At 73.1% G+C, this 56,518-nt stretch carries 50 protein-coding genes and 5 pseudogenes (1 of these 55 cut by a window edge); 12 read left to right on the plus strand and 43 right to left on the minus strand.

Features of this window, described 5'->3' with window-relative positions; all coding sequences use genetic code 11:
- From hypB to ACFWTC_RS23235, 12 genes are all read right to left on the minus strand, one after another.
- A protein-coding gene (gene hypB, locus ACFWTC_RS23180; RefSeq protein WP_383923112.1) for a hydrogenase nickel incorporation protein HypB crosses the window boundary here: on the minus strand, positions 1-775 show its 5' portion. It extends 194 nt beyond the left edge of the window; the window shows 775 of its 969 coding nt (coding positions 1-775); it begins with the start codon at positions 773-775; its stop codon lies beyond the left edge, outside the window.
- A gap of 3 nt (positions 776-778) precedes the next feature.
- Positions 779-1,174, minus strand: coding sequence for a hydrogenase maturation nickel metallochaperone HypA (locus ACFWTC_RS23185; protein ID WP_384074456.1), 396 nt, complete (start codon positions 1,172-1,174; stop codon positions 779-781).
- A gap of 111 nt (positions 1,175-1,285) precedes the next feature.
- Complete coding sequence (locus tag ACFWTC_RS23190) at positions 1,286-1,396, minus strand: DUF6893 family small protein (RefSeq protein WP_383923117.1); 111 nt, start codon at positions 1,394-1,396, stop codon at positions 1,286-1,288.
- Entirely contained in the window at positions 1,393-1,926 is a 534-nt protein-coding gene (locus ACFWTC_RS23195; protein WP_384074458.1) for a hydrogenase maturation protease, read from the minus strand. The genes ACFWTC_RS23190 and ACFWTC_RS23195 overlap by 4 nt, the downstream gene beginning before the upstream one ends.
- Complete coding sequence (locus tag ACFWTC_RS23200) at positions 1,923-3,422, minus strand: hypothetical protein (protein ID WP_384074461.1); 1,500 nt, start codon at positions 3,420-3,422, stop codon at positions 1,923-1,925. Before ACFWTC_RS23200 ends, ACFWTC_RS23195 begins: the two co-directional genes overlap by 4 nt.
- Complete coding sequence (locus ACFWTC_RS23205) at positions 3,419-4,123, minus strand: DUF6084 family protein (RefSeq protein WP_384074463.1); 705 nt, start codon at positions 4,121-4,123, stop codon at positions 3,419-3,421. Before ACFWTC_RS23205 ends, ACFWTC_RS23200 begins: the two co-directional genes overlap by 4 nt.
- Positions 4,120-4,788 (minus strand): DUF5947 family protein, encoded by a 669-nt coding sequence (locus ACFWTC_RS23210; RefSeq protein WP_384074466.1) that lies wholly within the window; start codon positions 4,786-4,788, stop codon positions 4,120-4,122. The genes ACFWTC_RS23205 and ACFWTC_RS23210 overlap by 4 nt, the downstream gene beginning before the upstream one ends.
- Positions 4,785-5,309 carry a hypothetical protein gene (locus ACFWTC_RS23215; RefSeq protein ID WP_384074469.1) on the minus strand — a complete coding sequence of 175 codons (525 nt, stop codon included), beginning with the start codon at positions 5,307-5,309 and terminating at the stop codon, positions 4,785-4,787. The genes ACFWTC_RS23210 and ACFWTC_RS23215 overlap by 4 nt, the downstream gene beginning before the upstream one ends.
- Entirely contained in the window at positions 5,306-7,090 is a 1,785-nt protein-coding gene (locus tag ACFWTC_RS23220; RefSeq protein WP_383923134.1) for a nickel-dependent hydrogenase large subunit, read from the minus strand. Before ACFWTC_RS23220 ends, ACFWTC_RS23215 begins: the two co-directional genes overlap by 4 nt.
- Positions 7,091-7,193: 103 nt before the next feature.
- Positions 7,194-8,249, minus strand: coding sequence for a hydrogenase expression protein HypE (locus tag ACFWTC_RS23225; RefSeq protein ID WP_384074472.1), 1,056 nt, complete (start codon positions 8,247-8,249; stop codon positions 7,194-7,196).
- Between the two features lie 114 nt (positions 8,250-8,363).
- Positions 8,364-10,133 carry an enoyl-CoA hydratase-related protein gene (locus tag ACFWTC_RS23230; RefSeq protein WP_384074521.1) on the minus strand — a complete coding sequence of 590 codons (1,770 nt, stop codon included), beginning with the start codon at positions 10,131-10,133 and terminating at the stop codon, positions 8,364-8,366.
- 498 nt (positions 10,134-10,631) lie between these two features.
- Complete coding sequence (locus tag ACFWTC_RS23235) at positions 10,632-12,053, minus strand: DUF2252 domain-containing protein (RefSeq protein WP_384074474.1); 1,422 nt, start codon at positions 12,051-12,053, stop codon at positions 10,632-10,634.
- Positions 12,054-12,794: 741 nt separating this feature from the next.
- On the opposite strand from ACFWTC_RS23235, the gene ACFWTC_RS23240 reads away from it, so the two are divergent.
- From ACFWTC_RS23240 to ACFWTC_RS23250, 3 genes are all read left to right on the plus strand, one after another.
- Positions 12,795-14,165: a helix-turn-helix domain-containing protein gene (locus tag ACFWTC_RS23240; RefSeq protein WP_383923140.1), complete on the plus strand. Its 1,371-nt coding sequence runs from the start codon at positions 12,795-12,797 to the stop codon at positions 14,163-14,165.
- Positions 14,166-14,346: 181 nt separating this feature from the next.
- A complete protein-coding gene (locus ACFWTC_RS23245) occupies positions 14,347-14,562 on the plus strand; it encodes a hypothetical protein (RefSeq protein ID WP_383923143.1) in 216 nt (71 codons plus the stop codon).
- A gap of 81 nt (positions 14,563-14,643) precedes the next feature.
- Complete coding sequence (locus ACFWTC_RS23250) at positions 14,644-14,844, plus strand: hypothetical protein (protein ID WP_383923145.1); 201 nt, start codon at positions 14,644-14,646, stop codon at positions 14,842-14,844.
- Between the two features lie 64 nt (positions 14,845-14,908).
- Here ACFWTC_RS23250 and ACFWTC_RS23255 read toward each other — a convergent pair whose 3' ends face one another.
- From ACFWTC_RS23255 to ACFWTC_RS23360, 22 genes are all read right to left on the minus strand, one after another.
- Positions 14,909-18,013 (minus strand): BTAD domain-containing putative transcriptional regulator, encoded by a 3,105-nt coding sequence (locus tag ACFWTC_RS23255; protein ID WP_383923146.1) that lies wholly within the window; start codon positions 18,011-18,013, stop codon positions 14,909-14,911.
- Between the two features lie 149 nt (positions 18,014-18,162).
- Complete coding sequence (gene gntA / locus ACFWTC_RS23260; RefSeq protein WP_383923148.1) at positions 18,163-18,846, minus strand: guanitoxin biosynthesis heme-dependent pre-guanitoxin N-hydroxylase GntA; 684 nt, start codon at positions 18,844-18,846, stop codon at positions 18,163-18,165.
- Positions 18,843-20,846, minus strand: a complete 2,004-nt coding sequence (locus ACFWTC_RS23265) for a hypothetical protein (protein WP_383923149.1) — start codon at positions 20,844-20,846, stop codon at positions 18,843-18,845. The genes gntA and ACFWTC_RS23265 overlap by 4 nt, the downstream gene beginning before the upstream one ends.
- Positions 20,843-21,688, minus strand: coding sequence for a hypothetical protein (locus ACFWTC_RS23270; RefSeq protein ID WP_384074476.1), 846 nt, complete (start codon positions 21,686-21,688; stop codon positions 20,843-20,845). The genes ACFWTC_RS23265 and ACFWTC_RS23270 overlap by 4 nt, the downstream gene beginning before the upstream one ends.
- 4 nt (positions 21,689-21,692) lie before the next feature.
- Positions 21,693-22,424, minus strand: coding sequence for a class I SAM-dependent DNA methyltransferase (locus tag ACFWTC_RS23275; protein ID WP_383923154.1), 732 nt, complete (start codon positions 22,422-22,424; stop codon positions 21,693-21,695).
- Positions 22,425-22,528: 104 nt separating this feature from the next.
- A complete protein-coding gene (locus ACFWTC_RS23280; protein ID WP_383923157.1) occupies positions 22,529-23,776 on the minus strand; it encodes an ATP-grasp domain-containing protein in 1,248 nt (415 codons plus the stop codon).
- A 145-nt stretch (positions 23,777-23,921) separates the two neighbouring features.
- Positions 23,922-24,590, minus strand: coding sequence for a 4'-phosphopantetheinyl transferase family protein (locus ACFWTC_RS23285; protein WP_384074479.1), 669 nt, complete (start codon positions 24,588-24,590; stop codon positions 23,922-23,924).
- Positions 24,591-24,730: 140 nt separating this feature from the next.
- The gene (locus ACFWTC_RS23290) at positions 24,731-26,005 is read right to left on the minus strand and encodes an MFS transporter (RefSeq protein WP_384074482.1); all 1,275 of its coding nucleotides are present in this window, start codon (positions 26,003-26,005) and stop codon (positions 24,731-24,733) included.
- 21 nt (positions 26,006-26,026) lie between these two features.
- Positions 26,027-26,302, minus strand: a complete 276-nt coding sequence (locus ACFWTC_RS23295) for a hypothetical protein (RefSeq protein ID WP_383923163.1) — start codon at positions 26,300-26,302, stop codon at positions 26,027-26,029.
- Complete coding sequence (locus ACFWTC_RS23300) at positions 26,289-27,023, minus strand: SDR family NAD(P)-dependent oxidoreductase (RefSeq protein ID WP_383923166.1); 735 nt, start codon at positions 27,021-27,023, stop codon at positions 26,289-26,291. Before ACFWTC_RS23300 ends, ACFWTC_RS23295 begins: the two co-directional genes overlap by 14 nt.
- Positions 27,023-27,646: a class I SAM-dependent methyltransferase gene (locus tag ACFWTC_RS23305; protein WP_383923169.1), complete on the minus strand. Its 624-nt coding sequence runs from the start codon at positions 27,644-27,646 to the stop codon at positions 27,023-27,025. Before ACFWTC_RS23305 ends, ACFWTC_RS23300 begins: the two co-directional genes overlap by 1 nt.
- Positions 27,643-28,782, minus strand: coding sequence for an HAD-IIIC family phosphatase (locus ACFWTC_RS23310; RefSeq protein WP_383923171.1), 1,140 nt, complete (start codon positions 28,780-28,782; stop codon positions 27,643-27,645). Before ACFWTC_RS23310 ends, ACFWTC_RS23305 begins: the two co-directional genes overlap by 4 nt.
- Positions 28,769-29,953 (minus strand): acyl-CoA dehydrogenase family protein, encoded by a 1,185-nt coding sequence (locus ACFWTC_RS23315; protein WP_384074485.1) that lies wholly within the window; start codon positions 29,951-29,953, stop codon positions 28,769-28,771. The genes ACFWTC_RS23310 and ACFWTC_RS23315 overlap by 14 nt, the downstream gene beginning before the upstream one ends.
- Complete coding sequence (locus ACFWTC_RS23320; RefSeq protein WP_383923176.1) at positions 29,950-30,231, minus strand: acyl carrier protein; 282 nt, start codon at positions 30,229-30,231, stop codon at positions 29,950-29,952. The genes ACFWTC_RS23315 and ACFWTC_RS23320 overlap by 4 nt, the downstream gene beginning before the upstream one ends.
- Positions 30,232-30,233: 2 nt before the next feature.
- Positions 30,234-31,076 carry a 3-hydroxyacyl-CoA dehydrogenase family protein gene (locus ACFWTC_RS23325; protein ID WP_383923179.1) on the minus strand — a complete coding sequence of 281 codons (843 nt, stop codon included), beginning with the start codon at positions 31,074-31,076 and terminating at the stop codon, positions 30,234-30,236.
- Positions 31,073-34,171: a type I polyketide synthase gene (locus ACFWTC_RS23330; RefSeq protein ID WP_384074488.1), complete on the minus strand. Its 3,099-nt coding sequence runs from the start codon at positions 34,169-34,171 to the stop codon at positions 31,073-31,075. The genes ACFWTC_RS23325 and ACFWTC_RS23330 overlap by 4 nt, the downstream gene beginning before the upstream one ends.
- The gene (locus tag ACFWTC_RS23335) at positions 34,168-36,627 is read right to left on the minus strand and encodes an amino acid adenylation domain-containing protein (protein WP_384074491.1); all 2,460 of its coding nucleotides are present in this window, start codon (positions 36,625-36,627) and stop codon (positions 34,168-34,170) included. The genes ACFWTC_RS23330 and ACFWTC_RS23335 overlap by 4 nt, the downstream gene beginning before the upstream one ends.
- Positions 36,627-38,111 (minus strand): FAD-dependent oxidoreductase, encoded by a 1,485-nt coding sequence (locus tag ACFWTC_RS23340; protein ID WP_384074494.1) that lies wholly within the window; start codon positions 38,109-38,111, stop codon positions 36,627-36,629. The genes ACFWTC_RS23335 and ACFWTC_RS23340 overlap by 1 nt, the downstream gene beginning before the upstream one ends.
- Positions 38,104-39,150: a phosphotransferase gene (locus ACFWTC_RS23345; RefSeq protein WP_384074496.1), complete on the minus strand. Its 1,047-nt coding sequence runs from the start codon at positions 39,148-39,150 to the stop codon at positions 38,104-38,106. The genes ACFWTC_RS23340 and ACFWTC_RS23345 overlap by 8 nt, the downstream gene beginning before the upstream one ends.
- Complete coding sequence (locus ACFWTC_RS23350; protein ID WP_383923193.1) at positions 39,147-40,409, minus strand: hypothetical protein; 1,263 nt, start codon at positions 40,407-40,409, stop codon at positions 39,147-39,149. Before ACFWTC_RS23350 ends, ACFWTC_RS23345 begins: the two co-directional genes overlap by 4 nt.
- A complete protein-coding gene (locus ACFWTC_RS23355; protein WP_384074500.1) occupies positions 40,406-41,350 on the minus strand; it encodes a transketolase family protein in 945 nt (314 codons plus the stop codon). Before ACFWTC_RS23355 ends, ACFWTC_RS23350 begins: the two co-directional genes overlap by 4 nt.
- On the minus strand, positions 41,347-42,162 hold the full coding sequence (locus ACFWTC_RS23360; RefSeq protein ID WP_384074502.1) for a transketolase: 816 nt from the start codon (positions 42,160-42,162) through the stop codon (positions 41,347-41,349). Before ACFWTC_RS23360 ends, ACFWTC_RS23355 begins: the two co-directional genes overlap by 4 nt.
- 349 nt (positions 42,163-42,511) lie before the next feature.
- Between ACFWTC_RS23360 and ACFWTC_RS23365 the strand changes: the two genes are divergently transcribed.
- The 3 genes from ACFWTC_RS23365 to ACFWTC_RS23375 all read left to right on the plus strand — a co-directional run bounded on the left by ACFWTC_RS23365 (position 42,512) and on the right by ACFWTC_RS23375 (position 44,879).
- Entirely contained in the window at positions 42,512-43,582 is a 1,071-nt protein-coding gene (locus ACFWTC_RS23365) for a Gfo/Idh/MocA family protein (protein ID WP_384074522.1), read from the plus strand.
- Between the two features lie 6 nt (positions 43,583-43,588).
- Entirely contained in the window at positions 43,589-44,413 is an 825-nt protein-coding gene (locus ACFWTC_RS23370; RefSeq protein ID WP_384074505.1) for a hypothetical protein, read from the plus strand.
- Between the two features lie 160 nt (positions 44,414-44,573).
- Positions 44,574-44,879, plus strand: coding sequence for a hypothetical protein (locus tag ACFWTC_RS23375; protein ID WP_384074508.1), 306 nt, complete (start codon positions 44,574-44,576; stop codon positions 44,877-44,879).
- Here the strand turns inward: ACFWTC_RS23375 and ACFWTC_RS23380 are convergent.
- Both ACFWTC_RS23380 and ACFWTC_RS23385 read right to left on the minus strand, forming a co-directional pair.
- Complete coding sequence (locus tag ACFWTC_RS23380) at positions 44,839-45,777, minus strand: aminotransferase class IV (protein ID WP_384074511.1); 939 nt, start codon at positions 45,775-45,777, stop codon at positions 44,839-44,841. The two genes, ACFWTC_RS23375 and ACFWTC_RS23380, sit on opposite strands and share 41 nt — an antisense overlap.
- Before the next feature lie 157 nt (positions 45,778-45,934).
- On the minus strand, positions 45,935-46,435 hold the full coding sequence (locus ACFWTC_RS23385; RefSeq protein WP_383923210.1) for a nucleoside 2-deoxyribosyltransferase domain-containing protein: 501 nt from the start codon (positions 46,433-46,435) through the stop codon (positions 45,935-45,937).
- A 387-nt stretch (positions 46,436-46,822) separates the two neighbouring features.
- Between ACFWTC_RS23385 and ACFWTC_RS23390 the strand changes: the two genes are divergently transcribed.
- Positions 46,823-47,221, plus strand: coding sequence for a hypothetical protein (locus ACFWTC_RS23390; RefSeq protein WP_383923213.1), 399 nt, complete (start codon positions 46,823-46,825; stop codon positions 47,219-47,221).
- Between the two features lie 147 nt (positions 47,222-47,368).
- Here ACFWTC_RS23390 and ACFWTC_RS23395 read toward each other — a convergent pair whose 3' ends face one another.
- From ACFWTC_RS23395 to ACFWTC_RS23410, 4 genes and pseudogenes are all read right to left on the minus strand, one after another.
- Positions 47,369-47,989 carry a nucleoside/nucleotide kinase family protein gene (locus ACFWTC_RS23395; protein WP_384074525.1) on the minus strand — a complete coding sequence of 207 codons (621 nt, stop codon included), beginning with the start codon at positions 47,987-47,989 and terminating at the stop codon, positions 47,369-47,371.
- 92 nt (positions 47,990-48,081) lie between these two features.
- Positions 48,082-48,459 (minus strand): ricin-type beta-trefoil lectin domain protein, encoded by a 378-nt coding sequence (locus tag ACFWTC_RS23400; protein WP_384074528.1) that lies wholly within the window; start codon positions 48,457-48,459, stop codon positions 48,082-48,084.
- Positions 48,375-48,827 (minus strand): annotated as a pseudogene (locus ACFWTC_RS23405) (discoidin domain-containing protein); the annotation flags it as partial. The gene ACFWTC_RS23400 and the pseudogene ACFWTC_RS23405, both read right to left, overlap by 85 nt.
- A 121-nt stretch (positions 48,828-48,948) precedes the next feature.
- Positions 48,949-49,572: pseudogene (locus tag ACFWTC_RS23410) on the minus strand (DUF5110 domain-containing protein); the annotation flags it as partial.
- Positions 49,573-49,780: 208 nt separating this feature from the next.
- On the opposite strand from ACFWTC_RS23410, the gene ACFWTC_RS23415 reads away from it, so the two are divergent.
- Positions 49,781-50,128 carry a hypothetical protein gene (locus tag ACFWTC_RS23415; RefSeq protein ID WP_384074514.1) on the plus strand — a complete coding sequence of 116 codons (348 nt, stop codon included), beginning with the start codon at positions 49,781-49,783 and terminating at the stop codon, positions 50,126-50,128.
- Positions 50,129-50,209: 81 nt separating this feature from the next.
- Entirely contained in the window at positions 50,210-50,644 is a 435-nt protein-coding gene (locus ACFWTC_RS23420) for a hypothetical protein (RefSeq protein WP_383923219.1), read from the plus strand.
- A 207-nt stretch (positions 50,645-50,851) separates the two neighbouring features.
- Here ACFWTC_RS23420 and ACFWTC_RS23425 read toward each other — a convergent pair whose 3' ends face one another.
- The 3 genes and pseudogenes from ACFWTC_RS23425 to ACFWTC_RS23435 form a co-directional block, all read right to left on the minus strand.
- Positions 50,852-52,309 carry a transposase gene (locus tag ACFWTC_RS23425; RefSeq protein ID WP_384074516.1) on the minus strand — a complete coding sequence of 486 codons (1,458 nt, stop codon included), beginning with the start codon at positions 52,307-52,309 and terminating at the stop codon, positions 50,852-50,854.
- Between the two features lie 218 nt (positions 52,310-52,527).
- Positions 52,528-53,073: pseudogene (locus tag ACFWTC_RS23430) on the minus strand (transposase); the annotation flags it as partial.
- A gap of 122 nt (positions 53,074-53,195) precedes the next feature.
- Positions 53,196-53,540 (minus strand): group II intron maturase-specific domain-containing protein, encoded by a 345-nt coding sequence (locus ACFWTC_RS23435; RefSeq protein WP_384030557.1) that lies wholly within the window; start codon positions 53,538-53,540, stop codon positions 53,196-53,198.
- 493 nt (positions 53,541-54,033) lie between these two features.
- On the opposite strand from ACFWTC_RS23435, the pseudogene ACFWTC_RS23440 reads away from it, so the two are divergent.
- From ACFWTC_RS23440 to ACFWTC_RS23450, 3 genes and pseudogenes are all read left to right on the plus strand, one after another.
- A pseudogene (locus tag ACFWTC_RS23440) lies at positions 54,034-54,576 on the plus strand (replication-relaxation family protein); the annotation flags it as partial.
- Between the two features lie 119 nt (positions 54,577-54,695).
- A complete protein-coding gene (locus tag ACFWTC_RS23445) occupies positions 54,696-55,394 on the plus strand; it encodes a hypothetical protein (RefSeq protein WP_384030553.1) in 699 nt (232 codons plus the stop codon).
- Positions 55,395-56,213: 819 nt separating this feature from the next.
- Positions 56,214-56,518 (plus strand): annotated as a pseudogene (locus ACFWTC_RS23450) (hypothetical protein); the annotation flags it as partial.

The following is a 56,518-nucleotide window of genomic DNA, read 5'->3' on the forward strand; positions in this document are numbered from 1 at the left end:
GGTCGTGTTTGTGGTCGTGGTCGTCGTCCGGCTCGTGGTCGTGCCCGGCACCGTGGTCGTGACCGTGGTCGTGCGCCTCGGCCCGCTGCCGCCGTGCCATCACCGGCGCGTGCGGGGCGGCTCCCCCGGCGACCGCCAGGGCCCGGTCGAGCAGGGCGCCCGCACCCGCGCCGCGGCGGGCCGAGGTGAACACCACCTCCACGCCGGGGTTGACCTGCTGGACGTTGGCCAGGAAGGCCGCCTCGTCGAACTCGACGGCTTCCGCGATGTCGGTCTTCGTGACCACGACGAGGTGGGCGAGGCCGAAGGCGGTCGGGTACTTCAGCGGCTTGTCCTCGCCCTCCGTGACCGAGGCGAGCACCACGCGCAGGGCCTCCCCCAGGTCGTAGGAGGCCGGGCAGACCAGGTTGCCGACGTTCTCCACGAACAGCAGCCGGGTATCCCCGGGCAGCCAGCCGTCCAGGTGGCGGCCCAGCATTCCGGCCTCCAGGTGGCACAGCCCGTCGGTGAGGACCTGCTTGACCGGTACGCCCGACCGCGCCAGCCGCACCGCGTCGTTCTCGGTGGCGAGGTCGGCCGTCAGCGCGGCGACCGGCACCCCGCGCTCACGGGCGAGCAGGAGTTCGCGCTCCAGCAGCGCGGTCTTGCCGCTGCCCGGGCTGGACAGCAGGTTGACGACCACGGTGCCGCGGGCGGCGAGTTCGGCGCGCAGGGTGTGCGCCGCCTCGTCGTTCTTGGCGAGCACCGCCTGTCGTAGATCGACCACTCGGCACATGGTTCAGGCCTCCTCGGGGATCGGTTCGCGGACGGGCGCGCAGGCCGGGCCGTCTTCCCAGTGCACGTCGGCGATCTGCAGCTCGCGGCCCGACAGGAGCTCGACGTCCGACGCGCCGCCGCAGCCGGGGCAGCACAGTTCGGGGGGCATGCCGACGTGCCACTCCCCGTCGCAGGAGCCGCAGCGGGCGCGGGTGGCCACCGTCTCGGCGGTGAGCCGGGCGCCTTCGAGTACCGTTCCGGCACAGGCCAGTTCGAAGCAGAAGGCGAGTGCGTCGGGGACCACGCCCGCCAGTTCTCCGACCTGGAGGCGGACCGCGGTGACCGCGGTCGCCCCGGCGGCCTGCGCCGCTTCTTCCACCTGGCCCACGACGGCCATGGCGATCGACATCTCGTGCATCGGACTCCGTCCTGCCGGGGCTCATTACACCGGCAGGACGGTGGCGTCACGGGCGGGCACGCCGACGCGCCCCGCGCCCTGTACGCCATTCGGGCGCCGGGGCGCGCCGCGTCACATCCTGCGCATGCGCAGGTAGCGCCGGACGTCCGGGAAGAGCTGCGCCAGGACGGCGACGAGTGCGGCGGCCGTCGCGCCGCCGATGAGGGCCTGGGCCTTGGTCATGGGGTACTCCTCAGTTCGCGGTGGAGCCGGTCGTCCTGGTCCTCGGGTGACTGCGGCTGGAGCAGGTCCAGGAGCATGCGTACGGCCTGCGGCACCGCGGCGGCCACCGGCCCGCTGAGGCCCATGCCCTCCTCGGTGGAGGCCGGTTCGCACCCGACGACGAGCGTCCGCCGGGGCGGGGTGGAGCCGGTGCCGGCGCACAGGGTGCCGAGCAGGGCGAGGACCGCGTCGGGTGACATGTGGTGGCCGTCGAGGACGGCGGCGCCCGGTGCGACCGGGGCCGCCCCGTCGGGCTCGATGAGGTACAGGGTGCCGGGGGCGCCGCCACGGGCGGCGGCGTCGACAAGGACGAGCGTGTCGTAGCCGTCGAGGAGCTGGTAGGCGAGGTGGACGCCGCGGACGCCGAAGTCGACCACTTCGACGCCGTCGGGCAGCGGGTGCGCGGACAGGGCCCGCACGGTCTCCACGCCGAAGCCGTCGTCTCCGAGGAAGACGTTGCCGATGCCGGCGACCAGGGTCGGGCCGCTCACGCGTCCTCCAGGGGGGTGACCTCGTCGGGCTGGAAGTAGAGGAACCGGCCCTGTTCGCGGCGGATGTCCGCGCCGGGGTCGCCCTCGACGGTGACGGCCAGGTGTACCCCGCCGTCGACGTCGTGCAGTACGGCCTCGACGCGGGCGGCGCGGCCGTGGAGGAACAGGTCCTGGGCGTCGGTGCGCCGCGGGCCCGGGCGGAGCAGGACCCGGCTGCCGATGCCCACCGGGGTGCCGTCGACCAGCGCGTGGTCGGGCACGGGGTCGGCGGTGTCCGCGCCCGCGGGGTCCCACCACGGGGTGTCGGGCCGGAACAGCGCCTTCGGGTCGCGGACTTCAGGGGGTACGACCTCTACGCCGGAGTCGCCGGAACCGCCGGGGTCGCCGGAACCGCCGGGGCCGCCGGGTTCGGGGAGGTCCACGAGGTCGAGGGCCGGGTCGGGCCCGGTGATCTCGCGGAGTGCGCGGACGGCTCCGTGGAGGCGTTCCAGCACCTCGGGCGGCATGGAGTCGGCCAGTTCGATCACGGCGGCCGCGCGGGCGTCCGTACCGCGGGCCTCGCGCTTCTCCTGGTCGGTGAGGGCGGCGGTGCGCAGGGCCAGGATCTCGTCGATCTCCGTGGAGTCGTACATGGCCCCGGCGCTCTCGGGAGCGATCGCCGGATGGTCCTCCAGGATGATCGGGGAGGACAGGACCACGTCGGCGCGGCCCGGCGAACCGGCCAGCACCGGCCAGGTGTGGCGGTTGACGCAGGAGGCGACGGCCCCCTTGGCCCACTCCGGCGGGTCGGTCATGGACAGGAAGGAGCCCGTGTCCAGGCCCAGCAGGAGGTGGGCGGCGACCAGCGACCGGGGCAGGGCCGCGTCGCGGTCGGCCGGTCCGGCGGCCTGCGGGGTCCACGGGCTGGTGTTCTCGACCACGGCGGTGAGCTTCACCACCCGGTACGGGCCGTCGAGTTCGGTGGTGCGCAGCCGCACGGCGCCCTCGACCTCCTCGGTGCGCCGCAGCAGGCGGCCCAGGCACCGGCCGTCGGGGCCGAGGACGGGCTCGGTGTCCTCGCGCGCGGGACGGCGGAACGGGAGGACCACCTCCCCGTCCGCCAGTTCACGCACGGGTACGGACAGCTCGACCCGCTCCTCGGCGCCCTCGTCCCAGGGGACGAGCACGCGGTCGTCGAGGTGCAGTTCGGCGACGTCCGCGAAGTCGGCACCGTCCAGGGCCTGTTGGACGGTGCGACGTTGGGCGTGCAGGAAGCGGAGCTCCACGGCGAGGACGGCCTCGCCCTTGGGCTCCATCAGGATCTCGGTCTGCTGGAGCGCGTGTTCCCGGTGCGCGGGCCCCCAGGCCGGCGGGACGAGTACGCCGAACTGCCAGCGCAGCCGGTTCTTGGCGGCCGAGGCGCGGTACGGGTAGAGGACGTAGCCCTCGAAGAGGACCGCGTCGGCGACCTGGCGGGCGGTGTCGAAGCGGGACCCCGGCACGGTCGTGGTGGTCATGGCGCCGTCCTCTCGGTGACGCGCAGTGCGGCCCCGCCCAGCCGGGCCGGGTCCGGTTGCGGCGGCTGCGCGACGACCGCGGCGTCGAGCAGGGCCCGTACGGTCGCCTCCCAGGAGGCGAGCGCGTGCCGCGAGCGGAAGGCCAGCAGGTCGGCCATGGTGTCCCGGGGCAGCCGCAGCCAGCCGCATCCGGGGAAGTGCTGCTCGACCATCTCGCGCCACACGGCCACGGGCATCCGGTAGGCGGCTTCGCGGTCCCAGGGCACCGGCTCGACGCGGAAGCCGCCGGCGCCGGTGAAGGCGGTGCCCGAGAACAGCATCAGCAGGGGTGCCTCGCCGTCCTCCAGGGCGCTGAAGTACCGGCTCGCGGCGATGTCCATGTCGTACGTGCAGGGCACGACGAGGTCGGTCTCGGTCGCGCCGGTGAAGCTGGGCACCATGGCGGTGACCTGGGCGAACTGGACCGGTTGGAGGGTGGTGCCCCAGCGGGAGCGTTCGCCGAACAGGTCGGCGAGGCCCTCGGCCTCGGCGGGGCCGTAGCCGCGCCGGGCCGGTTCGATGCGGATCTGGCAGCGCAGGGCGAGGGCGTGCACCCGGGCCTGCGGGTCGGCGGTGGTGATCCGCAGCCGGAAGACGAGGGTGGGGCCGGCCGCGTAGGCGTCGGCGCGCACGCCGGTGCAGGTGAAGGTGAACTCCGTCATGGCAGCCGGACCCCCTCGGTGGTCTTCGCCGGGACCTTGGCCCGGCGCTCGACCTGCTCGAAGAAGGTCCGCAGTGCGGCGCGGGCCTCGGCGCCGCCGTCGAAGCCCTGCCACAGCAGGCGCATCCGGCCCACCAGCTCGTAGCAGACGTCGATCGGCACCAGGTGGCAGGTGGTGCGCCCCTCCGCACGGTGCAGCAGCAGGGCCTCCACGTCGGGTTCGAGGAGGGCCGCGAGGCGGCTGGCGCCGAGGACGCTCTGCCAGGTCTGCGGGTCGAGTTCGCTCTCGGTGGCGCCGGCCGGACTCGGGTAGAGCGCGACGAGCCGGTCGAGGGCGGCGTTGCGGAAGAAGAAGGCGACGCCGACCGGGATCTGGAGGAGTTCCCAGGCCCCGTCGTCGAGCGGGCGGTCGGGGTCGGTGAGGTAGCGGTTCGGGACGGCGCGGTAGCGGCCGGTGGTGGCGCCCGGCCGGTCGAAGAGCAGGGAACAGGCCGTGCAGGCGCACACGAGCGCCCGCTTCTCGGTCTCGACCAGGTGGCGGTGGCCGTCCTCGGGGACGGCCACCCCGCACAGTTCGCAGCGTTCGGGCCGGGGCGGGCGCGGGCCGGTGAAGCGGCCCAGCCCGCGCGGGGCGCCCGTGCGCACCGGTGCCGGGTGCCCGTTCACGGCACCTGCGCCGGGGCGGGCGGGCGGGTGGAGATCTGGAGCAGGGCGGGCTGCGGGGCCCCGGCCGGTTCCAGTTCCACCCGGGTGACCTCGGGGGCGAAACAGGCCAGGGCGTCCTCGATGCCCTGCTGGGCGGCCGCGCCCGTACTGGGGCAGCCGCAGCCGCTGCCGGCGGTCCGCGGCCGCAGCCGCAGGACGCCGGTCTCCTCGTCGAACCCGACCAGTTCGGGCGGGTCGGTCGCGGCGTCCAGGGCGCGGGCGATGCGGGTGTGGACGTCCTCGGGGTTGAGGTGGTGCAGGGCGAGCAGGCTCGCGACGAGTTCGTCGTCGAGCAGCCGGGCGAGCGGGGCGTCGCCGATCCGCTCGACGACGCGGGCGAGGCCCGCGCCGTAGAAGTCCATGAGGACGCGCACCAGTTCCTCGGCGGCGGCGCAGGCCTCGCGGTCTCCGGTGGCGGCGAGGCGTTCCAGGACCTCCTCGACCCGCTGCCCGGCCTGCCGGGCGTCGACGGCCGCGCTCATCCGCCCAGTCCGCTCAGGCCGGTGGGGACGTGCATCTGCTTGACGGTCTTGCCGGGGCCGACGTACATGTGCACGCCGCAGGGCAGACAGGGGTCGAAGCTGCGCACGGCGCGCATGATGTCGATGCCCTTGAAGTTCTCCGGGGTGTTCTCCTCGAAGATCGGGGTGTTCTGGACGGCGTCCTCGTAGGGGCCGGGTGTGCCGAAGGTGTCGCGGGTGGAGGCGTTCCACGGGGTCGGCGGGTAGGGGTGGTAGTTGGCGATCTTGCCGTCGCGGATCACCATGTGGTGCGAGAGCACGCCGCGCACGGCCTCGGTGAAACCGACGCCCAGCCCCTCGTCCGGGACCTCGAACTTCTCCCAGGTCTGGGTGCGGCCGGCTCGGACCTCGGCGAGGCCCTTCTCGGCGCAGTGCAGGGCGATGGCGGCGGCGTACGCCTGGAAGTACGTGCGGGCGCGGTTGCGCTCCAGCGCGTTGCTCCACTTCGGGATCTTCCACTCGAAGCGGGTCTCGGGCTTCGTCATGGTCCGCGGCAGGGTGATGACGACGCTGTTCCCGGTGGCCTGCACGTAGTCGGTGTGGACGAGCCCGGACAGGGCGGTGGACCACAGGCGGGCGAGGGGGCCGCCGCCGGTGTCGAGGGCGAGGTGGTCCTTGCCGTCGAACCAGCGCGGGGACATCACCCAGCTGTACTTGTCGTCGAAGTTCCGCTTCTGCGGGGCGGGGATCGTGTGCTGGTTCCACGGGTGGCGGGGGTCGACCGGGTTGCCGAGCGGGTCGTGGGTGACGAACTGCTCCTGGCCCTGCCAGTCGTCGTAGTACGAGCTGCCCAGCAGGATGCGGATGCCGAGGTTGATCTCGGTCAGGTCGTTGGTGACCAGCTTCCCGTCCACGACCACGCCCGGGGTGACGAACATCTTCCGTCCCCAGTCGGTCATGTTGGCGTACGTGAAGTCGCAGTGCTCGGGGTCGTTGAGCGCGCCCCAGCAGCCGAGCAGCACGCGCCGCCGGCCGACCTCCTCGTACCCGGGGAGGGCCTCGTAGAAGAAGTCGAACAGGTCGTCGTGGAGCGGGACGACGCGCTTCATGAACTCGCAGTACCGCATGAGGCGGCTCATGTAGTCCGTGAAGAGCTGGACGGAGGCGATGGTGCCGACGCCGCCGGGGTAGAGGGTGGAGGGGTGCACGTGGCGCCCCTCCATCAGACAGAACATCTCGCGGGTGTAGCGGCTGACCTGGAGCGCCTCGCGGTAGAACTCGCCCTCGATGGGGTTGAGGGAGCGCATGATGTCGGCAATGGTCTTGAAGCCGTGCTCGCCGGCGTGCGGGGCCGGGGTGCGCTCGGCCAGCTCCAGGACGCCGGGGTTGGTCTCGCGGACCATCTTCTCGCAGTAGTCGACCCCGACCAGGTTCTCCTGGAAGATGTTGTGGTCGAACATGTACTCCGCGGACTCGCCCAGGTTGATGATCCACTCGGCGAGGTGGGGCGGCTTCACCCCGTAGGCCATGTTCTGCGCGTAGACGGAGCACGTGGCGTGGTTGTCACCGCAGATGCCGCAGATGCGGCTGGTGATGAAGTGCGCGTCGCGGGGATCCTTGCCGCGCATGAAGACGCTGTAGCCGCGGAAGACCGAGGAGGTGCTGTAGCACTCCGCGACCCGCTTCTGCTTGAAGTCGATCTTCGTGTGGATGCCGAGGCTGCCCACGATCCGGGTGATCGGATCCCAGGCCATCTCCACCAAACCGCTGCCGTCTCCGGCCGCCTTCGTCTTCGGTGCCATCGTGTCTGCCGTGACCCTTCTTCAGTGCGGGAGGGGGTGCGCCGGGGGGCGCCTCGGGCCGGACGGCCTGGGGGCGCCCCCCGGTTGCGGGTGGGCGGGGCGGTCACCAGGGCGGGCGGTAGCCCGTGGTCAGCTTCTCGCCGGTGTGGCGCCACTTGGGCTCCTGGTCCACGGTGTGCGCCGTGATCGCGCGGAGCTTGCGGATGACGGCCCCGTACGCCCCGCTGGCGGCGCTGGACACCTTGCCGCCGGGGGGTTCGTCCATGAAGGGCATGAACTTGTCGGGGAAGCCGGGCATCGTGCAGGCGATGCAGATGCCGCCGACGTTCGGGCAGCCGCCGATGCCGTTCATCCAGCCGCGCTTGGGCACGTTGCACTTGACGACCGGACCCCAGCAGCCCAGCTTGACCAGGCACTTCGGGGAGTCGTAGGTGTGGGCGAACTGGCCCTGCTCGTAGTAGCCGGCCCGGTCGCAGCCCTCGTGCACGGTCGCCCCGAAGAGCCAGGTGGGGCGCAGCTTGTCGTCGAGCGGGATCATCGGGGCCGAGCCGGCGGCCTGGTACAGCAGGTAGGTGAGGGTCTCGGAGAAGTTGTCCGGCTGGATCGGACAGCCCGGGACGCACACGATCGGGATGCCGGCCTTCGACTTCCAGTCCCAGCCCAGGTAGTCGGGCACGCCCATGGCGCCGGTCGGGTTGCCCTCCATGGCGTGGATGCCGCCGTAGGTGGCGCAGGTGCCGATGGCGACGACGGCGAGGGCCTTGGGCGCCAGCCGGTCGAGCCATTCGCTGGTCGTGATGGGCTGGCCGGTCTCCGGGTTGTCGCCGAAGCCGCACCAGTACCCCTCGGGCTTGATGCTCTCGTTGGGGATGGATCCCTCGACGACCAGCACGAAGGGGTCGATCTCGCCGCGCTCGCCCTTGAAGAACCACTCGATGAACGTGTCCGCGCCGCCGATCGGGCCGCATTCGAAGTCGATGAGCGGCCAGTGCACGGCGATCTTGGGCAGGCCGGGGAGGATGCCCATCACGATCTCTTCGATACTGGGCTGCATCGCCGCGGTCAGGGAGACGGAGTCGCCGTCGCAGCTCAGCCCCGCGTTGATCCAGAGGATGTGGATCGGGGGGTCCTCTTCCGGGGCAGGCGTTGCTGCGTTCATGGATTCCTCCTCGGGGAGGGGTTCAGGAAGGGTTTCGGGGGCGGTCGGGGGCGGGGAGCGCAAGCTCCGGGCGCCGGGCACGGAGGGGCCGAGCGTTCGGTCTCACCCTTCTTGCTAACAGCCCGGCGCCCCACGTGCCCCGTCATGTACGGCCATTGCGGTGAACGGGCGCTGCCGGGAGGGCAGCGGCGCGGTGTGCCGCCCCGGCACGGCCTGCGCGAGGTGGCGCGGTGTGGCGTCCGGGGTCTCCTTGCGTACGAAGGCCCGGCGCAGGGCGTGGTACGGGGCGGCGGGATCGTCGAAGGTCGCGCGCATCGGGGCCAGCTCCGCGGCGCGGTAGGCGGCGAGCGGCCGCTCCGCCTCGTCGCGCTCGCGGCGGGCCTTCTTCGCCGCGATCCGGGCGGGGGTGGCGGGGAGCGCGGCGAGGCGGGACGCGAGCCGTGCCGTTTCCGCGGCGAAGGCCCCGGGGGCGCACGGGACCGTACGGTCGACCAGGCCGAGCCGGAGCGCGGCCTCCGCGCTCAGCGGCAGTGCCTCGGTGGTGAGCCGCTCGGCGACGCCGGTGCCGACGCGGCGGGGCAGGGTGTACGTCCAGAACTCGGAGCCGGTCAGGCCCATGAGGCGGTAGTGCGGGTTCAGGACCGTGCCGGAGCGGCACCAGACCTCGTCGGCCGCGAGGGCGAGCATGGCCCCGCCGGCGGCGGCGTTGCCCCCGAGGGCGGCGACGACGAGCCGGTCGGTGGTGGTGAGGACGGCCTCGACGAGGTCGTCGATGGCGTTGATGTTGGCCCAGGACTCCGCGGCCGGGTCGGCGGCCGCCTCGATGACGCCCAGGTGGATGCCGTTGGAGAAGAAGTCGCGGCCGCCGCCGAGGACGAGGACGGAGGTGGGGCGGGCGCAGGCGGCCCGGTAGGCGTCCAGCAGCCGCCGGCAGTGCGCGGTGCTCATCGCGCCGCCGGGGAACGAGAACGAGAGGAAGCCGGTCGTCCCCTCCTCGCGGTAGCCGATGTCGGACCAGGTCCGGCGGCGCGGGTCGGTGGGGAACGGCGCCGGGTGCTCGCGCAGCGGGGGCAGCCGGTCGGCGAGGGCGGTGGTCGCGGGGAGCCTGGGCGTGGCGGGTCCGCCCGGGGTGCGGGGGGCCCGGAGTTCGGGGATCCAGACGGCTCCGTCGGCGGTGGCCCGGCAGATCGCGCCGGCCCGGGTGGCGAGCAGCTCGCCGGGGCGGCCGCGCAGCCGGTCCTCGGGGTGGCCTCCGTGCAGGTACCACGCGGCGCCGAGCAGTTCGTCCCGTACGCCGGGCTGCGAGTCGGCGGCGCGCAGGGAGCGCAGCACCCGCTCGGTGGAGTCGGCCTCCCAGTCGATGCGGCGGCTCTCCTGACGCATGGCGGGGCGCGCGGTGCCGGTGGTCTGCGGCTGCGGTACGTACGTGCCGGAGGCGAAGCGGTCGACGGCGAGCAGGACGGCCCGCAGCGCGGCGTCGGCAACTTCCCCGCGGTACAGGTCGCTCTTGCCGACCGGCGGGACGGGGCACTCGGCCGTGGCCCAGACGGCTCCGGCGTCCATCTCCGCCTCGGCCTGCAGGACGGTGACGCCCCAGCGGGCGGCCCGGTCGCGGACGGCCCAGTCGAGGGAGGAGGGGCCGCGGTCGCCGAGCGGGCCGGGGTGGACGATCAGACAGGTACGGGCGGCCCACACATCCTCGGGAACGGCCGTGCGCAGCATCGGCGCGAGGACCAGGTCGGGCCGGTGGCGGTCGACGGCCTCGGTCAGGGAGACGTGGGGCAGGGCGAGCTCGACCGCCACGCTGTGGCCGTAGTCGCGCAGCTCGGCGTGGACCCGCTGGGTGAGGCTGTTGAACGCGCTCGCAACGAGCAGGACGTGCACGTGATCTCCCAGCGGCTGCCCGGATCCGGGGCGCCGTGCGCCCCGGCTGATCATGACCGGAACATGACCGGCCGCCTGAGATGCTCGGGTACGCCGGCGGGGACGCGCCCGGCGCCGAGCGGTGGTGTCACCCGAAAGCGGGCCCCCCGAGGGCCAGTCGGCCGCACCCGGCGCGGCGCGCGCCACGGCTGGCCGGGCGGGGTGTGTCGCAGCGGCCCGGCGGCACGCTCCGTACGGCGGCTGTCGGCCTCATCGGCGAGGACCCGAGCCGCCCGTGTCACCGCAGGCGGGAGCGGTATCACCGCTGGCCGGGTGGGGTGTGTCGCCGCTGGCTGGCGGCATGCTCCGTGCGGCGGCGGGGGGCCACCTCGGCGGCGGAGGGTGCCGCCGCCGATGGCTGCCCGCGCCTCGCGCGTGCTGCGCGCGCGGCGCCTCCCGGGGGTCGCCGGCCCGTTGCGCTGCACGCCCCCGCCCAAGAGGCGGATAGGGCGCTCCGGTTCAGGCCGCGGCGGCGGTCACCCGGCCCGCGGCAATCGCGTCCACCAAGGCCTGGTGGTCACGCGCGTTCTGGTCGGCGTAGCTCTCCGCGAACCGTACGAGCGCCTGGTCGAAGACGTCCCGGCGGCCCAGGTACGCGGCGATGGCGATCCGGTCACCGGACCGGGCGTGCGCACGGGCCAGGGTGACGCCGCACAGCTCGGCGAAGACCCTCATGCCCCGGGGTTCCATCTGCGACGGTTCCGCGATCCCCTTCCAGTCGCGCAGCTGGCGTACGTAGAAGTCCCGCTCGAGGCCGTCGATCCCGTTCGTCCGCTGCCAGCCCAGGAAGATGTCGCTGGCGGCCTGCATCAACCGCTGGCCCGCGACGACCCGCTCCCCCTGGGTGGCGTACGCACTGGCTCCGGCGTGCGCGGCGAGCACGGAGTCGCCCGCCTCCTTGGCCTGCAGGATCAGCGGGTCCTGCCCGTCGCGCCCGAGCAGCAGCACGACCCAGCAGCGCATGCCGACGCTCCCGACGCCCACCACCTTGCGGGCCATGTCCACGACGGTGTACTGCCTCAGCAGGTGCCTGCGGTCCGTCTGGAGGCTGCGCCCGTACCGCTCCACCAGGGACCGGATCTGCCCGTCGAGCGCGTCGCGCTCCTGGTCCGGCAGCAGCTGGGAGACCGGCGTGATCAGCTGCGGGACCGCGGCGAAGCGGCGGCGGCCGCCGACCACCTCGGTGAGCTTCTCGAACGCCTGCCGGCTGTCGCGGCCGCGCGCCTTGTGCAGCGCCTCGGACATGCTCTTGCGCCCGCGGGTGTGCAGTGCGCCCTCCGCCAGCGCCTGGAGCTGCGCCTCGTCGACCCGGGCGTACCAGACGTCGAGGTTGCCCATCCCGGCGAAGGCGCGCATCTGCTCGCGGTAGGTGCGCACCGCCGACCGTACGATCTCCGCGCGCTCCCGGTCGGAGAAGCCGTTCTCGCGCCCCGCGATGACGAGGCTGGTCGCGAGCCGTTTGACGTCCCATTCCCACGGTCCGGGCAGCGTCTCGTCGAAGTCGTTGATGTCGAACAGCAGGTTGCGCTCCGGGGACCCGAGCAGCCGGAAGTTCAGCAGATGGGCGTCGCCACAGAGCTGGACCCGGATGCCCGAGTCGGGTGCGACCGCCAGGTCGCCGGCCATGATCGCCGCAGCGCCCCGGTAGAAGCGGAACGGTGACTCCGCCATCCGGCCGTAGCGGATCGGCACCAGCTCCTGGACCCGGGTGGCGGACTGCCCCTCGATCACCTCCACCGGGTCCGCCCGGTGCGGCGACGGTTCGAACGGTCCGTGGGCGGAGCGCGGTGCGCGCGTCCGGGCGGCCCTGCCGTCGGCGGCCCGTTCTCCGGCCGTGCGGCGGGGCCCGGGCCCGACCGCATTCGTCTCGCGCATCGCCATCGTCGTGAACCTCCGGCCGACGGGGCCCCCGCATCCCAGCATGGCATCCGCCGGGACCGGCGGCCCCGCGGGCGGCGGTCCCGGGGCCGCCGCGCAGGCCCGCGACGCAGCGGCGCGGCGTTCCGGGGGGAGCCGCTGAGCCGGTGGGAGCGGACGGGGGCACGGCCCGGTGCGGGGCGTCGTGCCCGCCGACGCGGCCTCGCCGTCCCAGACCATGCGGGGGCCGCGTCGAAAACGCTCGTGGGCCTGCTGCCGGCCCCGCTCGCCACCCCTCCGTGGTGCGGCCGGACACCCGCAACCGGAGCGGACGTCCGCACCGTCTCCGGCTTCGGAAGCCACCCCCGCCACCGCAAATGCGAAACGCTTTCCGAGCGGAGTCAATAATTCTGGTTACGCCGGTTCGGCGTTTCCGCATATCCACCGGCGCTCGGGACCCTACGTCGAGGTTGACCACTTTGCGGCATTATTGACAGAATCACTTGACTCACTCGGCGAGACTCCGGGCCGTATCCGCTTTACCGACGTGCCCGCCTCCCTCCGCACCGGCCCGGGCAGGGAGGACGGTTCCGGGGATCGGCCGCGGCACCCGGAGGTCGCAGGGCGGCCACCGGCCGCCGAGTGGACGGACCCGCCCACCCGGGAATGCACGCGAGCCCTGGCCGGGTCCGGCATTGACCGAGTATATTCACTGCATATTCACACCCGATGTACGCCGCCGGTCTCACGCAGGGGGAAATCGCCATGACGGAATCGCAGACTCTGGGGTCACGGATCCGTCGGTTGCGCCGTGAAGCGGGACTGTCACAGATGGACCTGGCCGGCGACAACCTCTCGGCGAGCTACATCTCCCTGCTGGAGGCGGGCAAGCGGACCCCGTCCCCGGAAGTGCTGGAGCAGATCGCCGCCCGCCTGGGCTGCGGTCCCGAGCACCTGCTGGAACTCCTGGCGCCCGAACGCCACGACATCCCGCAGACGGACCTGCGCTACGCGGAGATCAGCCTGCGCAACGGCGACCCCGAAACCGCGCTCGCGACCTTCACCGCCGTCCGCGACAAGGCCGCCCGGGCGGGGCAGGAGGGCATCCGGCTGACCGCCGAGTACGGCGTGGCCCAGGCCCTGGAGCACGCCGGCCGCCTGGAGGAGGCCACCGACCGCTACCAGGCCCTGCTGGACCACGCCGGCTACGGGCAGTCCCTGGTCCCGCGGCTCACGGTGGCGGTGGCCCTGTGCCGCTGCTACCGCGAGACGGGCGACCTGGCCCATGCGATCGACCTGGCCACCACCACCCTGGAGGAGGCCCGTCAACTGCGGCTCACCTCGACCGTGCTGGGCGTCGAACTGCTGGCCACGCTCGTCGGCCTGTACTGCGAACGCGGCGACCTGCACCGCGCCGCCTTCCTGGCGCGCACCGCCATCGAGGAGGCCGAGGGCATCAAGGACCGCAAGGCCCTGGGAGCCGCGTACTGGAACGCCGGAGCGGTGGCCCACCGCAGCGGAGCCTCCGCCGACGCCCTGTTGCTGCTGGAACGCGCCCTGGCCATCTACTCCGAGGGGGACGACGCCCGTGCGCTGTCGCGGCTGCGCAACGCCTACGCGTCGGTGCTGATGCAGTCGGAGACCGCCGACATCGCGGAGGCCAAGTCACAGCTGACGCGCAGCGCCGAGAACCTGGCCAGCCACGGCAGCACGGTGGACATGGCGTACTGCGAGACCGCACTGGCCCGGGCCTGCCTGCTGGAGGGCAACCCCCGCGAGGCGGAGCAGCACGCGCGCCGCTCGCTCGAACTCCTCGGCACCGGACACCGGCTGGAAACGGCGCGCACCCTCCTGGTGCTGGCGGGCTCCCAGCTGCAACTCGGTGACACCGCGGCCGCCGAGGAGGGCAGCGAGCGCGCCGCGCTGCTGCTGGAGGCGTCCGAGGCCGACCGGCAGGCGGCTTCCGCCTGGAACGACCTCGGGGAACTCCTGGAGCGCTCCGGACGCGCCGAACGCGCCGTCTGGGCCTACCGCCAGAGCCTGCGGTGCCTCGGCCAGCGCAGCAGCCTCCTCCCGGCGGCGGGCGGATCCTCCCTGGTCCCCGGCCGGCGCCCCGTGGACCACGGCCCGGCCTGACCGGGCGGCCGGGCGCCGGGCGGGCTGGGCAGGAGGAGCGGGCGGCGGAGCCGTAGATCGATCGATAGATCGGTCGTTGATCACCGACGCCTAAGGTCGCAGGAGACGGCGAAGGGGGACGGCGGTCGCCGTCCCCGGCGCCACACACCGGCTTTCCTCCCCGACGAGAGAGACGCACCGCATGCCGCACGTACCCCGCTTCCCCGCCGGTGCAGCTCCGTACGGCCGATCGGTCACCGACCCGCTCCGCCGGCGTCCCGCCCGGGTACTGGCGATGGCACTGCTGCTGACTCTCATCTCCGTCCCCCTCGCCACCGTGCCCGCACCGCAGTTCGGCGACGTCCTGACCCGTGTGGCCGTCGGCCCGACCGGCGACGACATCCCCCTCTGCTGCTGACGAACCCCGTCGGCAGTCGCGTATCACCCGCTCCACACCGCCGGCAGACCACCGGTGGTGACAGTCAAGGAGAACCACCTCATGTCGAAGCTCTTCCGCACCTGTACCGCGCTCTGCCTGGCACTGCTCGCCGCGACCGCTCTGGGCGCCGCCGGCCAGCCGCCCGCCCCGACGGCGGGTGGTGTGCACACCACCGTGGCCGACGCGGGCACCGGGGAGATGACCACGGAAGACGTCAACAACACCGGTTCCAGGTTCCAGCCCACGGCCATCACGAGCTGAGCCACGGCGGACCGGAGGCCGCCCGGGCACCGACCCCCCGTGCCCGGGCGGCCTCCGGCTCACGTCACGAGCGGCCGTCGACCAGCCTGCTCCCGTTCCGCGAAGGCACCTCGCCCAGCCCGGCCAGCAGCTTCGCCACGTCCGCCGCATCGGGCAGCCCCAGGCGCGTGAAGACGCCGCGGGCCCGCTCGAGGTGCTCCCTGGCCCGGTCCCCCTCCCCCAGATCGGCCAGCGTCCGCCCCATGACGACCAGCGCCTGCGCCAGGTCCCGCTCCGAGCACGCCTCCTCGCAGCGGGCGATCGCCGAGGCCGCGTGCTGCACCGCTTCCTGATGCCGCCCCGAGGCGCGCAGGGTCTCCGCCAGCCGGTAGAGCGCCTGGGCCTCCCGCTCCCGCAGCCCGGTCGCCCGGCACACGGTCAGGGCCTCGCCGTAGCGGGCCACCGCCTCCTCGTACCGGCCCAGTTCGTGCAGGGCCAGGGCGCTCACATACAGGGCATATGCCGCGGCAACGTTGTCATCCAGTTCCCGCATCAGCACCAGGGCCGACTCGCAGGAGACAAGGGCCTCCTCGGGGCGCCCGCTGCGCACGCGGGCCAGTGCCGCGTTGACGGTCGTCACCGCCGCGCCCGAGCGGTGGCCCAGGGTGTGCGCCAGGGCGATCGCCTCGTCGTACCAGACGGCCGCCTCCTCGAAGTGGCGCAGGAATTGCGCCACCAGACCGCGGTCGTTGAGGGCCTGGCGCAGGGCGTAGATGTCCCCCGCCGCCCGAGCCGCCACGGCGGCCAGCCCGGCGTGCAGCCCCGCTTCGGCGACCCTGCCGGCGCGCAGTGCTATGCCCCCGCACAGCACCCGCGCCCGCCCCACGCTCCGCCGGCAGCCGGTCCGTTCCGCGGCCTCCGCGAGCGCCAGGGCCACCGGCGCCATCCGGTCGTACCAGACGGCGTGGGTGAAGGGGCTGACGGCCAGCAGCAGGTCCACCGCGTTGCCCAGCCGCTCCTGCCCCGTGTCCGGCAGGCCCGGGGCGACGGCGCTGAGCGCGGCGGCGACCAGCCCGTCGACCTCGGCCGCCACCCAGGCACGGCCGGCGTGCACGTCCGGGAAGTCGAGGCCCCGCGACCTCAGAGGGCCGAACACGTCGGCCACCGGATCTCCGGGGACCGCGTGCAGGTACGCGCTGGCGGCCGTCGCGAGCAGGAAGTCCAACAGCCGGCCCAGGGCCTGCGCCGCCTCCTCGGGATCGCGGGAGACGGCCCGCTGGCGGGCGTAGACCCGTACGAGGTCGTGGTAGCCGTAGCGCCCCGGTTTGGCCGACTCCAGCATCGCGGCATCGGTCAGCGATTCCAGCAGGGTCTCCGCCGTGCAGTCGTCGACACCGATCACGGCGGCCGCCGCGGGGATGCCTATGCAGGCCGTACCGGCCAGGGCCACCAGTCGGAACGCCCGCGCCTGCGCGGGCGTGAGCTGCTCGTAGCCGAGTTCGAAGGCGGCGTCGATGGCCAGTGCGCCGACCCGCAGTTCGGCGAGGCGCCGATGTTCGTCCGCCAGCCGCGCGGCCAGCGTCGCCACCGTCCAGCCCGGCCGCGCCGAGAGCCGGGTCGCCACGATCCGCACCGCGAGCGGCAGGTGGCCGCAGGCCTCGATCAGCTCCAGGGCGTCCCCGTGCTCCACGGCCAGCCGGTCCCGCCCGATGATCGAACCGAGCAGGGCCAGTGCCTCGTCGGTGCGGAACGGCTTCAGCAGCAACTGCGCCGTCAGCGGCAGGTCGAACAGGGGCGACCGGCTCGTGAGGATGACCGCGCAGCTGGACGACCCCGGGATCAGCCCCCTCACCTGGGCGGCGTCCCGGGCGTTGTCGAGCATGATCAGCAGCCGCCGTCCGTCGACGACCGAACGGAAGAGCCGGCAGCGGTCCTCGACCCCGTCGGGCACCTCGTCCTCGGGCACTCCCAGCGAGGCCAGGAAGCCGGCCAGGACGAAGCCCGGTTCCGCCGGGTCGCTCCCGCCGCCGCGCAGATCGACGTACAACTGCCCGTCCGGGTAGTGGGCGCGGGCCCGGTGCGCGACGTGCAGGGCGACGGAGGTCTTGCCGACGCCCCCCATTCCGGCGGCGGCCAGCACGACCGGGGTCCTGCGCACCGGTTCGGTCAGCAGGGCGTACCAGGCGTCGACCTCCTCGCTGCGCCCGACGAAGTCCGGCGCGTCGTACGGGAGCTGGGCGGGCACCGGTCGGGCGGGCGACGCCGGCGCCGGCGCGGGCCGCACCGGCGCCGACGGCTCCCGCTCCGTGGCGGTGTCGTCCTCCGGCTCCGCCCGCGCTTCGGCGCCGGCGCCGGAGGCGGTGTCGGTGTCGGTGTCGGTGTCGGCGCCCCACCCCGGATGCGCGGCGGCGTGCGCCGGGGCGGGTCCGGCCAGCGCGGGATCGCCGACCAGGATCCGCCGGTGCACCTCGGACAGTTCCGGGCCCGGCTCGATGCCCTGCTCCAGGACGAGCAGGTCCCGGACCCGGTTGAACACCGCCAGGGCGTCGGCCTGGCGGCCGGCCCCGTACAGCGCTCGCATCAGCAGTCCGTAGGGGCGCTCCCGCAGGGGGTGCTCCTCGGTCAGTTCCACCAGGTCCGGTACGGCGGCGCGGTGGTGGCCCATGTCCAGGGCCAGGTCGAAGCGCTTCTCCAGGAGGGCCAGCCTCATCTCGTCCAGCCGGGAGCGCTGACGCTCCGCGAACGGGCCGGGCACGCCGCTCAGCGGTTCCCCCTGCCACAGGCTCAACGCGCTCGCCAGTAACCGCTCGGCCTGCGGCATCCGGTCGCGGGCCACTGCCCGCGCGGCCTCGGCCGCCATCACGTCGGCCCGGCGCAGGTCCAGCGCCTCGTCGCTCAGGGCCAGCCGGTACCCGTCGCCGGCCAGTTCCAGAACGGTCGGTGAGTCCCCTTCCGGTTCGAGCAGCTTGCGCAGCCGCCAGACGTACGTGCGGATGGTGGAGACGGCCCGGGTCGGCGGCGTCTGCGCCCACAGCGCCTCGACGATCTGTGTCATGGAGACGTGCCGGTTGGCGCGCAGGAGCAATAGGCACAGGAGGGCCTGCTGCTGGGGTGGACCCACCGGCAGCTCGACCTCACCCCGGTAGGCACGCACCCTGCCCAGTACCTCGAAACGGAACCCTGCGGCCATTCTTGTGTCTCCCCTCGCAGCTGCACGAACAATCGCGCTTGTCCGTGGCATCCGCGTAAGACGGAATTCCCGGGTTCGGGGTTTCCTTCCGACCCGGCGGATGTGCGAGGGGCGCCACCCGGCGTCGGCGGGCCGGTCAGTCGGGCCGGTCAGTCGGGCCGGTCGAACGGGCACTTCCACTGCGGCGGGACCGCGCGCCCGGAGTACTGCCGGGCTTCGGAGACCGTGCCGTGCTCGGCGAGCATGGGGTTCACATCACCCTGCAGTGCCACTTCCTTGCCGCGTATCTTCGTCTGCATCCCCTGGTAGACGCCAGTGCGCTTCAGCTCGGCGAACTGCCGGTGGCAGTTGAAGATCAGAGCCGGCAGGGCGAAGCGCCGCGAGATGCGCGAAGCACGTCGGTGCAGGCCTATGACGAAGAACGGATGGCCGCCGAAGCTGAACCCGAAACGGGGGCTGCGCGGATCGTCCGAGATGTCGGGGGCCCACGGGTTCTCGGCGCGGTCGATCGCGTGGAGTGCGCTCAACTGGTGCCAGAGCAAGCGCTCGAACTCCTCCTCGTCCGCCGGATCGGACCCGGCGAAGATCGCGGCGAAGGAGTGGAAGCGTCCGGGCCCCGACAGCCGGCCGGTGAGGAACCCTTGCAGGTCCGTGCGGAGTCGGTGCAGGCTCTCCTGGTCGCCCAGAGCCCCGTAGACACCGGTCACCAGCTCTCCGCGGTGAAGCGCCGCCCGTGCTCCCAGGCAGGTGAACTCGTCGGCCCGCAGCCAGGTGGTGAAACGCTCGACCACCTCCTCGGCGCTCTCGCGGCCCGGGGTGTCCTCGTGCCTCATCGTCCGCTCCACCCCCGGCCGGCGAGCGCCCGCAGCACCGTTTCCCGGCGGCGGCGCCCCTCCGCCCGGAGGGGGCCGCCGTCCGTGGCGACGAACTCCGCCCGTACGGTGAGCGAGAGGTGCCCGGCGGGCACCCTCCCGCCCTGCAGCAGGTCCTTCACCGCGACGAGCCGGCTCTCGGTGTCGCCGGCCTCGGCGACCACCCGCAGGACCTCCGCAGCCGACACCGCCTCGGGCACGACGACGCTCACGTTGAACGCGGGCAGCGGCAGCGGCTCCGGCAGCCGCACGGCCGCCGGGACCGGCGTGAGGCCGCCCAGTGCGCCGAGGTCCAGCTCGGCGCAGAACACCCGCTCCCCCGCCGCGTCGAGCAGGGCCGCGGTCTCCTCGGACAGCAGCCCCGCCCGGCCCACCGTGGTGCCCTGCACCCGGACGGCGAAGGAGGCGTCCGCCGCGAAGTCCGCGTACGGCCGCGGGGTCAGCTCCGGGGCCTCCTGCCCCGCCGCACCGGTCAGGGTCCGCAAGAGGCCGCTCAGGTCGGCGAAGCCCACGGCCCGCGGCCGGGGTTCGACCAGCGACGCGGGTGCGGCGGCTCCGCTCAGGACGGCGGCGAACCGCCAGGACTCGTCGCCGTACGCGGCGGACAGCGGGACCTGGCCGAGTTCGAACAGGTGGGCCGCTCCGGTGTGCCGCAGGGACCGGTCGGCGCTGCCGAGGAGGCCCGGCAGCAGGGAGCCGCGCACCCGCATGTCGCGCAGCCCGGCCCGCCCGTGCACGGTGACGGGCTCGGCCCCCGATGGCGCGGCGACCGCGGTGAGGGGCTCCGAGGGTCGCAACAGCACCGGGGAGAGGACCTGTTGCAGCCCCCGCCGCAGGGCGGCGTCGGCGAGGCCGCGCCGCAGGAGGCGCGCCGGGTCCGGCCAAGGGCCCGCGGTGGAAGGCGGCAGCCGGCGCGGCACCGTCCGGTACCCCCGGATGCGGGCCACCTCACCGGCGAGCGCGGGGACACCGTCCAGGTCCGGGCGCCGGGCGTCCACCGTGACGTGCAGCGGGCCGCCCTCCGGGCGGGGCTCGACCGCCGTTCCGCCCGCGGTCAGCAGGGAGGTCAGGGTCGCGAGGTCGAGGTCCGGGTCGACCAGCCGGCGCAGTTCGCGGGGGTCCGGGCGCAGCACGCGCGGGGCGGGTGCCGCCGCGCCGGCGCGGCCGGCCGCCGTGACGGTTCCGCCCGCCCAGTCGGTGACGAGCCGGGCCAGGCGGGCCACCGCGCGGTCGCAGGACTCCGGGTCGTGTCCGCGTACGGCGGGCGGTGCGTGCGTGTCCGGCTCCGGGCCGGTCCCGGGCGCGGCGTGCGCGGCCGTCGGGTCGAGCCACCAGGCCCACACCAGCGTCGCGCGGCCGTCGGCGGAAACGGCGCTCGGCGGAGCGTCGCGTCCCAGCACGGCCACCGTCCGTTCGCCCGCGGACAGCACCCAGCTGCCGGGGGGTGTGCGGGGGCCGTCGCCGGCAGCGGGTTCGGCCGGCTCCGCGGTCCGCAGTCGCAGGCCGGTGAGGTCCAGTGCACGGGCGTCGGCCGCGCCGAGGGGCTGGCCCGTTTCGAGCCCGACGTACGCCGCCAGGTCGGCCACCGTCCCGGTGAGCGGTACGCCCGCGGCGCGCAGCCGGTCCGCTGCCGCGACGGGGAGCCGGACCGCGTGCGGCAGTCGGACGACGGCTGCCGCCACCCGGCCCGGGACGTTGCCGTCGGCGGTGAGCGCGAGCCCGTTCGGCAGGCGCGACAGTTCGAGCGGGGCGAGCGGCGCACGGCCGCCCCGCGCGCGCACTTCGGCTGCCAGGCCGCGTACGGATCCGAGGTGGGCGAGCGCGGGCGGTGGCTCGACCTCCACCGCGCGGTCGGCGTCCGGGACGGCGCGTGCGCCGCTCTCGTGGAGAGCGTCGAGCAGCGCGGCGCGGTCGACGTCGCCGCCGCACTCCTGTTCCAGCCAGGCCAGGGGGATTCTCACGGTCGGTCGGTTCCTTTCTCCGGCGGTCCGACCGGCAGGCAGGCGTGATCGAACTGCTCCAGCAGGCGCGGGTCGTTGACCAGCAGCTCCCGGATGTCGGTCAGCCCGTGGGTGAGCCTCATGAGGCGCTCGACGGAGCAGCCGAAGCTCAGCCCCACGACCCGTTCCGGGTCGTAGCCCCCGGCGGTGAGCACGTCGTCGCGGAGCATGCCGCCGGCGCCTATCTCGACGTGCCCGCGTCCCTCGCACTCGTCGCAGCCGGGGCCGCAGCGCGGGCAGGCGACCTCCACGGCGAATCCCGGCGAGGCGAAGGGATAGTCGCCGCGCCGCACGCGCCACGGGTGTCCCCGTCCGAACAGGCCGGACACCAGGCGGTCGAAGAGTCCCATGAGGTCCGGGAGGCCCGTGCCCGGCTGGACCACCAGTCCGTCGATCTGGGTGAACTGGGAGCCGGAGTAGGGAGAGGAGAGCTCGTTGCGGAAGCAGGTGCCCACCAGCAGGGTCCGCAGCGGACCGGGGGCGGCGGACCGCATGGCCTGCGGGCCGCCGGAGGTCGCGTGGGTGCGCAGGACCAGGTCCGGTGCGGGGAAGAAGCTCAGACGGGTCCGGGTCGGGTGGTCCTGCGGGTAGCCGAGCACGTCGAAGTTGTCGCCGGCCGATTCCAGCAGGGGCAGGTCGACGACGTCGAAGCCGAGGGGTGTGAACAGGTCCCCGATCCGGTCCACGAGGGCCGCCACCGGATGGGGACGCCCGGTGCGGGGCCCGGCCGGTGGCAGCCCGGGATCGCATCGGGCGTCGGCCACCGCCGGAGTCAGGACGGCGGGCGTCACTTCGTCCGGCACGGTGTCAGCTCGCCTTGCGGTAGACGCCGATGTGGTTCTCCGAGTAGGTGTCGTAGGGGACGTTGCCCCAGTCGCCCCAGCGCTCGCTGAGCTCCAGTCCGGCGATCCTGGCCATGAGGTCGAGCTCCGAGGGCCACGTGTAGCGCAGGAAGGCCGGGTAGAGCTTGATGCCGTCCTCCCGGATCTCGACGTGGTTCTCCTTGATGTGCTGGGTGGCCCGGTCGAAGGTGTCGGCCTCTATGCGCACGTGGTCGAGCCCGACGTCGTACACGTGGGCGCGGCCGTTGAAGCGGAAGCGCGTCGGGTCGGGGACGAACGTCTCCACGACGAACAGTCCGCCGGGCTCCAGGTGGGCCGCCACCGACTCGAAGCACTGGATCTGCTCTTCCTGCGTCTGCAGCGCGTACAGCGAGTTGAGCAGCAGGAAGACGAGGGAGTAGCGGCGCTCGGAGGTGAAGTCGGCGATGTTGCCGATGGACACCTCGATGGACTCGCCGCCGGGCTTGGTGCGCATCACGTCGACGATCTCCGGGGACGCGTCGAGCCCGTCGAGCGGCACGCCGCGCTGCGCGAGGGGGAGGGCGACGCGGCCGGTCCCGATGGCGAGTTCGAGTGCCCGGCCGCCGCCCACGCGCTTGGCGAGGAACTCGACGGCGCCCTCGGGCTCCGGCCAGTCGATGTGGTCGTACACGTTCTTCCAGCGGGGGCCGTACGTTTCGGGCTTCCACTCGGTCATGGTTCGGGCCTCTCTCGTGGTCTGTCGTGGGCCGGCGCGGTCGGTGCCGGGCCGGCGGGGGGCGTGGCAGGTCGGTGGGGTGCGGTGGAGGGGGCGTCGGGCGGTCAGGAGCCGAGGACGCGCAGTTCGTGGTGGGCGAGGAGCAGGCGGTCCTCGACCTCGTCGGCGTGCGGGCCGGTGGCCATGACGTAGCCGACCCGTCCGTAGAGGTCCTCCGGAGGGGGTGTCACCATCTCCCCGCGCGGGCGCAGCTCGCTGATCTCGTGGATCCAGGGGCGGCCGCGCAGCGTGGCGGCTTCGGCCAGGCCGTCGAAGCGCTGACGGGACCGGGGGTAGAGGAAGCGGATGCCGGCCGCGCGGTCCCCGCTGGACGCGGTCTGCGGCGGGCGGCCCAGGGCGGCGGAGACGAGCAGCGAACCGAGCCGCACGCCGCGGGCCAGTTCGACGATGCGGGAGGCGATGTCGCCGCCCGGTCGCGCGTTCAGCTCGATGATGCGCGGGCCGGCCGGGGTCATCTTCACTTCGACGTGGGCCACCGTGCGGTCGATGCCGGCGGCGAGGACGCTGCGGCAGGCGAGGTCGAAGCCCTCGGTCATCTCGGCTCGGCCCAGGGTGCCGTTTCCGGTGATGAAGCCCGCCTCGACCGGGTAGGGGTCGTACGCCCAGATCTTGCGCGCCCAGGAGACCGGGGTGGCCGTGCCGTCGTGCACGAGGCAGTCGACGTCGAATTCGAAGCCCTCCAGGAATTCCTCGACGAGGATTCCCTCGCTTTCCAGGCCCATCTTGTCCGCGTGCAGGGCCGCGTCGAAAGCGGCGTCGAATTGTGATTCCTCGTCCACCCGGCGGACCCCGGCGCTGCCGGACAGGCCCCGCGGTTTGACCATCAGGGGGTAGCCGATCTCGCGGGCGGCCCGCCGTGCCCCGGCGAGGTCGTGGACGAGGAGGGAGCGGGTCGGCGAGATCCCGGTGTCGCCCAGCAGGGTGCGTTGGCGGTGCTTGTCGCGCGCCAGCTCGGCCGCCGCCACCGGCACTCCCGGCAACCCGAGGCTCCGGGCCAGGCGGGCCGCGGTGACCACCATGGTCTCCTCGTACGTCACCACGGCCGCGACCCGGCGCCGGTCCAGGAGGACCTTCGCGGCCCGCAGCGCGTTCTCGTCGGCGCCGCTGCCGTCGGAGGCGTCGAAGACCCCGGCAGCCTGCACCAGGTGCCGCTGCCAGGTCACCGGTTCGGGGTTGAGCAGCAGCAGGTCGGCGTCCGCGGCCATCTGGGCCAGCAGGCGTTCGTGGCCGGCGCGGTAGCCCGACCCCACGACGAGCAGCGTTTCGCGGCTGCCCGCACTGTCGTGTGTCACGTGCGTTCCTCTCGGTCCGATCGCGTCCGGCGGTGTTCGGACGGGGTGGGGTGATAGCGAGTCAAGTACCTCTATGACTCGTTGTCAAGATTAGTCACTAATGCAGTCACTAATGCTTCTCCAGGGCGTTGCGGCCTCCGTGTGTTCACGGAAGCGGGCGGAGGGTGCGCACGGTCAGGGCCGGTGGTGTCCGGGACGCCCCGCCGTCCGGTACGGCGACGGCGAGTGCCGCGCGGTGGCCGGGCGGCAGGTCGAGGTCGGCGAAGGCCCACCCCCGGGGAGTCGGCGCCGGCCCCCTCCCGTCCGCGGCGAGGTCGGCGGCCAGCCCCACGCACTGGCCGGCCAGCCCGCCGGGCAGTCCCGTACCGATGCCCTTCAGGTACGCCTCCTTGCGCACCCAGCAGCTCAGGAAGGCCTCCTCCCGCTGTGCGGGCGGCAGTTCGGCGAGCGCGGCGCGCTCGGCCGGGTGCAGACGGCGGATCATGCCGTCGAGCGGGCTGTCCGGGTGGCGGAAGGCCCGCGACTCGACGTCGACGCCGACGACGACTGCGGCGAGCGCCACGACGGCCAGGCCGCCCGAGCGGGACAGGGAGAACTCGACGGCCGGCGCCCCGCCGGCCAGGGTGGGCCGTCCGTGCGGCTGCGCGCAGTGCGGCAGACCGCAGGTCTCGCGGGTCAGCCGCACCTCGCGCGGCGCGATGCCGAGACACCCGCCGAGGACGGTCCGCAGCGCGATGTGCGAGGCGACGTACCGGCGTCGCGCGCGGTCGTCGTGGAACGCCGCCGCCCGCGCGCCCTCCCGTCGGTCGAGCACGCGTTCCGGACGCCCCTCGGGGACGGACTCCAGGGGGACGACCCAGACGGCGGCCTCGCCCTGCCCGGGCAGATCGCCGGGTACGGGCCGTCCCCGCGGGGGCGCGCACCGGGGGGACTCGGGGGATGCGATGGGCTCTTCTACGGGATCGTCTCCTTGCTCGGAGGGGCGGCCGTGAGGCGGTGGACGCTGCGGCCGCGGAACGAGAACAGGGCGTACAGCGCGAGGCCGTAGCCGCCGAGTTGCAGGGCGAGGTAGCTCCACACCCCGCCTCCGTCCACCACGGGCAGCAGCACCAGGGGCGCGACGAACGCGCCGAGGCCGTGGGCGAGGGAGGTGGCCGCGGCGTAGCTCTCCAGCCGCGCCGGCGGGGCGGTCAGCGTGACGAGCGGCTGGACGCTCGGCGCGATCAGGCATTCGCCGACGGCGAAGACCAGCCCGAACAGCGCGCCGAACAGGAGCCGCACGCCCGTCCCGGGCACCAGCACCGCGGCCGTCAGCGCCCCCATGGCGACCACCCAGACCAGGATGGCCGCCGTCAGCGCGGCGACGTACCCGATCCGTTCGATGGCTCGCAGGGCGAGGCCCTGGAAGGCGATGACGCCGACGGTGTTGCAGGCGATGACGACGCTGATGGCGGACACGGACAGGTCCGCGTTCCGCAGGATCGCGGGAACCACGGCGTCCACCTGGGCGAGGCCGAAGACGACCAGGGCCGTTTGCATCAGGAGGAGCCGGAGGAACACCCTGTCGCGCAGCGCCGTGCCCCGGTCGCCCCCGTCGTCCCGGGGTACGGCGGAACCGGCCCCGTCCGTGCCCGGCTCGGCCGGCCGTCGCTCCACCCGCCGGAGACGGACGAGGACGGCCCCGTGCAGCAGGTAGCTGACCGCGTTGGCGGCCAGGCACAGGACGTACCCCGCCTCGCCGAGGTGCTCGACGGCCTGGCCGCCGAGCAGCGCGCCGACGGCCACGGTCAGGGCGGAGACGCGGTGCTGCCCCGAGAGGACGCGGCTGAGTTCGCAGGTGCCGAAGACCTTGGTGAGCAGCGGCGTCTGCACCGCGTAGTAGGCGCCGGTGCCCGCTCCGGAGAGGCAGGCCGCGGGGACGGTGGAGACCATCGAGTCCGCCGCCGCCAGCCAGGCCGCCCCGGCGGCCTGGAGGACGGTGGCTCCGATCGCGGACAGGCCGGGGCCGTAGAGCTTCCCGACCTTGCCCGCGAGCGGGTTCACGGCGAGACCGGCCATCGCGAACAGCGCGAAGTACAGCGAGACGCCGGAGGTGGGCAGACCGAGCGTCTCCCGGAGGTAGGCCACCATGAGCGGCAGCACGAGGCCGGTGCCGAACGTGGTGGCGCCCCATCCGGCGAGGAACCCCTTGTAGAGGGGCAGCGGCTTCCTGCGTGCCGCCCTTCTCACCGGTCCACCCCCGTGCGGCGTTCACGTTCCGGCATCGGATGCTCCCGCCGGGGCCCCGGCGCGGGCCGGGGCGATCCTGTCGAGGGCCTCGTACGGGTCGGAGGCGATGCGGGCGGGCTCGGCGCCCCTGGCGACCGCGCCCCTCGGGCCGACTCCGCCGGCGCCGTACACGAGCCGGTGGCCGCGGGCGGCGATCAGGCCGCCCGGTGCGTTCGCCGTTGCCGCGCAGCGCGGCGGGTGTCCCCGGGGCGCGCCGTGGAAGTCGCCGATGGACAGGTGGTGTTCAGAGGTATCCATAGCTGAGCCAGCCTCCGTCCACGACCAGGGTCTGGCCGTTGATGTAGTCGGCCTCCGGGGAGGCCAGGAAGAGGACGGGGCCGACGATGTCCTGCGGCCTGCCGCGCCTGCGGGCGGGAATGCGCCCGACGATGGCGTCCTCGGTGAGCGCGGCCGGGTGCGGGGTCTCGATGCGGATCATGCCGGGGGCCACCGCGTTGACGTTGACGCCGCGAGCGGCCCACTCGACGCCCAGGCTGCGGGTCAGCTGCAGGACGCCGCCCTTGCTCGCCGCATACAGCGCCCGTTCGGGAAACGCGGTGTACGACAGCAGCGAGCAGAAGTTGACGATCTTGCCGTGGCCCTGCTCCAGCAGGTGCCTGCCGAAGACCTTGCAGGTGAGGAAGGTGCCGATGACGTTCGTGTCCAGCAGTCCGCGGGCGTCGTCCACGGAGAACTCCGTGGTGGGGCCCATGTCGAACAGCCCGGCGGCGTTGACGAGCACGTCCACGCCGCCGAACGTCTCGGTCACCCGCTCGGCGCACCGCTGCACCTGCCGCTCGTCCCCGACGTCGGCCGGCAGCGCGAGGCTCTCGGCCCCGAGGGCCTCGATCTCCGCAGCCACCGACTCCACTTGGGCGGCGGTGCGGGCCATCAGGGCGACCTGGGCGCCGCGCTCGGCGAAACCGAGCGCGACGGCGCGTCCGATGCCCCGGCCGCCCCCGGTGACGACGACGCGCATCAGCGGGCCCGGAATTCGCCGAACCAGTGCAACTGGTCGGGCTTGGTGCGCGTGGGGACGTTGCGGTACACGTACAGGCCCACGCAGGTGAAGCGGTCGGAGCGGAAGGTCCCGAGGATCTCGTCGCTGGTGATGCGGCGCGGTCCGGTGCCCTCGACCATGTGGTCGGAGAAGGAGTTGAGGAGGAAGAGCCCGCCCGGCTTCAGCAGGCGGTGCACTTCGTCGGCGTACCGGCCGCGTGCCTCGTCGCGCATGTTGTGGAAGACGAACGAGTCGGTGACGACATCGGCCGAGCCGTCCGGGAGCGGCACGTCGAGCACGTCTCCCTGAACGAAGTCCGCCGAGGCGCCCGCGAGTTCGGCCCACTTGCGGGCACGGGCGACCGCGTCGGCCGACAGGTCGACACCCGTCACGTCGAGTCCCTGAACCGACAGGAACACGGCGTCGACGCCCGGGCCGCTGCCCAGGTCGATGAGGCGCTGGCCGGGCTTGAGGGTGCCGTCGATGACGCGCTTGACGAGTTCGAGGCCCGGAGAGGCGTTGAACCAGGAGAGCTTGGCGAGCGGCTCCTCGGAGTACACGGAGGAGAAGGTGTCGGTCCAGCTCTGGGTGAAGGCCTTCATGCGGTCAGCTCCTTGGTCGTGCCGCGCGGGGCGGCGGGGTTGTCGTCGACGACGAGGCGCACGTAGCCGGGCACGGCCGGGCGGCGCTCGTCGGGGAGGGAGAGGACGACGAGGTCGTCCGTACGGGATTCGACGGTGAATCCCGCGAACCGGTAGGTGACGAGCATCTGCCGGTTGCGTTCGGTGGGCCGGAAGAGGGCGACGGTTCCGGCACCGTGCGCGGCGGCCAGCCGGGCGACGGCGGCGATCAGGGTGGAGCCGACGTTGCGGCCCATGACGCGGCACGACATCAGCAGCAGGCGGATCGTCCACGGGGGCGCGGCGTCGGCGTGCGGGTCCGCCACCGCTGCCGCGTCCGTCCGGCCGGTGCCGATGACGGCGAGGCCGATCGTGCCGTACGTGCCGAAGCGGTCGTCGAGTTCGGCGACGAACACGCGGTGGTCCGGGTGCCGTGTCAGCGACGCGAGCTCGGCCTCGTCGAAGGTGATGCCGGTGGTGTTGAGCTGGTGGGTGCGCTGGGTCAGTTCGGCGGCGCGGGCGAGGTCCGCGGGAGTCGCCTCGCGCACGCGCAGGGTCATGTCGAGCGAACGCAGGAACTCCTCCCCCGGCCCGTCGAACGCCACCTCGTGGCTGCGGCGCCTGCTCTCCGCCAGGTACATCGACCGGCGGCGCCGCGCGTCGTCGGTGACCTGCGCGGGCAGCACACCGCCGTCGGCCACCAGGGCGTGCAGCTCCTGCCTGGTCATGCACCGCACCTGGGGCAGCTCGCTGGCCACTTCGGCCCGCTCGAACTCCGAGTCGTCCACGAACAGCACGCTGTCGGGGGAGATGTTCAGCTCCCGGGTGACGGCGCGCAGCGAGGCGGACTTGGCCGACCAGCCGACCTGCGGGTAGAGGAAGTACGCGTCGAGGCCGAAGGCGCGCAGCCGCTCCGCGACCGCTCCGGGTTCGTTGCGGCTGGCGACGGACTGGAGGATGCCGTGCTCGTCGAGGGTCCGGACCAGCCTCCGGTTGGCTTCGGGGACCCTGAGGTCGTCGCCTTCGAGCAGCGTGCCGTCCCACAGGGTGTCGTCCAGGTCCCAGACCACGCACTTGACCCGCGGGGCAGCCGGAGTGTGCGGCTCAGCGTTCTGCATGGGTGTCGTCCTCTCCGTGGCGCGCCGCCGTCCGGACCGGGGCGCGGTCCGTGGTGCCGCCCCGGCCGCGCAGCAGGTCGGCGGCGACGATGTCCTGGAGCACCTCGGTCGGCCCCTCGATGACCTCGTGGACGCGCGCGGCGGCGTGCAGCCGGGCCAGCGGGTGGTCCTCGGCCTGTCCGGCCGCGCCGAGGAGCCGGGAGGCGGTGGCGGTGGTGGTACTCGCCGCACGGCTGGCCAGCAGCTTGGCGCGGGCGACGGTCACCGCGGCGGACGGTGCCCGGTCCTCGACCTCGTGGGCGGTCTGCCGTACGTAGCGGGCGGCGGCGTCGGTGGCGAGCGCGGCGTCGGCGAGCAGCCCCCGGACGAGTTGCCGGTCGCCCAGGGTGGCACCGCCCTGGGCGCGGGTGGCGGCGTGGTCGGCGGCGAGGCGCAGGGCGGCCTCCGCGACGCCCACGGCGCCGGCGGCGACGTACAGCCTGCCCAGCGTCAGGCAGGACGTGACCACGAAGGGGATGCCGAAGCCGGGGCGGCCGACCGCGCGGGTGGCCGGTACGGTGGCGCCGTCGAACGTGACTCGGGCGAGCCGTGCGGCGCGCAGCCCCGCGGTGACGGGTTCCGCGCCGACGCGTACGCCCGCACCGGCGTCCACCAGTGCGCAGCTGCCGCGCCCCGCCGTGCTGCCGAAGACGAGGTAGGTGTCGGCGATCTGGCCGAACGACAGCCAGCGCTTGGTGCCGGTGACCCGCAGGGTGTCGCCGTCGCTCTCGATGGTGGTGGTCAGGGCGCCGATGTCCGCGCCGGCCTCCTGCTCGGTGAGTGCGAACGCGGCGAGGATCCGGCCGGTCGCCAGGTCGGGCAGCAGCGTGTCGCGCAGCGCGGAAGCGGCCCAGCGGCGTACCGCGTGGCAGACCATGGCGTGGACGACGAGCAGGCTGTGCAGACTGGGTGAGGCGGCGGCCACCAGGCGGTGCACGTCGGTGACGGCGGCGAGCGCCGTCCCGCTGCCGTGGTGGGCGGTGTCCACGGTCAGGCCGAGCAGTCCGAGGCCGGCCAGTTCGTCGATGTCCTGGCGCGGTACGGCGCCCGCGCGTTCCCAGGCCGTGGCCCGGGCGGCGAAGGCGTCGTCGCGCAGTGCCTCCAGGAGTGCCTCGGGCGCGGAGCCGGTCACGAGGCCGCCAGCCTGCGGTTGACGAGCCCGGCGAGACCCCGGATCGAGTCGAAGTGGACGAGTTCGAGGTCCTCGTCGCCGATCTCGATGGAGAAGGTGCGCTCGACGAAGTCGACCATCTGGACGGCGGCCACGGAGTCGAGGACGCCGTCGGAGATGAGCGGCCTGTCGTCCGTGATGCCGGGACGCCCGCTGAGCCGGGCAATGAACTCCCGTACGGTGGACGTCACTTCGTCAGGGGTGTGGGACCGGGCGGAGGTGGTGTGCGGGGAAGCCATGGTCAGTTCCCGTCGTAGGAGTAGAAGCCGCGGCCGCTCTTGGTGCCGAGCAGGCCCTGGTCGACCATCCGGCGCAGCGCCGGATGGGTGGCGAACTCGTCGGTTCCGTAGTGGTCGTGCAGCACCTCCAGGGTGCGGACGACGGTGTCGATGCCGATGAGGTCGGCGGTGCGCAGCGGCCCCGAGGTGTGACCGAGGCAGCCCTTGAAGAGGTCGTCGACCTGGCTCGGGGTGGCGACGCCGTCCGCGACGACGGCGGCGGCGAGGTTGACGACCGGCATGAGGACGCGGTTGATGACGAAGCCGGGCGCGTCCCGGACGACGACGGCTTCCTTGCCCAGGCGCCGCAGCATCAGGTCGACGTCCCGCATGGCCGCGTCGGAGCTGTCCCCGCCACGGACGACTTCGACCATGCCGATCCGGTCGACCGGGTTCATGAAGTGGACGCCGACGACGCGACCCGGGTCGGCGAGCTGTTCGGCGAGCCGGCCGATGGGAACGGCGGAGGTGTTGGCGGCGATGGTCGTGCCGGGGGCGAGGACCTTCTCCAGCTCCGGGTAGAGGGCTCGTTTCGCCTCCTCCGACTCGGTGGTGTTCTCCACGACGAGCCCCACGTCCCTCAGGGCCGCGAGGTCGGTAGAGGGGCGGATGTCCAGTGCGGGGGCGCCCGCGCCGCCGAGGAGGGTGGCGAGCCGCTGGTGGCGGCGGACGGCGGCGCGGGCGGTGTCGAGTGCGGCGGCGTCGGAGTCGACGAGCGTCACCGCGTACCCGGCCGCCGCTGCGGCGTGGGCGACGCTGGCTCCGATGACTCCGGCTCCGAGCACTCCGATGGTGGGTGGGGTCATGGCGTCCGGCTTTCGTTCTCGATGGGCTCCGGTCGCTGTTGCTCCGGGGTGGCCAGCCAGCCCTCCACCTCGCGCGTCATGCCGCCGAGCGTCGCGGAGGCGAAGACGACCGAGGAGGGCACCGCTCTGCCGGTGAGTTCCTTCAGGCCCGAGATGAGGTGGACGCCCATAAGCGAGTCCCCGCCGAGGTGGAAGAAGTGGTCCTCGGGGTGGACCTGGCGCAGGCCGAGAAGGAGGCGGAAGCGCTCCGCGAGGAATCCGGCCACGGTCGAGGGCGCCACCGGCTCCGCCGCCGGCTCCGGCCGCTGCTCCCGTACGTCTTCGTCTCCCCCGCCGGCGGCCGCGGCCGGGCCGCCCGCCGGAGCGGACGCGGGGTGCGCGAAGGGGTCGGCGGGCGGCACCGTGTCCGGCAGGTACCTGCGCCGCACCAGGTTCCGGGGCGGCAGCGCGGTCCTGCGCCCGGGGGCCGGGTGCAGGCGCTCCCAGTCCGCTTCGACGCCGTGGGTCCACAGTTCCCCGAGGGCCTCCAGCAGGATCTGCCGGTCGGGCACGTGCTCGTAGGACTGCCGCACGGTCCGTACGCACACGGCGTCCGGGTCGCTCTGGCCGATCCACGGGCGGGCGGTGCCGGGGCCGACCTCGATCAGGACGCGGTGGCGGGCCAGGACCAGCCCGGTGGCGGTGCGGAACCGGACGCGGCCGACCATGTGGTCGCGCCAGTAGGAGGGCTCGGGCACCTCTCCGTCGAGCCAGCGGCCGAGGACGCTGGAGGCGATCGGGATGCGCGCCGGACTCAGCCGTACGGCGCGCAGGTCCTCGCCGAGCAGGTCGGCGGCCCGCGTGAGCTGGGGTGTGTGGAAGGGGTGCGCGGTGTCCACCGGCAGGACGGTGAAGCCGTCGCCGCGCAGCCGGTCGGCGAGTGCCGCGACCGCGGCCGGGCGCCCCGAGAAGACGCAGTGCCCGGGTCCGTTGTCGGCGGCGAGCCAGGTGTCGTCGACTGCGTACCGCTCGACGTCGGCGGCGGAGGCGAGGACGCCGAGCATGGCGCCCTCCCCGGCCGTCACGACGAGGTCGGCGCGGCGGGCCACGGCCGCCATGGCGTCGTCGAGGCCGATGACGCCGGCCAGCACCGCGGCCACCCACTCCCCCAGGCTGTGCCCGAGGAGGGCCGCGGGCCGGATGCCGAGGTCGATGAGCGTGCGGGCCATGGCGTGTTCGAGGCAGAACAGGGACAGGTGGACCTGGCGCAGCTCGCGCCGGGGCGGTCGGCCGGCGCCGTCGCGGCGCAGCAGGGCGCGCAGGTCGACGCGGCTGCCGTCACCGGTGGGGCGCACCCGTGGCGCGGCAAAGGACCGGCCGACGGCCCCGTCCGTGAGCTCGTCCGCGATCGTGACGGCGGTCCGCAGGTGCGCCGCGAAGACGGGGTCGGTGCGGGCCAGGTCGGCGCCCATGCCGGGGTAGTGGCTGCCGATGCCCGGCAGGACGAAGACCACCTCGGGCGGTTGCGCCGGTGCCCGCCCGCGCTGCACGCGCAGCCGGTCGGCGGCGAACGCCGCCCCGGTTCCGCCCTCGGGGGTGATGACGGCGTAGCCGCGGTGCGGGTGGCGGTGGCGTGAGGTCTGCGTGGTCCAGGCGGTGTCGGCCGTGCTGGAGGGGGTGCGGTCGAGGTGGTCGCGCACGGCGGCGAGGTCGGCGTCCAGGGCGTCGGGGTGGTGGCTGGAGAGCAGCACCAACTCCGCGCCCCCCGACCCCTCCCCGGCGGCGCGCGGGCGGGTCGGGGCCTCTTCGAGGACGACGTGGCAGTTGGTCCCGCCGAGGCCGAAGGCGCTCACTCCGGCGCGCCGGGGGCGGTCCGCGGCGGCCGGCCAGTCGAGGGCCTCGCCCAGCGGCCGCAACGGCCCCTCCGTACGGGCGAGATCGGTGGGCAGCCGCTCGAAGTGCGGGGTGGCGACGAGCCGCCCGTGCCGCAGCGACAGCACGGCCTTGACGAGTCCGGCGAGACCCGCGGCCTCCCGCAGGTGGCCGAGGCCGGCCTTTGCGGCGCCGACGTGGACGGGGCGGCGCACGTCGGCGAAGACCTCGCCGAGCGCGGTCCACTCGGCGGCGTCGCCGATGCGGGTCCCGCTGCCGTGCGCCTCGACGTAGTCGATGTCCGCGGGTTCGAGTCCCGCGACGTTCAGCGCGGCCCGGATGACTTCGGCCTGCGCGGCCGGGTCGACGCCCGCGAAGCCGGATTTGCCGGAGCCGTCGTTGTTCATGGCCGTGCCGCGGACGACGGCCCAGACCTCGTCGCCGTCGCGCACCGCGTCGGCGAGGCGTTTGAGCACCACGGCGCCGGCGCCGTCGCCGGGTACGGAGCCGCCCGCCGCACGGTCGAAGGGCCGGCACACGCCGTCCGGCGAGCCGATGCCGCCGAGCGGTGCCTCGTAGCCGCCCGGCGCCGGAACCCGTACGGCGGCGACGCCGGCGACGGCGAGGTCGCTGCCGTGGCCGAGCAGGTCCTGGACGGCGAGGTGGACGGCGGTGAGCGCGGTGGAGCAGGCGGACTGGACGGTCACGGCGGCGCCGTGCAGGCCGAGCCGGTAGGCGATGCGCGTGGCGGCGTAGTCGCCCCGGTTGGTGACCTCCAGGGCCTGGGCGTCGACGCCGGGGCGCCCGGCGAGCGCGGTGCCCACCCAGCGCTCGTAGTCGTTGTGGCCGACGCCCGCGTAGACGCTGACGGCCGGGGTGCGGACGCGGTCGACGTTCGCGGCGGCCAGCGCTTCGTCGGCGGCCTCCAGCAGCAGTCGGTGCTGCGGGTCCAGGAGCAGGGCCTCGGAGGGGGCGATGCCGAAGCGCGCCGGATCGAAGTGGGCGGGCCGCGGGATCGAGCCGTACGCCGGGACGAACGAGCCGGTGGTGCGCGCACGTCGGGTGATGCTGTCCTCGCCCGCGGCGAGGATCTCCCAGTAGCGGTCGAGGCTGTCGCAGCCGGGCAGGCGCACGGCCATGCCGACGACGGCGACGGCGTACTCGTCGTCCGGAGCCGGGTGCGGGGCCGGAGCCGGAGCCGGGTGCGGGGCCGGGTTCGGGTGGCCGGGCAGGGGCGCGTTCATCTCGGTTCGCCTCCTTCGGACGGGCGGGTGCGGGTGCGGGCGGCCGGTGCGGCGCTCCCGCGCTGCGGCGGGCGCCGCCGCTCGGCGGGGCGGCGTGCCGGGACGGTGCCGGTGCCGGTGCCGTGGTGCTCGGACGCCTCGCCGAGGAGACGGGCGTGGCCGCGCGGGGTGCGGGCGGCGAAGACGTCGGCCAGTGCGATCTCGCGTCCGCAGGCCGCCTCCAGTGAGCCGCGCAGCAGCATCAGGCGCAGGGAGTCGCCGCCCAGGTCGAAGAAGTCGTCGTCGATGCCGACGATGTCCAGGCCCAGGACGCGCGCGACCAGTGCGGCGGCCCGCTCCTGGTCGGGGGTGGTGGGCGGGGCGTACGGCACGTCGAGGGCGGGGCGGGTGCGCGGTGGGACGCGCAGCGCCTTGCGGTCGACCTTGCCGCTGCCGAGGAGGGGCAGCGCGGGGACCGAGGCCAGGTGCGCGGGCACCATGAAGTCCGGCAGCCGGGCGGCGAGGTGCTCGCGCAGCCGCTCGGGCGGCACCTCGTCGCCCTCGGGGACGACGTAGGCGACGAGGACGGCGCCCTGGTCGGGGTCCGGGGTCCCCACCACGGCCGCGTTGGCGACCCCCGGGTGCGCGCGCAGCACGGTCTCCACCTCGACGGGCTCCACCCGCTGGCCGCGCACCTTGACCTGGTCGTCGGCGCGTCCGACGTACTCGACCTGGCCGTCGGGCAGGTGGCGGGCGAGGTCCCCGGTACGGAAGAGGACCTCGGGCCCGGCGGGGTCCAGCCGGTTGGGCCGGAAGCGCTCGGCGGTCAGGTCGGGGCGGCCGAGGTAGCCGTCGGCCAGTCCGGGGCCCCCGGTGTGGATCTCCCCGACGGCGCCGGGCGGTACGAGCCGGCCCGCCGCGTCGCAGAGGTAGATCCGCATGTCGAGCGGGACGCCGACGACCGTGCCGGGTGCCCCTTCGGGGCGGGCGACGGCGAGCGGTCCGGTGCGGTGGCACACGTAGTCGGCCTCGCTGAGGGTGTACGTGTTGTGGACCGCGAAGCCGAGGCCGCGCAGTTCGTCCTCGAGGTCCTGTCCCAGTGCCTCACCGCCGACGAAGACGTGGCGCAGCGCGGGCGCCGTCCGGAACGCGGGCTGGGTGAGCAGCAGCCGCAGCATCGAGGGCACGAAGCTGACCGTGGTGATGCGCTGGTCGCGGATGAGTTCCGCGAGGTAGCGGTCGTCCCGGTCCTTGCCGGGCGCGGCCAGCACCGCCGTGCCGCCGGTCGCCAGCGGCCACGCGAACTCGCGGAAGCTGATGGGCGACTTGAGCAGGTGCCGGTCGTCCGGCCCCATGTCGTACATCCCCTGCTCCAGCCGGATGCGGGAGGTGTGCATGCGGTGCGGGCGGACGACGCCCTTGGGGGCGCCCGTGCTGCCGGAGGTGAACAGGACGTAGGCCGTGGTGTCGGGACGGGCCCGGTCCTCGGGTGCGCCGGGCGGGTCGCCGGCCGCGCCGGGCAGCGGCTGCCGGAGGAACGCGGCCGCGTCAAGGGCGCGGCCGGCGACGGCGCGGTGCCCGGACGCGGTGGTGAGCGTCGCGACGGGCGCGGTGAGGCGGAGGATCTCCTCGGCCCGCAGGTCCGGCAGGTGCGGGTCGAGGTGGACGAATCCGGCCCCGGCCTTCCAGATGCCGAGGACGGCGGTGAAGAGGGTGAGGTCCCGGTCGCCGGTCAGCACGACGAGGGCACCGGGCTCGTCCACGTGCGGGCGCAGCCGGCGGGCGAACCGGTCCGAGGCGGCGTCGAGCGCGCCGTACGTCAGCTCGGCGGCGCCGTCCCGCAGGGCGATCGCATCGGGTGTGCGGGCGGCCTGCTCGCGGATCATGCGGTGCAGGGTGGTGTCCGTGTGGGGGGTGTGCGGCGCGTTCCAGGTGTCCAGCAGCAGCTCCCGCTCGTCCGGCCGGAGCAGGTCGACGGTGCCCGCGGGGGTCAGGGGCCGCTCCGCCGCGTGGTGGGCGAGCAGCGCCAGGTGCGCTGCCACGCGCTCCGCGGTGGCGGCGTCCAGGACGGTGCTGTCGTACGTGAGGCACAGGTCCGGGCCCTGCGCGCCGGCGGTCCACACGGGTCGCCCGAGGGCGGCCGGCAGGGTGACCGGGCGGGCCGACAGGACGGCCACGTACGGTTCGCCGGCGGCCGGCGGTCGGGCGGCGGCGGGACGCGCCGCTCCGGTGAGTGCCGCCAGGGTGCCGGTCTCCTGGTCATCGGCGCGGACGTAGCGCACCGGGGTGTCGCCGGCGGCGCCGAGGACCTCCCAGCCGGTTCCGTACCGGTGGAGCAGCAGATGGCTGAGGGCGGCGAGCGCGAGATGCCCGTCGGGGCCGCCGAGCAGGGTGGCCGCGGGCGCGGACAGCGGGCCCGTGCACTGCTCGAAGTGCGGCTGCCCGGTGCCGGGTGTGCGGTGCGGCAGGACGAGCATCAGTGCCCCCCGCCCGCCGCGCCCGCGGCGACGCGGCGGTGCAGCACGGAGCGGGCGGCGGCCATGCCGGTGGCCGCCCCGTACGTGATGCCGATGATCTTCGAGGAGCTGTCGCCGACGAAGTACAGCCCGGGCACGGACGACTCCAGGTCGTCGGAGAGGTCCAGGTCGGGAAAGAGTCGTTCGACGACGGGCGCCGCGACCGTGGCGGTGCCCGGGACCAGTCCCGGATGGAGGGTGTTGAGCCGGTCGACCATGGTGAGGACGTCGCGGACGGTGGACGCGGGCAGGCAGTCGCGCAGGTCGCCGTGGTGGTAGTTGATGAGGCTGGTGGTGAGCGGTCCCTCCGGTGCGGGCCGTCCGGACAGTTCGTCGACGGTGCTGACGACGGGTTTGCCACCGCCGTACGCGCCGACGCGCCGCGCGTAGGCGGCGGCGTGGTCGGTGCCGTCGGTCCCCGCGGGCAGGTCGACGGTGGTGAGGATGCCGAGGTTGGACTTGGTCGTGGGCTGGTTCAGGCAGTGCTGCCCGTCGAGGGCGACCGCGTCGAGGAAGCCGTACTGCATGACACGGCCGCCCTCGCACACGCAGAACGTCCGGACCGAGTGGCCCTCTTCGTTGAGGAACGACAGTTTGGGGTTGTGACAGCCGTCCAGGAGGGGTGCGAGCGCCTCGCGGCCGGCTTCCAGCCGCACGCCCAGGTCGACGCGGCCGCTGGGCCGGTGGCGCACGCCGATGCGCCCGGCGAGGTCGCGGACCCAGGGCAGGCCCAGTTTGCCGACGCCGACGATGACGTCGTCGGCCCGGAACGCGGCGGGCCCGTCGGGCGTGTCTGCGCGTACGTGGAACCCGCCGCCGGTCAGCGGCTCAACGTCGGTGGCACGGTGGTGGAGCAGGACGCTGCCGCCGCCGCGCTCCAGTTCGGCCTTGAGGTGGGCGATGACGACGAGGGAGTCGTCCACCGTGACGCTCTGCGAGTACGCCGTGTCGACGTGCTGGAAGACGGTGCCGTCGCCGAGCAGGGAACCGCTCGTCTCCCGGGGCGGCCCGGCCGGCGGGAGCCCCAGCTCGTAGAGGATGCGGTACGCCTCGGAGATGAGGTCCTGTGCCCGGTCGAAGGAGCCGAGGGCGCGCTCCAGGCCGCTGTAGGAGCGGACCGTCCCGTCGGGCGCCGACTCGATCTTGGAGCGGGTCAGCGAGGAGATGTATCCGAGGTTGGTGTCGAAGTGGAAGGCCGCGCCGCCGAGTCCGGTGAGGCAGGTGCAGCGCGGGCACTGGAGGCGGAACTTCTCCGCGTCGCGGACCGTCCGCCCGTTCATGCGCGCCACCAGTCGGGGACACAGGCTTTCGATCATGTCGCCGCCCGCTTCGAGGAGGACGACGCGCCGGCCTGCCCTGACCAGGGTCAGCGCGGCGAACAGTCCGGCGGGCCCGCCGCCGATGACGACGGTGTCCGTACGGGTGGTGCGGTCCTGATCAGACATGGGTGCTCCCGTGGGCCGCGGGCCGCCGCTCCAGGTAGCGTTCGACGAAGGTGCGGTAGAAGAGACGGCTGGTGTCCCGGCCCTCGGCCTCGATGCGTTCGATGAGCCACTGGCAGGTGAAGGGCAGGAGGTCGAGGACGCGGCCGGGGTGCTGTCCGGTGAGCGTCGCGTAGTGGTCCAGGCCCCGCTCCAGTACGGACCGGAACCAGTGGTCCGAGCTGAAGACCTGGTCGTACAGCCAGTCGAAGCCGTGTTCCGGGTAGTCGGGAAAGACCGGGAGGGCGGTGGTGACGAGCAGGTTCACCACGTCCATGGCGGCGATGCCGGTGGCGCGGTAGTCCTCGAAGTCCAGCACCCGGGCCGACCCGTCGCGGGCGTCGTAGCGCACGTTCCAGGGGCCGAGGTCGCCGTGGGTGGGCGCCAGCAGGGCCGTGCGCAGCGCCTCGTCGGCGTACTGGACGCCGAACTCGGGGTCACGGACGTACGCGGCGGCCGTTTCGAGGGCGCGCTCCGGGGTGCCGGGTGTCCGCTCCCCCGACAGGTGCAGTTCGACGACCCGCTCGACGGCCGGCCGGAGCACCTGCCACAGCGCGTCGGGTCCGGTGGCGCCGGCGACGGCGGTGGGCAGGTCGATGCCGGGCAGGTGGGTCATCGTGAACCCGCCGCACAGCGCGTCCAGCGGTACCGGACTGCCGAGGGGGGCGGGTACGGGGAAGCCGCGCAGGATCTCCAGCTCGCGGGCGAGTTTCGGATCGGTGGTGGACAGCGGGACCTTGGCGACGGCGACGGGTACGCCGTCGACGTCGAGCTGGACGAAGGTGCGGCGGCGGACCTTGCGGGCGCCGGCCGGAGTCCAGGTGGAGGTCCGCACGCGGTCGGGGCCGGGCTCGGGGGCGCCGGTCCGCTCCAGGTGGGCGGCTAGCATCAGCCGGGCCACCTCGCCGGTGTCGACGCTCCGTTCGGTGAGGTCGGCGTGGTCCGCCGGGGCGGGTGCGGTGGCGGCGGGGCCGCTGCTGTGCGGGGCGGGGGTGCGGTTCACGGCGTGCTCCCGGTGGTGACGAGGGACACGTCGACGCGGTCCAGGAGATCGGCCAGCGCGGGTCCGCCGAGCAGGTCGCCGAGCTCGTCGACGGCGGCGTGCCGCTCCTCGGCCGTCAGCTTCTGATAGGCGGTCAGACGTGCGTCCAGGTGATCGGCGAGGTGGCGGTAGCCGGACTCGTCCGTGAGCAGTTCGCGGGTGAGCCGGTCGAGGGCCTTGGTGCCCTCCAGGTCGTCCTCGGGGACGGTGAACCTGTCCCCGAGGTCGGTGAGGCTGGCCGCGATGTCGCCGGCGACGGTGCCGCGCAGGGCGCGCAGGTTGGCGATGTGTCCGTAGTGCTGCTCGGGGAGCAGCAGCGGCAGCCGGCGCAGGATGACCGACTCGTGCAGCGAGGTGAGGCTCGGCGGTACGGCGTAGAGCGGTGCGTGGGCGAGGTGGCGGAGGAACTCCGTCTGGGGCAGGAAGGCGTACTCGACCTCGACCTCGCCGTGGGTCTCGGTGACGGGCTGCCGGAACGCCCCGCCGCAGACCAGGATGCGGCCCAGTTCGGGTCGGGCTTCGGCGAGTTCGGCGACCCAGCGGCGCAGGACGTCGAGGTAGGCGTTGTGGGACTCGTAGTCGAGGAAGAAGTTCTGGAAGCCGCCGAGGTTGATCAGGAGGCCGGCCGGCCGTTCCGGCGCCGGCTGGGCGAGGGCGCCCTCCAGGGCGTTCCGGTCGACGATGGGCCCGCAGAGCTCGATGTGGTCGGCACCCACCCCGGCCATGGCCGCGATGCGCTCGGGCACGCCGGGGAAGTTCTGCGCGTAGGACCGCCGGGCGAGGAGGTGGGCCAGCAGGATGCGCTCGTGCGGGGCGAGCGTGTCGAAGACGTAGCGGGCCGTGTCGTGGTCGGCCCACCGGACGAGGTGGGCGCGCGCCGCCAGTTCCTCGAAGCTGCGGCCGGTCAGCCAGAAGCCGAGGAGGCTGTCGAAGAAGAGCACGGGGACCTCGGCGCGTACCGCCCGGAAGACGAGTTCGGCGTCCATGACGCTGACCACGAGGTCGGCGTCGGCGAGTCCCTGTGCGAGGTCCTCGCTCCGGCGGGTGTCGCCTTCGGTGATGCGGTGGAAGCGGTGGCTGTGCCGCCGCGCGAAGTCGAGTGCGACGTCCTGGCCGACGAAGTCGACGCTGCTGTCGGCGAGCAGGGGGGTGATGGCGACCAGTTTGGAGACGGGCCCGAATCCGCAGGCCTGGGCGCTGGAGAGGATCCTCATCGTCACGCTTTCCTCGTGTTCCTGGTGAACCGGCCGAGCACGGCGGACCGGATGCCGCGGCTGTCCACGCCGTAGAAGTGGAGAAGTTCTTCGTGGGAGGCGACCGGCGGGTAGCGGTGGTCGGTCTCCAGACGCACCAGCGGGGGGCCGTCCCGGCCGAGGGTCAGTGCGGTGCGGTCCCCCAGGCCGCCGGGGCCCAGGGACTCGGCGGCGGTGACCACGAGCGCCCGGCCGAGGGCCAGTGCCCGTACGGCGTCCCGGGGGAAGGGGTGGAGGGTGGTCACGGAGGCGACGGCGGCGTCCACCCCGTCGCCGGCGAGGGCGTCGGCCGCGGCGAGTGCCTCGGCCACGCAGCGGCCGGTGGCCAGCAGCAGTACGTCGTCCCCGTCGCGCAGCAGTCGGGGGGTCCGCGGGTCGCCGTCGGAGGCCGCCGCGGGCAGTTCCGGGTCGGGGCGCGCGGAGAGCCGTACGTAGGCGGGGCCGTCGGCCGGCAGCAGGGTCCGCAGTACGGACACGGCGTCGGCGGCGTCGGCGGGGCAGTGGACGCTCATGTGGGGCAGCGCCGACATGAGGGTGATGTCGTCGGTGGCGTGGTGGGTGGGGCCGAGATGTCCGTACCCCAGCCCTGCGCCGACGCCGAGGAAGACCACGGGCAGCGCGGGCACGCACACGTCGAGGCGCAGTTGTTCGTAGGCCCTGCGGACGAGGAAGGGTGCCATGGCGGCCGCGACCGGGCGCATCCCGCTGCGGGCGAGTCCGGCGGCGACTCCGACGAGGTTGGCCTCGGCGATGCCGACGTCGACGTACCGGCGGGGGTGGCGGGCCATGACTCCCTGGAACAGGGCCTGTCCGTCGGCGCCCAGGGTGATCAGGGCGGGGTCCGCGTCGACGGCCTCGGTCAGGGCGGCGGCCAGTGCGGCGCGCATGGTGAGCGGTGCGGTGGTCACGACAGTGCTCCTCCCGCGGCGGCGAGGGCCGGGGCAGCGGGTGCGGCGAGTGCGGCGAGGGCCGTTTGGCGCTGGGCGGCGTCCAACTGGCCCATGTGCCAGGCGGGATCGCCCTCGGCGAAGGGGACGCCCTTGCCCTTGACCGTGTGCGCGAGCAGTACGGCGGGCCCGTCGCCGTCCCGGAGCCCGGCGAGGGCGTCGGTGACGGCGGCGGTGTCGTGCCCGTCGGCTTCGGCGACGCGCCAGCCGAAGGCCCGCCACTTGTCGGCGAGGGGTTCGAGGGCGCTGATGGTCTCGGTGTCGCCCTCCTGCTGGAGGCGGTTGCGGTCCACGACGGCGACGAGGTTGCCGAGGCGGTGGTGCGCGGCGAACTGCGCGGCCTCCCAGTTGCTCCCTTCGTCGAGCTCGCCGTCGCCGGTGACGACGACGACCCGCTGGTTCCGGCCCGCCAGCCGCGCGCCGAGGGCCATGCCGCAGCCGAGGGACAGTCCGTGGCCGAGGGCGCCGGTCGCGGCCTCGATGCCGGGAACGGCGTCGGACGGGTGGCCCGGAAGCGTGGCCAGGTCGGCCGTGATGACGCCGAGTTCGGCGAGGACCGCGTACAGGCCGTAGGCGCCGTGGCCCTTGCTGAGGATCAGCAGGTCCCGGTCGGGCCAGTCGGGCCGGTCCGGTCGGTAGCGCAGGCCCCGGGTGTAGAGGACGGCCAGCAGGTCGGTCATGGACAGCGCGGCGCCGAGGTGAACCGCCTTGCGTGCGGCCAGTTCGACGACTCGCCGCCGGGCACGCCGGGCCAGTTCGTCGGGGTGGAGCACGACGTCCTCCGGTCTGCCGCAGCGGGGCGGCTCGTGGTCGGTGTGGGTACCGGCCGGCGGGGTGCACTGAGCGGCAACGCTCCGCCGTCTGGTCCCCGGCGGATCCCGGGACGGCCTTCGAGGCAGCGTCCCAACGCCGGGTGAGGCAGAGTCAAGTCGCTCTACGATTACTTGTCAAGATCAGTCATTAAACGAGTCACTAAGCACGGCTAAGGCCGTTGACATCCAGAGTCAGCAGATATTGACTGAAGTGGAGAGACCGTCCGTGCCGCTTCCATTTCCGTAACGTCGCCGACGGGCAACCGCGAGACCCGAGGAGTTCTCCGTGAAACCCCTTGTTCATGCCGTGGTGGGGTGCGGGCGAGTGGCCCCCAACCACGTCGACGGATTTTCCGCGCTGCCGGACGCCGAACTGCGCTGGGCGTGCGACCGCGACCGCGCGCGGGCCGAGGCCCTGGCCCGCGAGTACGGGCTGCCGCACGTGACCTCGGACGTACGGGTCGTCCTGGCCGACCCCCTGGTCGACAGCGTCTCCATCGCCGTCGACCACGCCCAGCACTACGAGCTGGCCGCCGCGGCGCTCAGGGCGGGCAAGCACGTCCTGGTGGAGAAGCCGCTGGCCATGACCGCCGAGGAGGGTGAGGCCCTGACGGCCCTCGCCGAACGCACCGGCCGCGTCCTGTCGGTCGTCTCGCAGCACCGCTACGACCCGGTGGTCGCCGCCGTCCGCGAGTGGATCGCCGACGGCCTCCTGGGACGGCTCGTGTCCGGCACCGTCAGCCTCCAGTGCGGCCGCGACGACGGCTATTACGCCGACAGCTACTGGCGCGGCACCTTCGCCGGCGAGGGCGGCTCCGCCCTGGTCAACCAGGGCTACCACGCGCTCGACGTGACGCGCTGGCTCACCGGCGGCCTCACCGTGGCCGGTGCGGCCGCCGGGCACACGGCGCCGCGCGGCGGCATGGAGACGGAGGACACCCTCGCAGCCGTCCTGCGGGGCCCGCAGGGCGCGTTGGTGACGTACCAGGTCACGGTCGCGAGCAGCATCACCTGGCGCACCCGGATCGAACTCGTCGGCACCGAGGGCTCGGTCCTCTTCGACCTGGACCACCCTGGGACGCTGCACGTCGCCGAGGGCGGCGACGCGCTCCGCGCTGCGGCGCGCGACGTGGGCGCGCAGGTGGCACCGGCCCCCGCCGGCATCGGCTACTACGGCATCTCGCACCGGCGGCAGATCGCCGACTTCGCCGCAGCGGTCCGCGACGGTCACCCGATGACGGCCGACGGCGCTGCGGGGCTCGGCACCCTGCGCCTGCTGCGGGAGATGTACCGCGCGGCCCGCTCCGAGGGCACGGCGCCCGGCGGGTCCACGGCCGCGCCCGGGCCGCGGGTGGCCGCGGCGGCGGCACCGGGCGGGTGACGGGAGGTGGCAGACATCGTCGCCGTCGCCGGCGTCCCGCACACCCCGGGCTTCCCCACCCTCGCCCGCACCGACACGGCCGCGGGGGCGGAACTCGCCCGACGCTACGCGGCGGTCGAGGAGGTGGTCGCGCGGGCGGACGCCGATGTCCTCGTCGTCCTCACCTGCGACCACATCAACACCTTCACCCCCGACATGTGGCCGACGTTCGCCATCGCCACCGGGGACAGCGTCCGCGGCCCCAACGACGACGTCCCGGGCGTCTCCCCCACCTCGTACGCGCTGGACGGGGACATCGGGACCACGCTCCACCGCGGCCTGGTCGGCCAGGACTTCGACCCGGTGGCCCTGCGCGGCCACTCGGTGGACCACTCCGTCGTGGTGCCGCTGCACTTCCTCAACACGCGCCGGCTGCCCGTCGTCCCCGTGTACCTGAACGGCATGGTGGCGCCCCGGCCTTCGGCAGAGCGCTGCAGACGGCTCGGCCGGGTGCTGCGCAACGCCCTGGAGGACCTGCCGGGCCGTCGCGTCGCCGTTGTCGCGAGCGGCAGCTTCTCCCTGGAGGTGGGCGGCCCCCGCATGCTGCCCGACCAGCTGTACGGCGTTCCGAGGCCGTCCTGGGCCGGCACCGTCGCCGACCGGCTGTACCGGGGCGACCTGGACGGGCTCGTGTCCGAGACCACGGAGCGGCGCATCGAAGAGGCCGGAACGGTCGCCGGCGAGGTCCTGCCGTGGATCGCGGCCGCCGAGATGGCCGCGGACCTGTCCATCGCCCACATGGACCACCGGGAGGGCGAGGGCCACGCCTTCGCGGCGTGGGGCGCCGGCTGAACGGCCGCACGCAGCGGGCAACGCCCGCGGCTCCGGAACGCGGCGGACGCGTTCCGGAGCCGGGGCGGGACGACGTGCGGGGACGCGGAACACGGGCCGTGGACACGCCGCGAGGGGCGACACGGCAAGAAGAGCAAGAAGAGAGCGAAAGGACACGCCGATGGGCGTCCATGCGATCGACCGTCTCTGCTACGACATCGCACACGATCCGGAAACCCTGGAACGGATGCGGGCGGACCCGCGGCGGGAGCTCGCCCGCCGCCCGCTGACCGCGGCGGAGCGGGACGAGCTGCTACGGGGCGACGTCGCCGCCCTCTACCGCCGCGGGGCGCATCCGGTCCTGCTCGTACGGCTGGCCGCCTTCCGGGTCCTGGGCCTCGATCCGGCGCTCTACGCCGCTCGTATCCGTACGGCCGAACCGCGCTTCAGCGTGCCGGCGCCGCCGGGACCGCCGGGACCGGCGTGAGCCACTCGTCGTGCCGGCCGGTGACGGCGCGGACCGTGTCGTGGTAGCAGGACTCCAGCGCCCGCGTGATCTCCCCCGCGGTCTTGCCGTCACCGAGGGGGAACCCGTCGACCTCCACGGCGGGCAGCACCTCGGCCGCGGTCCCCATCAGGAAGATCTCGTCGGCCAGGTACAACTCCGTCCGCTCCACGGGCCGGACCTCGACGGACAGGCCGAGCTCCTCCTCGGCGAGCTGGAACAGGGTGTTGCGGGTGATGCTGTCCAGGACGCCGCTGGCCAGGTCGGGGGTGATCAGCCGGCCGCGCTTGACCAGGGCTATGCACGAGCCGGACGACTCGGTGACGTTCCCCGCGCCGTTGAGGAAGACCGGCCAGTCGGCGCCGCGGGCACGGGCGTCGATGTTGCCCAGCCTGCCGTTGTGATAGTTCGAGAACACCTTCATCGACGCCGGTGAGGCGCCCGGGTTGAAGCGGGGCCAGGAGCTGACGGCCAGTGTGCAGGTGCGCCCCTGCCCGAGCTTGCTCTCGAACTCCCAGGTCTCGATGGCGATCTCGGCCGGCGTGCCGCGCGGCACCATCTGCTCCTTGTGCGTCCCTCCGGCGAAGCCCCACGGGCGCACGTAGAGGTCCTTGCCGCTGGTCTCCCACGACGAGAGCAGCTCGACGGTGGCCGCGACGAGCGCGTCCGCGTCGAACCCGGGCTCCATCCAGCTCAGCCGGAGCGAGTCCAGCAGCCGCTGCATGTGCTCACGGAGCCGGAATCCGTGCAGCGTCCCGCGCGCGGGGCTCCAGTAGGAGTGCACGCCTTCGAAAGCGGCGGAGACCGAGGCGTGCCCGACGGAACTGATGTGCACCGTCGCCTCTTCCCACGGCATGAAGGTGCCATTGCGCCAGATCAAACGTCCATATTCGGAAGACACGCTTGCCCCTCTCGGTGACCCAGACGAACGCAGCTCAACGCGAGCTCACGCAGAGCATGACCGCACTCTAGATTTGACAATGGGCGCTGTCAAGATAGTCACAATCTGAGTCAATATCCGAGGGAAGGGTGCCGGGCTACCGGGTGTCAGCCGCTGCGACGAGGGTGAGCGCGGCGGCGACGGTCTCGTGGAGGGTCTCGCGCACGGGGACGCCGTGGCGGCGGGCGACGTGGATGAGGTAGCGGTTGCGTTCGGGGTTGGGGCAGTCGGGCGGGCAGCCGAGAACGGCCCGGCCGGTGGCGACGTCGAGGCCGAATTCGACGTTGGTGGTGAAACCGGGAAGGGATGCGAGGTCGCGGGGGATCCAGAAGAGGATCGCGTCGGCGTGCCTGCGGGCATCGGTCTCCCAGTCGACCTGGTCGTCGTAGTCGGCGGCGCGGAACCCTCCCCGCGACTCCGGGCTCAGGACGGTCAGCCGCTGCCGGCCCGCCCACTGCGCGGCGAGTTCCCCGATCGCGTCGGGCCGCCAGGACGCCACGGGCTGGTCGGCGCGCGGGGTGGGACCGGCGAGGAAGACACTGGGCCCGGAGGCCGGGATCGGCTCGCGGGCGTAGACGAGGTACGGGGTCACTGGCATCGGGTCTCTCCGTGTGCTGCGGGGTCCAGGGGAGCCGCAGGCGGTCGCCGGCGGCGCGGGGCACGAGGTGGACGTGAGGGGGAAGACGGTCTGCGTGGCCGCGACCCCCTTCGACGTGATGGTGTTCGCCGAGGTGATGGTGTTCGCCGACGTGACGATGTCCGCTGCCGGGTACCCGGCCATCAGCTCGGCCCCACACGCCGCATCACCCCCGCCGTCACGTCCGGATCCTGCCCCGCGAAGCCCGGCCGGAACGCCCCGGACGTCACCGCCTGACCGTCGTCCGGGGGACCGGCGGGCGTGTGGGGCGCCGAGGGGCGGGCGGGACCGGACACAGTGGGGCGGGGGCCGGCTCCGGCCCCGCTCCTCCAGGGAACGGAGAATCCGGTGTCGGTGAACAAGGCGACGGGTGCGGAACTCGCCGCGAAACTGCTGCAGGACGTCGACAACGAGCACGTCCGGGCGGCCACCCGGCTCCTCGGCTCGCATCAGGACGGCCTCTGGCTGCGCCGCTTCACCGAGGACCGGGACCTCGCGGACGCGGCCGGCCGCCCGCTGATCGACAAGACCGGCGGGATCGACTGGGACGGCCTCGCCCGGCTGCTGCGCACCCCGCGGTGGTCACGCCGGGCCTCCGGCAGCGAGGTCGCCGTACTGGAGTTCGCTGTCTCCCTCGTGGGCGACTGCGCCGTGAACCTCCGGCAGAGCATCCACGCGGTCGACGACGCCGACTTCCAGCTCCTCCTGCGCGCACTGCGGGAGGCCGCGTACGGGGAGGCCGGCTGATCACCCGGGAACGACCCGGCGGCAGCCCCCGGGTGGCCCTCCACCGCGACGCGACCGGTGGGCCCGGTGGTCGTCGGTCGTCGGTTGTCGGTCGTTGGTCGTCGGGCAGCCCGCCCGCGGTGGGGCGGTCCGGGGGCCGGGCCGACGTCAGCCGGTGTCGAGGACCAGGTCCGCCCGGTCCCGGCCCGGTGCGATGAGCCGGGCGTTGGCCTCGTCCGAGCGGGCCACCCACGCCCGCGCGTGCGCGGGGTCCTTGCCGTGGCGGACGTGCCGGTCGACCAGGCGTCCGATCCGCAGCCCGTCGTCGGGGGCGAGGTACCAGGCCTCGTCGAGCAGGGGCCGCACCCGGGCCCACTCCCCCGCGTCGTGCAGCAGGTAGTTGCCCTCCGTGATCACCAGGGGCACGTGGGCCGGGACCGCGATGCTTCCGGCGATCGGCTCTTCGAGCGACCGGTCGAAGGCGGGGGCGTAGACCGGGTGCGCGCCCGGTTCGCGCAGGCGCCGCAGGAGGGCGGTGTACCCGGCCGTGTCGAAGGTGTCCGGAGCGCCCTTGCGGTCAACCCGGCCGAGCCGGACCAGCTCGGACCCGGCCAGGTGGAAGCCGTCCATCGGCACCACCACGGCGACGTCCGGCCCCAGGGCCTCGGCCAGTTTCGCGGCCACGGTCGACTTGCCGGCCCCCGGCGGCCCGGCGATTCCGAGGATGCTCCGGCCACCCGGACCGGCCCGGTCCGCCAGCGCGCCCGCCCGCCGTGCCAGTTCCGTCATGTCCACCCCCGTATCCTGCCGCACCGGCGGCCCGGACCCGCGGGCGCACGGCGGGGCCCCGCCCGGGTGCCGGGCCGGACCCCCGGGCGCGGTCAGGGGGTGAACGTCCAGCGCTGGGCCGGGGTGCCGTCGCAGGCGGCGCGTCCCAGGGTGGTGCCGTTCCCGGTGGCGGAACCGGCCGGAGCGAGGCACTGCCCGGCGTTGCGCAGGGTGCCCTGGGGGCCCGCCTGCCAGGTCTGGCCCGCGCTGCCGTCGCAGGTGCGGACGGTGGTGCGGGAGGGGGCGGCTGCGGCCGGGAGGGGGCCGGTCGGCCGGTGAGGGTGATCTCGGCGGCTCTGGTCCAGGGGCCGCGGCCGCCCGCCTCCGTCAGGGCTCTGAGGCGGAGGTAACGGCCGGCCGCGGCGGGCAGCGCGGTGTGCTTGGCGGTCGCGGTGTCGGCGAAGGCACCGGTGGCGACGGGTGGGCCCCAGTCGGCGGTGGTGTCGGAGACGTGGACCTCGTACGCGCCGATCCGGCCGTTGACCCCGCCGTCCTGGCGGGGCAGGTAGCCGAGGCCGTCGACGGCGTACCGGGCCCCGAGGTCGATCAGGACCTCGTGCGGGAGCGCGGCCTGGGTGCCCGTGGACCAGGCGGTGTGCCACTGCGTGGCCGGGTTCCCGTCGAAGGCGTTGCGGGCCGCGCTGTTCTCGGCGGCGCTCTCCTGGCTGTCGGCGGAGACCAGGGACCAGCCCGCCTGGGCGATGGGGGCGGAGGAGGGCAGGGCCTCGGCCGGCGGGACGCTCGTACCGGTGGCCGCGATGCCGAAGGCGCCCGCCTTCGCGCCGGTCTTGACCCGCAGGACTCCGGAGCGGTCGGCGGCGTCGGAGAACCACCCGGTGACGGCGCCCGGCGACGGAGGCCACGTGGAGGGTGAACCCGTAGCCGCGGGAGGCCGGTTTTCCGGCGTAGTCCACCGTCGGGGCGCCCACGGAGACGGTGACCGTGCCGGAACCCGACGCCGGGGCGGTCACGTTCACCTGCTGGCGGGCGTAGGCGCCGTTCTCGTGGGCCCGGGTGCGGCCGTCGTCCTCGCACAGGCTGAAGGCGGAGGCGCCGCGCGGGTGGATGTCGTAGGTGAGGGTGGAGACGGGCTTCTCCCCCGTGTAGTTCGTCTGCGGCCACATCGGCACGATCGCACCGCCCTTGGCGAACAGCGGCAGCGTGTCGAGGGGCGCGCGGTAGCCGTTCAGCCAGCCCGGACCCGCGTACGTCTTCCCCGTCCAGTAGTCCGTCCAGGTGCCGGCGGGGAGGTAGATGCCGTCCCGGACGGCAGTGTCGGAGACGACGGGCGCGACGAGGAGGGAGTCGCCGGCCATGGACTGGCCGCTGGTGGCGTCGCCCCGGGCCACCGGGTCGTCGGGGTACTCCAGGACCATGGCGCGGGTGCCGGGCACGCCGGTCTCGTGCGCGACGCGGCTCATCGTGTAGAGGTACGGCATCAGCCGCATCTTGAGCTGGAGGTACGTGCGGTTGATGGCGAGGTACGGCTCCGCGAACCGCCAGGGCTGCTTGTCCTGGTAGCCGGCCAAGAAGACCGGTGACATCTTCGCCGCCTACAAGGGCAAGAAGATCAACCTGACCAAGGATGGCTGGGGCACCGCACGGAACTGCGCCGAGTACCCCGACCTCACCGTCAAGTGCTTCGACACCGAGGAGGAGGAGGAGGCAGCGGCGACGGCCGCCTACAAGAAGGAGAAGAAGGGAACCCGGTACGAGATCTCCGAAGCTCCGGAGGGCCGCTCGGACCTGATCATGGAGAAGGGTGCACCGGCCGAGGCCGGAACGATGGCCATCGCAGTCGACGGTGACGGCACTGCCTACACTCCGTTCGGCTCCACGCGCATCTGGGCCGACGCCTGGTACTACGGCCGCCAGCTCACCTGCCACAGTGACGGCTCGAAGCACCTGGGCGACTGCGCCTTCCGTGACCAGGCGTCATCCACGTGCAACAACGACGAGTCTGGTGGCATGTCGCTCTACGACTGGCGCACCGGGCTTCCGGACCCGTACATCATCACGGGCTGGGGCGGATGCCTCGGCAACCTGCACAACTACAGACACCCCCGGGTGGCAACTGGGGTGACAAGGCTGACGAACTGACCAGGTAGCCAGCTGTTGAGCGTGCCCCCTCATCGAATACGGTGCGGGGGCATTCCCTTTTCCGTACACAAGGATCCCGTCTTGATCACACGCCGTCTGCTGCTGACCGCTTCGCTCCTGGCACTGGCCGGGTGCTCTCTGGAGACGAAACCCAAGGGTGACCTCACCGTTCCCGATCGTCTGACGGCGCTGCCCCACGGGTTCTATCGCAAGGAGGAGGCTTTCGAGGGTGAGCTTTTCAAGGCGTGGGCGGGTGCCAGCGGAAAGCCAGGATGGGATGCCGTGGATCACGTGACGGCGGTGCAGCGCGTGGTGGAGGGTGACAACGAGCATGTCTACGCCTTCATCTACGTGCACACCAGTCTGGACCTGAAGAAGGATGACCTCGACGCGCAGGTTCAGGCGATCAGCGAGGCCTACACGCAGTGGCCGCAGCGCAGCATGGACGTGGTGAGGATCGGAGTCTTCGACGCGCAGGGAAAGCGGATGGGCCGAGCAGTGATGGTGCAGCCGTAACACACAAAAACAGGCTCGCACTCGGTACGCCGGAAGCATGCCGGGACCTGGCTCCTGATCGTCGCCCGCCGCTGGCCGCGGACCTCCGCCGGCCCTGGAAGAATGCCGCTACCTCCGGCCGGCTCGCCCCGGCCCGGGTCCGCCGCGGGTTCAGGAACATCCGCGCCCACCTCGCGAGGCTGTCGCACGGCTCCTGCCGGGTGAAGGTCAAGAGTGCTTCTTGGGGGTGTGGTTGATGAGCTTGTTGAGGTTGTGCACCGTGCCGAGGAGTTTGATCTCGGCGTTCACCGCCTGACGGCCGCGGTAGTTGAGGTGTCGTCCGAAGCGTTGGAAGATCTGGGCAAATCCCGGCTCGACCAGGGCACTGCGCTGACGGTACTGGGCCCGTCCTGTTGGGGCGGCGAGTCGGGCCGCCATGTCCTGCTGGCCCGCAGGGGCCTGCTGACGTTTCGCGGGGAAGCCCGCCTGGTCGGCATCGCTGGTGACCGAGACCAGTAACGGGAGGTCGGCGAGGGCCTCGAAGGCGGCGGCGGAGGCGTATCCGCTGTCGGCGAGCCAGAGCTGGATGTCGCCGGGGAGCCCTGCGGCCTGGTGATTGTGCTGCGTCTTCTTCACCATCGGAACGAGGGCCGTCCTGTCCGAGGGATTGTCGTGCGCTTCGATGGCCAGCAAGAACTGACGGCGGGCGCACACGATCTGGATGTTGTATCCCTGCAGGTAGCCGCCGTGCTTGCCGGGAATCAGCCGGGAATCGGGATCGCTCAGGCAGGCACGGGACGCCGGAGAGGGGACAGGCCGGGGTGTGCGGGCCCGCTCCAGCCAGGCCCGCATCTTCACCAATCGCGTTCGCTGGCGAACGAGGACGGACTTGTGCTCCATCGGGACCGGCGGCCGTCCGTTGGCTCCACGACGCCCTGCCTCCCGGTCCTCTCGGGCGCGGAGCTCGTACTTCTTCAGTTTCTCCTGGTGAGCCTCGGTCTCGGCGGCCAGGCGCTTCTCCGCGCGGGACACCATCCGCTCGGCGGCTTCGATCTTGATCCGGATCTCGGTGGGTGAAGGCATAGCCCGTTCATGCAGTCTGTCCCTGGCCAAGCGGGCCCGGGTGAGCCGGTCACACAGCCGGGACAGACGAGGCCAGTTGTCGCACACGTCCTCGCCATCGCCGCAGGCCGAGGTGTCGGCCTCGACGCTCACCGCGTGGTCGACTACGTCCTCCATCAGCGTGTGGATCTCGTTCTCGCACTGGGAGATGGTCTCCTCCAGGCGCAGGAGCCGCTGGTTGGCGTCGCGTGAGGCGTTCGCCTCCATCGGTGAGCCGTCCACGGCAACCGCCGAAAGATCGACCAGGCCGCGCCGGCCGCACAGCGACAACACCTGTATGAACAGCGAGTTCAAGGCGGCACGGTGGCGTCGTACGAACCGTGCCACGGTGGAGTGGTCCACTCTGCGGTTCGCGGTGATGACCAGACAACCCACGTCGTCCCAGCAGGCCTGCTCGATGCGGCGGGAGGAACGTATGCCCTTGCTATAGCAGTACAAGAGCAGAGCGACCAGACTCGCGGGAGTGTAGGCAGCCCCTCCCTGCCCATCGCCGCGGTAGCTGTCCTCGAACGCCGAAAGATCAAGTTGCTCGGGCGGCAGCCACTCCCGCACATCCCGCGGCATGTCAAGATCACGATCACGGTCACACGACAAGAAGTTTCGCCCCACCAGCCAAGATTCCGACGCATCCCTGGTCCTCGGAACCGAACAACGAATCACTCTTGACCTTCACCCGGCAGGAGCCGTGCGACAGCCTCTCGCCTGTCCGGCGCGTGTTCCCAAACCCCGAGGCGCCCGCCCCGGACGGCCATCCGGTGCCAAGAATTACTGACTTCGGCTCTTCAGGGTGAAGTTGGTATGTCGAGGGTGAGGCCGGTGCCGGCTATGAAGCCGTCGAGGGTGTGGGGCCGGTACTGGAGTCGTTTGAGCCTGTTGCGGACGAGTGCTTCGAGGCGGTCGAGGGCCATGACGGCGAGGTTTGCGAGGCTGCGTTTGACGTGGGCCCATACCCATTCGACGGGGTTCAGGTCGGGTGCGTAGGCGGGCAGGAGGAACACTGTCAGCCAATCGCGCTCGGCCACGAGTTCCCGCATCCTGCGGGAGACGTGGGTGTTGAGGCGGTCCCAGACCAGCACGATCGGCGCGCTGACCAGGTGATGGGCGCCGTCGAGGAGCGCGATGAAGTCCCGCTCGCCCATGCTGCGGCGTGTGCCTTTGCCCGCGGTGTGGGTCCGAAGTCGGTGGCACAGCCGGGTCCTCGAGCCTGGCCGCATCGCGATCAGCCCGGCCACCGACAGCCGTCCCGAGCGCCGGCCGCTGATGGTGACGACCGGAGTCACTCCGCGCCGGCCCCAGGTCCGTCCCCGGGGCGGCCTGCGGGTGAACCCGGCTTCGTCGCTGAGTAGGCCCGGGACGCGGTGCCGGGATTACTCCCGGTCCGTTTTCCCGGACCTCTCGCCGAACCCGCCGTGCGCCTCTCAGCGCAACGGGCTCTCCACGGTCTCTGCCGTCAGAGGGCTTCGGGGACCCAGGGATTGGGGATCTTGTTGCCGCGGTAGCGATACCGAGTGACCGGGATCGCGCTGATCTTCCGCAGCTTGATCTCACCCGCAGAGATCGGAATCCACTGCCCGCTGGGAGTGGTGAATCGTCGGCGGCAGTCCCTCCAATTCCAGTGGTGCCGTTCGCGCAGCAGACGGACGAGTCGCCACCACACGATGTCGTCCACCTTGGTGAATACATGCTTCGCGACGGCATGCCGGAAGTAGTGGGCCCAGCCCTGTGTGGCTCTGTTCAGGTTGATCAGTACCACGGCCAGGTCCTGCTGCGATGTTCTGTGGGTCAGGGCACGGATCTTTGTGGCCTTCGCCCGCTACAGCCGCGACGGCACAAGTGGTACTTCTACACCTTCATCGCTGAACGACCCGTGCGGTCGATCAAGGCGAGGCCCGAACACGGCCGGCTCGGCCCGCAGCATGGCCGCATCGGCCAGGCAGTCACCGCCGAGTGCGACCGCGAGGGCCACCGCAGCACAGCCACCATCGGCGCGCTCGTCGTTGGTCGAAACCGTCCGCAAGAGCGGGCTGGACCAGGCGATATCGGCAGTGCTGGCGCCATGGCGACGGCCGCGGGCGGTGCACGATCCGGGAAAGATCCTGCTGGATGGAGCATCGTCGGCAGGGAGACCAGCAGCAAGAAGCTCCCCGCCGTTTTGATGTTCTCCCCGAACAGCAGCACGATCGTGGGGATTAGCAGCTCGCCACCGGCGACTCCCATGATCGCCGCGACCACCCCGACCGAAGGCCGGCACCGGCGCGAAGGCAGTCCGAGCCGGGTTCGGCCCGCACGCCGTCGCGGTGACCGACACGATCCTCGCCTACACCGACACCGTCCTCGCCGGCCACCGCGAGTACCTGACCGACTGGCAGGTGGAGGTGAACCACGCCGTCAAGGAGACCGGCCTGTCCTTCAACACCGACGCCGTCCTCGCCGTGCCGACCAAGACCAGCGAGGTCCGCCTCTTCGAACTCGACAACGGGTCGATGAGTCAGGCCCGCCTCGCAGGTGAGGTCTGGGACTACGAGCGCTACGCCGGGCACCGCGTCTGGGAGGGAGCCCGCGGCACGATCGGTGGGACGTACCCGTTCTGGCAGCGCCACCGCTACACCCGCTCCCAGACCTTCCCGCGGCTGCACGTCGTCCTGGCGGGCAAGGCGGAGCACCTGCTCGAGACCCGCCGCCAGGCGCTCACCGCCGACGTGCAGGGCATCACCGTCGCGGTGTGGGTGAATACCCTGCCCCGGCTGAAGCGCGGCGAGCCCTGGTACGAGATCGGCGTCGACGACCCGGACCGGCGCCGCAAGCGCTACCCCGAGCCCGCCGGCCGCTGACACGACGCGCGATGCCGGGCACGTCCTTGAGGCCGAGGACTGCAGGGACCCGGCAGTCGATGCCTCGGTGTGGCGGTGCGGTAGACAAGCGGTTCACTCCGCGGGGAGAATCGGCCGCCATGCTGAAGAACAGAGCCACGGCGCTGACCGTGGCGGGCACCCTGGTGGGTGTCCTGGTGATCTCCGTTGTCGTCCTGCTGACGCTCCTGGTCAGTGCAACCGTGCCGTCCGAGGGTGATGTGGCGATAGGCAAGGCCGCCCCCGGAGGTGGGCCTGTCAGCCTTCCTGCGCTCAAGGGTGGGGCAATCCTGGCCGCGGATCAGTGGCCCGACGCGTGCTGGTTCGTGGATGAGGAGGAGATCAAGGCGATCTTCCCTGGCGTCACGGACATCGAACAGGAGAGCCGCCCGGTCCATGCCCTGTCGATCAAGGACTTCGCTGCGGACTCTGCGTACAAAGGGAGTGACAGGTCCGCGTCCGGCCAGTGCCTCTACAGCATGCGCCTGCCGGGCGAGACCTACAGCGCCACCCAGTTCTGGTTCCGCATTGAGGCCGTGGCCGACCCCCAGTTGATTGTCAGGTACGCCGATCGGGTCGCGCCGGCAACCAACACCAACCAAGGGGCGAGGGGCGCGGATCACTGTGTCATCACCGGGCTCCGCGAGGGCAGTTGGCACTGTCGCAAAGGCCCGCTGCTGTTCAGCGTGGGCGGGCAGACCACCGTGGCTTTCAAGGGCATGCCGGCCCCAGCACCTTTCGTCTGGCGGGACAGGGTGCTCCCCGAGTTCGTCCAGACCATCGCCGCGAAGATCAAATAGCTTCCCCCGGAAGGGCAGCCCCTGGTAGGGCGGTCGGTCGGCCCCATGGTGTACCCCCGCCAGAGGTTTTCGTCACGGCGTACGGAGTCGCACGTAGGGGGAAGGAGTCGGCTACCGGGTCTCGGCACGGGGGGTGCGTTCCCGTTCCTGTGCAGAGGGCAGAGCTTCCGGCCGCCGCCGCCGCAGGCGCCCGGTGGGCGGAACGGGTACCAAAGTTCTCGTGCCACCGCGCGGGAATTTCGTAGCGGCCCGCGAGGTGGGCAACCTCCTGCTCGACCCGCGTGGCGGAAAATGTCGAAAATTGCTGGATTCGGCAATGCCGGCCCAAACACGGAAACGGCATACGGCCGAGGCATTCCCCGTCACTCCCTCTGCCCCAGCGTCCCCGGCGCTGCCCCGGCGCGCACGCGCGGACCCCGGGCGCCGGGCGACCACAAGTACCCTGCGGTTACCGCAAATTGACAGGACCCGCAGTTCAGCAGCTGTGGAATCAGAAATCTGAGATGGGGCGGCGCATCATCGGGGTCGTGCAGAAATGCTGGAGAATCCTGGCCAAACACTCTGTTCGGGGGATTTTACGTACGGCGGGCAGAGTACTGCCGTCGCAGGCAAATGTCGATGAACATGACACCTCTCCATCTATTACAAATATTGATAAATGCGTGTCCTATGGGAAGGGTCCGGAATTTCGCCGACGGCCTGCCGGTACTCGGTACGGAAAAGTGTTCGGGGAACGTCTATTCCGTTCTCTGTTTCCGCCGGCCTGATGCACCCCCTCCGATCACACCCCGCTTCACCTGAGCTTGAGGACACCCCGTCATGAACAGGCAACGCACTGCCGCCCTCCTCGCCCTGCCCTCGCTGCTCGCCGGCGCGGCGCTCTTCCTCGGGGCCCCGGCGGTGGCCTCCGCCCTGGCCTGCACCGCCGGGACTGCCGGCGTGGCGGGTGCCAATGGCAACGCTGCCCACCCGGCCGGTTTTCCCGGGACCGCGGGCGGTCCGGCGACCGGGAGCGGGGACTGCGCCGGTGGTGCGGGGGGTCCTGGCGGCAACGGTGTCCTGGGCGGGGTCGGTGGTGCGGGCGGCAGCGGCGGCACCGGCCTCGGCAGCGGCAGCGGCGGGGC

Source organism: Streptomyces sp. NPDC058619, from assembly GCF_042717785.1.
GTDB lineage: Bacteria > Actinomycetota > Actinomycetes > Streptomycetales > Streptomycetaceae > Streptomyces.

Coding starts and splice junctions, on each gene's coding strand:
- gntA (WP_383923148.1), bottom strand. CDS start 18,846: ATGAGGCACGAGGACACCCCGGGCCGCGAGAGCGCCGAGGAGGTGGTC.
- ACFWTC_RS23330 (WP_384074488.1), bottom strand. CDS start 34,171: ATGAACGCGCCCCTGCCCGGCCACCCGAACCCGGCCCCGCACCCGGCT.
- ACFWTC_RS23205 (WP_384074463.1), bottom strand. CDS start 4,123: ATGACGGAGTTCACCTTCACCTGCACCGGCGTGCGCGCCGACGCCTAC.
- ACFWTC_RS23320 (WP_383923176.1), bottom strand. CDS start 30,231: ATGGCTTCCCCGCACACCACCTCCGCCCGGTCCCACACCCCTGACGAA.
- ACFWTC_RS23200 (WP_384074461.1), bottom strand. CDS start 3,422: ATGACCACCACGACCGTGCCGGGGTCCCGCTTCGACACCGCCCGCCAG.
- ACFWTC_RS23340 (WP_384074494.1), bottom strand. CDS start 38,111: ATGTCTGATCAGGACCGCACCACCCGTACGGACACCGTCGTCATCGGC.
- ACFWTC_RS23415 (WP_384074514.1), top strand. CDS start 49,781: ATGGAGAAGGGTGCACCGGCCGAGGCCGGAACGATGGCCATCGCAGTC.
- ACFWTC_RS23235 (WP_384074474.1), bottom strand. CDS start 12,053: ATGGCGATGCGCGAGACGAATGCGGTCGGGCCCGGGCCCCGCCGCACG.
- ACFWTC_RS23325 (WP_383923179.1), bottom strand. CDS start 31,076: ATGACCCCACCCACCATCGGAGTGCTCGGAGCCGGAGTCATCGGAGCC.
- ACFWTC_RS23275 (WP_383923154.1), bottom strand. CDS start 22,424: ATGACCGAGTGGAAGCCCGAAACGTACGGCCCCCGCTGGAAGAACGTG.
- ACFWTC_RS23295 (WP_383923163.1), bottom strand. CDS start 26,302: ATGGATACCTCTGAACACCACCTGTCCATCGGCGACTTCCACGGCGCG.
- ACFWTC_RS23215 (WP_384074469.1), bottom strand. CDS start 5,309: ATGAGCGCGGCCGTCGACGCCCGGCAGGCCGGGCAGCGGGTCGAGGAG.
- ACFWTC_RS23445 (WP_384030553.1), top strand. CDS start 54,696: ATGCTGAAGAACAGAGCCACGGCGCTGACCGTGGCGGGCACCCTGGTG.
- ACFWTC_RS23255 (WP_383923146.1), bottom strand. CDS start 18,013: ATGGCCGCAGGGTTCCGTTTCGAGGTACTGGGCAGGGTGCGTGCCTAC.
- ACFWTC_RS23385 (WP_383923210.1), bottom strand. CDS start 46,435: ATGCCAGTGACCCCGTACCTCGTCTACGCCCGCGAGCCGATCCCGGCC.
- ACFWTC_RS23245 (WP_383923143.1), top strand. CDS start 14,347: ATGCCGCACGTACCCCGCTTCCCCGCCGGTGCAGCTCCGTACGGCCGA.
- ACFWTC_RS23300 (WP_383923166.1), bottom strand. CDS start 27,023: ATGCGCGTCGTCGTCACCGGGGGCGGCCGGGGCATCGGACGCGCCGTC.
- ACFWTC_RS23220 (WP_383923134.1), bottom strand. CDS start 7,090: ATGGCACCGAAGACGAAGGCGGCCGGAGACGGCAGCGGTTTGGTGGAG.
- ACFWTC_RS23185 (WP_384074456.1), bottom strand. CDS start 1,174: ATGCACGAGATGTCGATCGCCATGGCCGTCGTGGGCCAGGTGGAAGAA.
- ACFWTC_RS23310 (WP_383923171.1), bottom strand. CDS start 28,782: ATGCAGAACGCTGAGCCGCACACTCCGGCTGCCCCGCGGGTCAAGTGC.
- ACFWTC_RS23190 (WP_383923117.1), bottom strand. CDS start 1,396: ATGACCAAGGCCCAGGCCCTCATCGGCGGCGCGACGGCCGCCGCACTC.
- ACFWTC_RS23225 (WP_384074472.1), bottom strand. CDS start 8,249: ATGAACGCAGCAACGCCTGCCCCGGAAGAGGACCCCCCGATCCACATC.
- ACFWTC_RS23375 (WP_384074508.1), top strand. CDS start 44,574: ATGGGCGTCCATGCGATCGACCGTCTCTGCTACGACATCGCACACGAT.
- ACFWTC_RS23305 (WP_383923169.1), bottom strand. CDS start 27,646: ATGAAGGCCTTCACCCAGAGCTGGACCGACACCTTCTCCTCCGTGTAC.
- ACFWTC_RS23240 (WP_383923140.1), top strand. CDS start 12,795: ATGACGGAATCGCAGACTCTGGGGTCACGGATCCGTCGGTTGCGCCGT.
- ACFWTC_RS23335 (WP_384074491.1), bottom strand. CDS start 36,627: ATGCTCGTCCTGCCGCACCGCACACCCGGCACCGGGCAGCCGCACTTC.
- ACFWTC_RS23395 (WP_384074525.1), bottom strand. CDS start 47,989: ATGACGGAACTGGCACGGCGGGCGGGCGCGCTGGCGGACCGGGCCGGT.
- ACFWTC_RS23425 (WP_384074516.1), bottom strand. CDS start 52,309: ATGCCGCGGGATGTGCGGGAGTGGCTGCCGCCCGAGCAACTTGATCTT.
- ACFWTC_RS23250 (WP_383923145.1), top strand. CDS start 14,644: ATGTCGAAGCTCTTCCGCACCTGTACCGCGCTCTGCCTGGCACTGCTC.